Genomic DNA, 56,856 nt, shown 5'->3' on the forward strand with positions numbered 1-56,856 from the left:
TGCACTCCAGCCTGGGCAACAGAGCAAGACTCTGTCTCCAAAAAATAAAATAAATTTTGAGATGGAATTTTCTTCCAATAATTTTCTTAAAATTCCTTTTGAAAAAGCAGGATTTTAGAGGGATTATTCTTTACAAAACGCGGAATAGGCATTACTATGCCCTTAGAACTTTTTGCAGAGTAGAAAATAAAGTGGTTAGTGCCCGACACACAGGGAGTTGGTGTCGAGACGAAGAGCCGAATCGGTTCCCAGTTTTATTTTCGCATCCCGCTGCCAGGAAGCAAGACAGCTTCTTTACAGCGCACGAAAGGAGCGGTCTATGAATAAGAACGTGTTTAATGTCAAAAATCTTGTCACCTTTTCTATGCTGGTTGCCATTCAGATTATTTTGACCCGATTTCTGTCGGTACAGGCATGGAATTTCCGTATCGGTTTCGGCTTTGTCCCCATTGTCTTTGCCTCTATGTATCTGGGAATGGTTCCGGCTGTTTTAATTGCCTGTGTTTCCGATATCTTGGGGTGCTTTTTATTTTCCCCCTTTCCTTATATGCCGGGCTACACTCTATCTGTAGGATTAACTGCAGTGATATATAGCCTTTGTTTGGAGAAAAATCGAAGCCAATATCGTATTCTCCTTGCGATCTTAATCAGCCAGCTGCTTTGCAGCTTAGTCATCAACAGCTACTTACTGACCCTCAGCACCGGAAGCCCTCTTCTTCCTTTGATGCAGTTCCGTGTTCTTCAAGTGCTGATTAACAGTATTCTTCAATACTTTGCCATTAATGCAATCGTCTTGCTGTTTGAAAAACGCAAAATTTTTCATGCTATAGCAAACTAAAACATTTATAATACAGAGTAACGAATGCAGTGCTGTTCATTGCTTTCGCTACTCTGTTTTTCTATGGGAAGAATTTGTTCTTTATATAAGGAGGATAATTTTACAATGACTTGGGAAGAATGTATGGAGACTCTTGGGGTAAACGATTGGTACGGTTGTAAAATGGGTCTTCAACCAACCAGAAATTTATTAAAAAAATGTGGAAATCCTGAAAATAAGCTTCGGTTTATCCATATTGCCGGCTCCAACGGAAAAGGTTCCGTCGCGAAAAGCCTGCAACAGATTTTAAGTCTTTCGGGTTATAAAACCGGGATGTATATTTCCCCTCATATAGAAATCATGAATGAACGCTACACCATTGACGGAGAAATGATTTCCGATGAGGATTTAAAAAGACTTTGTCTAAAAATGCGGGAGCTCAGTGAAAGCTTGGAAGAGGAGAAACCCAATTCCTTTGAAATGCTGACTGCCCTGGCCTTTTGTTATTTTCTGGAAAAGGATGTAGATTATGTGGTCCTGGAGGTAGGTCTTGGAGGACGACTGGATGCCACCAATGTGATTCCCCATAAAGAATTGTCCGTTATAGCCCATATCGGTTTGGAACATACCGCTATTTTGGGAGATACTCTGGAAGAAATCGCCCGTGAAAAGGGCGGTATTATTGCAAAAGATACTCCTGTGGTATTAATGCATCAGAAGACTGAGGTCATGGAAGAGATTCGAAGAATTTGCAAAGAAAAAAATGCCAAGCTACATATTACCAATCCCAAATATTTTCATTCCTATTCCTTCCATATTGACAACGGCTACCAATACTTTTCCTATCGTGAGAGAAAGGAATATGCATTGTCCTTACTGGGGGATTATCAATTGGACAATGCCATGGTCATCTGTGATGCGATAGACTGTCTGAAGGAAAGAGGCATTTCCATTCCTGAGGACTGCGTAAAGCAGGGGCTTATGACGGTTACATGGCCGGGACGATTTGAAATTCTAAAAAAACGTCCTTTGATTATTCTTGATGGAGCCCACAATCCCCAGGCGGTAAACAGTTTGGTTCGCTCTATAGAAATGCTTTTTCCGAACTACAAGAAGAGAATCTTCTTTTCCGTTATGGCGGATAAGGATTATATGACCATGTTGGAGCTTTTAAAGAACAACACCCTAAGCTTTAGCTTTTTTCAGGTGGAGACACACCGAGGACAGTCTCCGGAGGTTTTAAAGAAGGAATGGCAGGAACATTTCAGTGGTGAAATTTATTGTCCCAACACCTTGGAAGAAGGTCTGGAATGGAATCTGAATGCAGTAAAAAAAGAAGAAGAGAAAACTCTCCTTCTTTGTCTGGGTTCCTTGTATCAGGTAGGTCAGATTCGAAACTTCTTTAGAAACTATTATAGCTCCCATTAGGGCATCCTATTCGATTTAGCCAAGATAGTAAGTTCTAAGAAAAAGCACTCTTAGGAATCTTACTCCTCTTCCCATTCCTCCTCTTCATCTACATAGATGGAGGGAAAATATCCCGCCTTACAATACTCTTCTCCTTCTTCATTTTCCAAGAGGGAGAAGCTTTTTTTTGCTTCGGGAAGTCTGTTTATATCCTTAACATAGTAGAGGCATAGCGTATCTCCGTCTAAGTCCATGGAAGGAATCTTCCTTTGGAAAAAGCTTAAAATTTCCCAGGTACTTAATTCACTGTCATAGCCCACCGCCAAAAGAAGATCTTTGCTTTCCGATCTTCGAAAATAGCACTTTGCCATGGCTCCTACTGTATTTTCTCCGAAGCTTTCCATATAAGCCAACTGTAGCTCCTGCTCCGGAATCTCCTCGCCCCCATCCAAGTATTGCTCCGCATTTTCAATATAAACCAAAATCTGAGAGAAATACTGATCCTTTAATTGAATAAAATCCATCAGATTGGAAAACGCCGTTTCTCTTGTCACTGCATTTTTCTGTGCATAATCTTCTAATACCTCTTGATACCCTATGGGGATGCTCCATTGATCCATTTTCTTTCCTTTCTTATTTTTCCAAAAATGAGCTTCTATTCCGGGAAAGGGAATTGCTTTTGAGAAATTTGCGTAATTTCTTTGCTTTTCTCTATTATCTTCTTTTCAACCCCTTTCTTTTTTCTACAATATGTTTTACTATACATACTATTCTGAAACAAGTTCATTTTTGTTTTCCTAAATAAAGGAAATCAGGGAACTTTGAGAGGAGTAGAATCATAGGCTGAGTCAAGGATAAAATGGAGGGATCAAATGAAGCTGCTGGAAGAAAGAATCAAGGCGGATGGACAAGTCAGACCGGGAAATATTTTAAAGGTGGATAGCTTTTTAAACCATCAGTTGGACGTTTCTCTTTTGGAAGAACTGGGAAAAGAATTCTATGAGCGTTTTAAGGACAAAGGGATTACTCGTATTTTAACCATTGAAGCTTCCGGAATCGCCCTTGCCTGTTGTGCAGCACAGTATTTTCATGTTCCGGTTGTTTTTGCCAAAAAAGCAAAGAGTAAAAATCTTGACGGCGATCTTTACACCTCCACTGTACATTCTTTTACCTACAATAAAGATTTCACCGTAACCCTTTCCAAGAAATTCTTGGGACCTGAGGACAAGGTTTTGCTGATTGACGATTTCCTGGCTGTAGGAAAGGCTATGAGAGGTCTTATCGATATCTGTAAGCAGGCCAATGCGGAAATTTCCGGTATCGGTATCGCCATCGAAAAAGGCTTCCAGTGCGGCGGAAAAGAGCTTCGGGAAATGGGCTTCCCGGTTTATAGCCTGGCAATCATTGAAGAAATGACTGACGAAGGACAAATCAGCTTTAGAGAGAACCCATAAATTAAGAGGGCTGTAAATCAAAATAGTTTGATTTACAGCCTCTCTTTTTTCTCTACTCTTCGTTCTTATCTTCTGTTTTTTCAATATCTTCTTTTTCTTTCTCTTTAATCATCTTATCCAAGCGTAGCCACATGATTTTATAAATCACCGCGGTTAAAACTACAATAAAGAGAAAGGAAAGAAGTAAAAACGGTAGAAGCCATTTGGCGTTCAAGCTCACAGCTATCACTATGCTTGTATTCATTTAACTGCGCCTCTCTCCCAAAACAAAAGCAAAGCTTGTAACAACGCCGTCTTTATTCTGCTTAATGTTCTGCATAGAAAGAGTCGGCAGGAAGGATACGGCGTCCTTTGCGGTAATACTTGGCAGATTTTCATCCAAATAACTCATCATGGCCATCTTGGAAACCTTGATTTCCGTCTCATAAGCCACTTTTCCGCTGGCTCTGCCGTTTTTCTTCTGATAGTAAATCTTTGCCGGGAAAAGATAGTAAGAAGACTTTTCTTTTCTCTGTTTACTTTCCACTACGACGATACTGTCCGGATGAGCGGCATACAAATCAGCGGCTAGGAAGGCACGCCTTCCATCCTCATCAAAATGTACCCCTTCCTTATTTTCCTGATTCCGAAGCATTACGCCATCTTCCCCTACATAGTAAAGATTATCAACCCAGGCATCCTTAATCATATGCCCATCCTGATCGAAGAAGTAGGTCTTTCCTTCCAAGTCCAGACGACCGGTCTGCATAGTTCCATCGGAATTGAGATAGTAACGTTCTCCTCCGATATCCTGGAAACCGCTTTGCATAATTCCATTTTCATCAAAATAGTAATACTTTCCGGCAATTTCCTTCCATCCGGTAACCCGATCTCCATTTTCATCGATGTAGGAACGTCCTCCCTCTTCATCTACAAACTGGGACAGATGATACTTCTCCGGATCCAAACTAATGCTAAAGCTCTTACTGTAGCTTTCTCCCATACTGCCGTCACTGGCTTGTGCATAGGCTGTCAAAGTGTAATTACCGTTTCGACTCAGCTTTATCGGAGCAAGATATTCCTCATTCTGAATATCCTCTTTTCCTCCACTTATGCTGTAAATGATTTTCTTTCCACTGCTTTTTAAGCTGATCTCCACAGGGTCGGTAAAACTGTCTCCCTGCAAATCCGATTCCACCTTGGGATCCAGAAGAGACAATGCTGTCTGAACCTCTGTATCCTCCGGGTAGAGCTTCTTCGCTTCTTCCAATGCCTTTACCGCCTCCTGATGTCTACCGGCCTTTCCATAGGCCTCTGACAAAAGAAGATAATATTTGCTGTTCTTCGTAAGGTTAGAGGGCATTCCTTCTAAAAGAGCTATCGCCTCGTCTCCCTTTTCAGACTGAACCAGCTTTGTTCCCTTCTTCAGTAAGTTATCATATTGGGTAGCAGGCAAGTTTTGATAACAAATATATGCAATGCCCAAAACGGGAATAATTGCTAAAGGAGCTGCCTTCTTCCATTTCTGCCAGCCCTTTTTCCATTCTCCCACTGAGGTTGGAGGAATGGCTGCCTTATCCTGGAAATCATCAGGATCATCAGGAATTTCCCCCTCAAAAGCCAGCTTTTCCTCCATTTCCTTACGTTTTTCCTGTAAGGAAAGGATTTTCTCCTCCGGCTCTTCTTCATCTTCCTGCACTTCTTCCCGGAAAAGTCCTCTTTCAATAAGGGTAATGGACTCGTCTTCTAAAGGACCTTCCTCCTCTTGAGACTCTTCCTCTTGAGGGTCTTTCTCTTGAAGCTCATCTTCTTGAGACTCATCTTCTTGAGACTCATCTTCTTGAGACTCATCCTCTTGAGATTCATCCTCTTGAGGCTCATCCTCTTGAGACTCATCCTTTTGAGGCTCTTTCTCCTGAAGCTCATCTCCATGAGAATCTTCTTTAGAATCTTCCTCAGTAAATACCTCCGGTACAAATTCTTGTATTCCGGCTTCCTCTTGTGCCGATATTTCTTGTTCCGATGTCTCTTCTTTCAGTCCTTCTTGTTCCGCTTCCTCTTGTATAGATTCCTGTACCTGAGTTTCTTCTGGCTGAGACTCTTCTTCCCCATGCTCTTCCTTCTCCCGGAAAAAGGCTTCAATGAAGCTGGCTTCTTCCTGTTCCTCTGAAAGAGCATCTCTATCGATTTCTTCCTTTTCCCCTGAAAGTGTATCGGTACCGGTTTCTTCCTGTTCTTTTGAAAGAGCGGCTGTATCGGTTTCTTCTTTCTCTTCCGAAGCTACAGACTCCTTTACAGCCTCTGCTTGTACAGCTTTCTCCTCAAGTTCTTTCTGTGAAACATCTTCCTCTAAAACTTCTTCCTGTGAGAGTTCTTCCTGTGAAAGTTCTTCTTGAGACAAAAACTCCTGTGTAGACAAGCTCTGCTCAAGCTTTTCCTGTTCAGGTATATCTTTTTCCAAATTATCCTGAACAGAATTTTCCTGAATAGGCTCTTCCTCCGGTGCATATTCCAACTCTCCGGCCTCTTTTTGTTCCTCCAGGAATTCATCAACATTTTTCTTCAAAGGAAGATTTTCCACAGACTCTTCCTCGCTCTCCGCCTCTTCCTGTGCCAGCATCTGTTGTTTTAAAAATTCAGGTTCTTCATCCTTCTCCGGCTCCGGCTGAACTTCAATGTTTTGAAAGGGGGAGAAAGAAAGGTCAATCAATAAGCCACAGGTAGGACAAAACCGTTGATTTTCTTTTACTTCCGTACCGCAAACTTTACACCTCATAATCTCCTCCTTATTTTTTTATTAATAAAGGACAATGTTCAGATTTCCATTTTCGTATTCAGCTAAAAATACATCAGAAATCGATTCTACTCCCTGTTCCTTTAGTCTTTCCAAAAGCCATTCCTCTGTCTTATCAATACTATCCAAAGCCTGAACCTGAATTGTTCCATCCGTAACCAGAGGGTATCTTGGGTTTTCTTCCCCCGACATTACTACAATTAGCTGTCCGTTCTGCTCCAGTACCGCTTGCTTAACGTTTCGAATACTATAGATATTATTGCTTCGTAACTTAAACATAATTTCGTGAGCAGTAAGCCCTGCCTTTCTACAAGCCTCTGTATCCAGTTTCCCTCTGCTAATCAACAAACTCGGCTCCCCATCTATGGCTTTTTTGAAAAAGGCACTATTGGTTTTTAGCCATCTTAAGCTCAAAACAAGGCAAACCCAAATCAATAAAATAATAAAATATTGTAAAAGCCCTATGTTCTCATTATATATCACACCACCGATAATGCCACCAAGAACGTAATTCTGTACTTGGTCGCTGGCAGAAGAAGGAGCTAAATTTCCTTTTCCGGTATAATTTATGACCATTACAATGGACAAAAGTCCCATTGCCAATTTAATGGCAATATTTATATAAGACACAATCATCTACTTCTCCTCAAAATTACATCAAGACCTTATGACCCTTTAATTCTGCTTAATACTTTAAGATACTATTTTCTACTTCTCCACATCCACAATTTCTATCTGAGGATTATACACATCCATTTTTTCCAAAAGTACGTTTTCATCCACAGAAATAATACGGTAAAACTGATCTTCTTTGGTCTTAATAATCGCTCCATCTCTTGCAGCCTGGGTATTGATATACAAGTCCGTTTTATCTTCCTCCAATAGAACAGCTACCTGCTCAATCACTCTTAGAGCAGTGCTGTATTGATCATCAATTCTTTTATGACTTTGATAGTTATTAATATGTACAGAAATTGTCACAAGCACCAAAAGTAAAGCAATTAAGGATAACTCTCTATACTTAGTGGTTTTTTTGTCTCGAAAAGACATAATAAGTGCAAACAACAATAGAAGTGCCGAAATGGCTGCAAAGGTGATTTGCAGCCAGTTGGTCACTTCTATCCTACTTAATAAATATTCATAGGAATAAAATTTCATATTAGATCTCCGCAATAGCCTCGATTTCGCAAAGAACATTCTTTGGTAAGGTCTTTACTGCCACGCAAGAACGTGCCGGCTTGGAAGTAAAGTACTTCTCATAAATGCTGTTAAAGGTAGCAAAATCAGCCATATCAGCAAGGAAACAAGTGGTCTTGAAAACCTTGGAAATATCACTTCCGCCTGCCTCGATTACAGCCTTAACATTCTTGCAGCTCTGCTCAGCCTGTGCTGCGATGTCCGGTCCTGCAATCTCTCCTGTAGCAGGATCTACAGGAATCTGTCCGGAAGCAAATACTAAATTTCCTACAACATAGCCCTGAGAATAAGGTCCGATAGCTGCCGGTGCATTTGTTGTTGATACGTTTTTCATTGTACATCTCCTTTTCTGTGGAAAACAATTGAACATCTTTGATATTATCGCAAATCTTTTGTGAAAATTCAAGAAATACTCTATGGCTTCTTTTTTATTTTCTTCCTATTTTTCTCCCTGTTCTATGGAAAAATTATTATTTTTTTCTTATAATCCGGAATTTCTGCCTCTTCTCCTCTTAGGCATTTCCTTCCGACAGCTTTAACATCGCCAAGGTTCCGGTTCTGGCACATTCCAAAATGCTCACTGTCTTTAAAGTGTCAAGAAACATCTGGATTCTTTCCGGAGTATCACACATTTCAATCACCATCTGATTCTTACTAAGCTCCAGAATCTTAGCCCCCAGAATCTGACAGTTTTCCATAATATCCTTTCGGTTTTCCCGATTATAACGGAGCTTTACCAAAAGCAATTCTCTGGTAATCCCCTGGGTCTCCGTAAAGGTACGAACCTTAATAATATCCAGCTTTTTATTCAGCTGCTTTTCTACCTGTTCCAGTGTTTTTTTCTCGCCGCTGGAGACAATCACCATGTTGGAAACGGAATGATCCTCAGTTTCTCCTACAGTCAAGGAATCGATATTAAAGCATCTTCTCCAGAACAATCCTGCAACCTTTGCCAAAACACCGGACTGGTTTTCCACCAAAATAGAATATATTTTTTTCATCACACTACCTCATGACTGTCAATATACACTTCTAAAATTCCGCCTTCCTTCTTGCTAAGGAACGCAGTGATCTTAGAAGAAACTTCCTCATTTTTTGAAATGGCATCATAGGAAAGTCCGTAGGCCTTAGCCAAAATGGAAAGGTCGGGATTTCCTGTAAGATCCACCATGGTGAAACGGTCATGATAGGTTTTGTGCTGATATTGGTGAACCAAGCCCAATACTCCATTATGGAAGACAATCAGCTTAATGGGGATATTATATTGTTTCATGGTAGCCAATTCCATCATACTCATCTGGAAGGAACCGTCTCCCATAACTGCCACCACCTGCTTCTTCGGATCGGCAAGGTAAGCACCGATAGCTGCCGGCGTAGAATATCCCATAGTACCCATACCGCCTGAAGTAAGGAAGCGCCCGTCTTTCATTTGATAATTGGCGCAGGACCACAGCTGATTCTGTCCTACATCAGCCACATAAACCGCGTCCTGATTCAACTGCTTATTCAGCTCTTCCAGGAAATACTCGGGATGAACCAAATGATTTTTAGCCATTCCCTCTTCTTTCTTCTTCTGAAGAACTTTTTGAATTTCTCCCTTAATATTCTCCAATTCGGAAATCCAGGAGGAATAATGAAATTCTCCCTCTTCCTCCAGACAGGCATCCAACACGCTGGCAATATCTCCCACCAATGGAATCTCCGGTCCTGCATTCTTTCCGATTTCCGCGGGATCCACGTCGATGTGAATCAAGGTCTTATTATCTGTAATTAAGTCCGGCTGACTAATGGAACGGTCTGCTACTCTGGCCCCCATCATAATGATAAGGTCTGCATGATTCATAGCCTTATTTCCGTAGGGCTTTCCGTTATTCCCCACCATACCGAAGAAAAGGGGATCATTTTCCTCCATTACGCCAAGTCCCATCATGGTACAAACCACAGGAATATTGAATTTCTTGGAAAAAGCCCGAACCCTCTCCTTAGCATCTGCCAGGTGCACACCGCCGCCCACACAGAGAATAGGACGCTTTGTAGCTGCCAATCTCTGGAACATCTTTTTAATCTGCACCGGATTTCCCTGTACTGTGGGCTTATAGGTTCTCATCTTAACCTCCTCCGGATACTGGAATTTCCGAAGAGAAGCATTTTGTACATCAATAGGGATATCAATCAGAACCGGTCCCTTTCTTCCGGTCATGGCAATATGAAAGGCTTCCTTGAAAATCTTAGGAATTTCCTCTACATTTCGTACGGTATAGCTGTATTTTACAAAGGATTCACAGGCACCGCAAATATCCGCCTCCTGGAAGACATCGGAACCCAGTAAAGCACTCTCCACCTGTCCTGTGATTACAACCAAAGGAATACTGTCTGCAAAGGCAGTGGCGATTCCCGTGATAATGTTGGTAGCACCCGGTCCTGAGGTTACCGCACAGACCCCCGGCTTTCCGCTGATTCTGGCATAGCCGTTAGCTTCGTGGGCTGCATTCTGTTCCGTACGCACCAAAATGGAACGGATTTCGCTGTCTTCCAAGCTATCATAAAAGGGACATATCGCTACCCCGGGATAGCCGAAAACAAAGTCCACCTTTTCCAACTCCAAACATTTTACAATGGCAGCAGCTCCTGTCATCTCTCCTCCTACTCTATTTTTCCAATCCTTGGATAAACTCTTTCAACGCTCTAAAGAATAGTAAATCCTCTTTGAATAAAGGCTTGCTTAATTTGCTCAATATGGGCAAAGTCTCTGGTATCAATCTGTAAAGTCAGATGACATCCGTTAATGTCCGAATCCTCCACATTGATATTGTGATCCACCTTGGTCACATTGGCTCCCTGCTCGGCAATAATCTTGGAAACTTCTTCCAGCTGTCCGGGCTTGTCCAAAAGAGGAATGGTAAGACTTGCTTTTCTTCCGGTTTTTAATAGACCACGGTTAATTACACGGGCCAGGATATTCACATCGATATTTCCGCCGGAAATAACCGCAACGACCTTTTTGCCTTTTACCGGAATCTTATTGAAAAGGACTGCCGCTACGGAAACCGCTCCCGCACCCTCGGAAACAATTTTTTGTCTTTCCATAAGAGTTAAAATCGCTGCGGCAGTTTCATCGTCTGTAACCGTCACCAGCTCATCCACATATTTTTCTACCATGGCATAGCTTAAGCTGCCCGGAGATTTTACCGCAATACCATCCGCAAAGGTATGTACTTCTTCCAGACTCTCCAGATGATGATCCTTCACCGCCTGCACCATGGAAGCCGCGCCCTGTGCCTGTACGCCATACACCTTACATTTTGGATTTAATTTCTTAATTACAAAGGAAATACCGGAAATGAGTCCGCCTCCGCCTACAGGAACGACTACCGCATCCGCATCCTCCAGTTGATCCAAGATTTCCATTCCGATAGTCCCCTGTCCTGCCATAACATCCACATCATTAAAGGGATGAATAAAGACAGATCCATGCTCCTCCTGGAATTTCACCGCCGCTTCATAGGCATCGTCATAGACACCGTCTATCATTTTCACACTGGCCCCGTAGCTTCTGGTAGCCTCCACTTTGGAAATAGGGGCAATGGCCGGTAAAAAGATGGTGGACTTGGTGCCGCTGGCCTGAGCAGCCAAAGCCACTCCTTGGGCATGATTTCCTGCGGAGCAGGCTACAACTCCCTTTTTTCTCTCTTCCTCGGATAGGGTGGATATCTTAAAGTAAGCCCCTCGAATCTTAAAAGAACCGGTATTTTGTAAATTTTCCGTCTTTAAGTATAAATCACAATCTGTTTGAATTCTTGTTGCATGTACCAAATCCGTCTTATGTATTACGGGCTTTAAAACATGGGCTGCCTGATATACCCGATCCAATGTTAATTCCATCTTTCTACTTCCTTTTTCTTTTAAAAAAAGCGGCACAAAATGTGCCGCTGGCCTAGGGCAATTATCTCGCTTGATCCAAATCCTGAACCTGCTTCCATCCCATCTTCTGACGTAAATCCTGACCTGTCTTGGAAGCCAAGGTTTCTGCATGTTCCTCTCTCATTGCTAAGAAGTGAGGTCTTCCTGCCTGGTTCTCCAAAATCCAGTCCTTCGCAAAGGTTCCATCCTGAATGTCGGAAAGAATCTGCTTCATTGCCTTCTTTGCTTCCTCACCGATAATCTTTGGTCCTGCAGTGTAATCGCCGTACTCTGCTGTATCGGAAATGGAGTAACGCATTCCCTCAAATCCTGCATTAAAAATCAGGTCTACAATCAGCTTCATCTCATGTACACACTCGAAATATGCATTTTCCGGCTTATAACCTGCCTCAACAAGAGTATTGAAGCCTGCCTCCATTAAAGCGCAAACACCACCGCAAAGTACAGCCTGCTCTCCGAAAAGGTCTGTCTCTGTCTCTTCCTTAAAGGTTGTCTCTAAGATTCCGCCTCTTGCACCGCCGATAGCAGCTGCATAAGCCTTAGCCACATCCATAGAGTTTCCGGAATAATCCTGCTCACAAGCCACAAGGCAGGGAACACCCTTTCCGTCTACATACTGAGAACGAACGGTATGTCCCGGTCCCTTGGGTGCAACCATGATAATATTTACATTCTTTGGAGGAACAATGGCATGATAATGAATGTTGAATCCGTGAGCAAAAGCAAGAGTCTTACCTTCACTTAAGTTTGCCTGAATCTGATCCTTGTAAAGCTTAGCCTGCTTCTCGTCATTTACCAAAATCATGATAATATCGGACTTCTTTACAGCCTCATCTGTGTTGTATACGGTAAAGCCGTCTTCTCTTGCCTTATCTGCAGACTTGGAACCTTCATAAAGACCGATGACTACATCCACACCGCTGTCCCGTAAATTCAGGGCATGAGCATGACCCTGAGAGCCATAACCGATCACGGCAACCTTCTTACCGTTTAATAACTGTAAGTCACAATCCTTCTCATAGTACATAATAGCCATTGTTTTCTCTCCTTCTATACATTTCCCCCTAAGGGGATCCCTTGGAACAAATGCAGGGACTTTCTTCGAAGCACTGTTCCGCCTCTCTATTGTGAAGCCGTATTCCGGCATTTCACGACTTTATTCACCATCCATCTCCGAAAGGAGATCCACCTTCCGTACATCATATAACTTCTCCAGCTGAGAAATTACCTGAGAACGCATATAGTCATCCCCGGTGGAAACGATTTCAATCTTGGTACATCCGGGAATTTCTGTGGGGCCGGCTTGGATGGATTCGATATTGTACCCTCTTTTACAGTAAAGTCCTGTAATCCGATTCAAAACGCCGAAGCGGTTATTTACAAAAAGGTCAATGGTAAACTTCTTCATCTTTCCTCCCCTCCTTATAAAATAATATCATCCACGGATTTTCCGGGAGGAATCATCGGAAGCACCTTTTCATCCGGATTAATGGAGCAATTAATCAATATTGGTCCGTTATAATGCTCTCTTTCCTTTAAAGCGTCTTCCAGCTCCTTGCAATTTTTTGCATTAAAGCCCTTTCCGCCGTAAGCTTCCATCAGCTTTACAAAGTCCGTGCTTCTATCCAAAACCGTTTCGGAATAACGCTTTCCGAAAAAGGCTGTCTGCCACTGTCTCACCATACCCAAAACTCGATTGTTCATCAGAATAATGGTAATCGGTAAATTTTCATGAACCGCTGTGCATAACTCGTTGCAGTTCATACCAAAAGATCCCTCGGAAGTAATTAAAACGGTATGAGCTTTCTTTCTTCCAAAACAAGCTCCGATGGCCGCCCCCAATCCGTAGCCCATGGTTCCCAATCCGCCTGAACTTAGGAAGGTTCTGCCTTTTTCAAAACGATAATACTGTGCTGTCCACATCTGATGCTGTCCCACATCGGTAGCTACCACTGTATCGTCTTCCGTATACTTACGTAAGGTCTCCAAGATATGCTTGGGATGGAAATCTCCCTCCACTTTACTCTTAGTTTTTTCGAAGCCATGGATTTCTTCCCACCACTTAGGATGCTTTTGTTCCTTCAACTTTGGAAGAATTTCTTTAATCCACTTCTTCACATCCCCCTGTACGGAATAATCCGGACTTATGTTCTTTCCGATTTCCGCCTTATCTATATCTACATGAATGACTTTACAATTTTGGGTATACCGGGCAATATTTCCGGTGGCACGATCGGAAAAACGAACTCCCAAAGCAAGCAAAACATCACATTCAGACTGGGTTTTTGCCGCCACATAGCTTCCGTGCATTCCCACCAAACCAAGACTCAAGGGATGAGAGTCGGGAAATGCTGTCCTTCCCATAATACTGACGGTAACCGGAATATTCAGCTTCTCTGCCAAGGCAATCAGCTCTTTCTCCGCCTTAGCCGCCGTAACACCGCCGCCGGCATAAATCAACGGCTTCTTCGCCTGACTCAGTAAGGCAATGACCCCTTCCTGATCATAGGGGAGCTTGGGCTTATCCGGCATCTTCGGAAGAACGGCCACCCCATATTCACATTCACTAATCTGTACGTCCTTAGGAATATCAATGAGCACCGGACCTTTTCTGCCGGAATTGGCAATCTGAAAAGCCTCTTTAATCGTCTGCTCCAGCTCCGTAACATCCTTAACCATAAAGTTATGCTTTACTACAGGCTGGGTAATGGATACGATATCCACCTCCTGAAAGCTGTCTCTTCCCAGTGCTTCCGTAGCCACATTACCGGTAATGGCAACCATAGGTACGGAATCCAGATAGGCATTGGCAATACCGGTTACAAGGTTGGTTGCTCCCGGACCGGAAGTCGCAATAACCACGCCTACCTTGCCGCTGGCTCTGGCATAGCCGTCTGCAGCATGGGATGCCCCCTGCTCATGGGCGGTAAGAACATGATGAATCCGATCCTTACACTTATACAGCTCATCATATATCTGTAAAACTGCACCTCCGGGATAGCCAAATACGGTATCCACCCCCTGATGAATCAACTCTTCAATTAATAGCCTTGCCCCTGATAATTTCATTTTCTCTCCCGTTTCATTGAAAAAGCCTTACAGCGTAACGCTGTAAGGCTAAAGGCTCAAATCATGTCTTTATCTTTCCAAAGTGGCGTTACGCAAACAAACATTATCGTGTAAGACAATAATGACTGCAAGAATCATATTAATTGCCAGCCAAATGTTCTGCATAACCCTTTCCTCCTTGAAAAAATCTGAAGGAATTATCCCATAGGCTTATTTCTCTGTCAAGAAACTTTTCATTATATCTGCTATAACTTTTGCATTTTTTATGATTCTGCCGGGTTTACGCTACCCATGCTCCACTTTGATTTACATAATAGCCGTCCGGTGTTCTGGTATTGCTAAGCATTGCTCCGTCTGCACCAAGATAATACCAAATTCCGTTAGTCTGCACCCAACCGGTCTTCATATAACCGGACTTATTGAAATAATACCACTTTCCATTAATCATCTTCCAGGTGTTGGCAGGATAAGAACGATCCGGATTTAAGAACCACCAACCATGTGCATCTAAAATCCAACGTCCGTTCTCAGTACCTCCCTGAGAAGAGCTTGCTCTCATCTCCAGCTCTTCAGAGCTTACCCAGTCACCATAGCTTCCGTAAGCATAGGCTCTAATCTTGTAGCTGTAGTTTCCGTTTTGGGTAATCGCAGAGCGAAAATCATAGCTTGTTCCGGTAGTTTCTCCGCTGGTGATAAACTGGCTTCCTCTATAAAGCTTTACCAGATATTTTTCCGCATTATCCACTCCGGACCATTCTGCCACACCGCTTTCATCTCTCCAGCTTACATCTCCTACAGTCAAGTCTCCGGGATTTGCCTTCAGCTTCTTGGTCTTGATGGTAAGTGTGATGGAATTTGCAGTACCTGTAGCCTTTACAAATCCTACCTCAGCTCCGCTAAATTTATAAAAATTCGCAGTCTTCAAACTGTTAGTATTGAACTTATGCTCGGAATCCGCCTTTAAAATTACCTTGAACTGGGGAGTCGTGTTGCTTTTCCAAACATTTCCCTGCATATTCAAAGCGGTTCCTTCATCATTTTGAATGGTAAAACCGTCATCACCGCTACTTACGGAAATCTTCTTTGCAGCTGAGCCGATTTCAATATCCGAACTGTCAATCTGTAAATTCACCGATCCGATTTCCGCCTTGTTTCCTGCTGCAAAGGCGGAAAATGCGGAAACCGCCATAATACTCATTAACACTGCCATTCCTTTTAAAAATGATTTCGCTTTCATAGAAACCTCCTTTTGTCTATTCGCTATCAAAAGTATAGACAAAAGTCTTTCTTCATGTGTTACAAGTTTTCTGCCATTTCATAAATTTTTCTTTACAGTTTTTCTTTTTAAGTATTTGCAAGGTCTATTTTAAGTTTTTTAGCCACAACTCCCCTTGTTTTTTATAAAGCGATAGTACCGTAATCCTTCCATAACAATGGGGTTTCATGGCTGGCAAAGATTACCGGGCGTTTATTTTGATGAGAAAGCAGATACTCCTCCAGTTTCTTCCTGTTCTCCTCATCCAACCCGGTAAAGGGTTCGTCCAAAAGCAGGAAGTCAAAGGGAAAAAGCATTGCTCTTAGAAAGCTTAAGCGTCTCTTCATTCCCCCGGAATATTTTTCAACTTTTTTCCGAAAATCTTCTTCTTCGAAAAAAACGGACATTTCCGTTAGAATTTCCTTTTTTGACAGCATGGGTAAAGCTATCTGAAGATTTTCCAATCCGCTACATTTTTCCAGCAATCGATTCTCCTGAAAAAGCATGGAAAGCTTAAAGCTCCCCTCACCCCCGGCAGCCTCTCCGAAGAGAAACTGAAGCTCCCCCCGATCCAGTTTTTCCAGAGAAGCCAAAATTCGCAGCAAGGTAGTCTTCCCCTTTCCGGATTCACCGGAAATTCTATAAATAGAATGTTTGTGGAAATCCATTTGGCAGGAAAAATCGGAAAAAAGGATTTTTTCTCCAAAACGCTTCTCTCCATTTTCAATTCGAATTTCCATTACACACATCCCTTCCTGCACAAAGCCTTAATCAGCAGTATGACCAGGATTTCCCAGAACTGAGACAAAGCAATAATCACGATGCTCCAGGCAAAGACGTCAGCCATTTCCAGGCTCACCTTGGCCTCCATCAGCTGATAGCCTATACTTTTTCCCACTTGCCCAATCAGTTCCGCCGCAATGCCGCTTTTCCAGGAAAGTCCCATAGCTAATTTCGCTGCCCCAAGCAATAAGGGATATAATGCCGGCAGATGAATATACCGAAGTCTTCTATATAGGGAAAAATGGAAGACTTCCGCCATTTCCAGTAATTTACGGTCTGTTTTATGAAAGCCCTCCAGCAGGTTAATATAGAAAATCGGAAAGGACATAAAGCCGCTTATGGTGAAGGAAAGCTTGTCCCTTCCCAGAAAGAACAAAAGAATAATAATAAAACTGGCCACAGGTAAGCTTCTTAACACAAAAACCCCCGGCTTTAAAAAATCCTCCAACAGAGAATTTCTATGGGAAAGATAAGAAAGTATCAAAGCCAGGAGTAAACTAAGAAGATAGGCCGAAAGAATTCCCAGAGAGCTTTTCCACAGGGTTCCGTAGAATTCCTGCTGCTGCAATAGTCGACTTAAGGCTTTAACACTTTCCATAGGGCCAACCAAAAGAAAGGAATTGTTCACCAATTTGGCAAACAATTCCCATAGAAGCATCCAAAATAGTATAATTCCCGCTTTACGCCATTGCTTCACATTCTTTCCTTCCTAATAATCGGAATCCATTTCGTTCTTTTCTATATCCAAGCTATGGCTTTTAAAAAGAACTGTCACTTTTCTACTATCTAAGACTGCTCATAAAAGCCCTCTTCCGGTAAGGCTCCTCCTACAGACTTAGGATTGGACTTAAAAAGAACTTGATAATACTGCTCCAAAGCTTTCTTCATCTCTTCTCCGTCAATGAAATGAATATTACAGTTTGGAATAGCCTTGGCTGCCAAAGCTTCTTTCTCTAAAATTCTCTGTTTTACCACAAGCTCCGCCGTCTTCTGAACATCCATTTCCACAGCGGCAATACTTTCCTTTTCCTCTTCCAGGAAAGCCTTTACAATTTCAGGATGTTCCTCGGCATAAGACTTTCTGACAATGGTTACTGCTGTAGGCAACTCCACTCCGTCAAAGGACTTCTTCCACTCCTCTGTAATAGAGATTTTTCTTTGTAAATTACTGTTTTGTAAAAGGGTTGCGGTGGCAAAGGGCTCCGGAAGAATTGCCACATTGTTGGGATTCTTCTGCAAATGCGCTACCGCCTCGGCGGGTTCCGTTACAAAGTTAAGATTCCCCTCCACATTGTTCTTGGAAAGCAGGGCACGAAGCACATACTCCGGTGTAGCTCCCTGTCCCGGCATATAAATATCCTTTCCTGCTAAATCCGCAATGCTGCTCACTTCCTCATTTCCGGTAATAACATACAAGATTCCCAAGGTATTGATATTCAAGATTTCCACGTCCTTATCCAGCTTTTGATATAAAACTGCCGCCATATTGGCCGGAACTGTGGCAATCTGTCCCTTTCCGGATACAAACTCCGGAAGTAAAGCATCCGGGCTTGCTTCCATTTGAAATTGATAAGGAAGTTTTTCTTCTTCACTTTTTTCCATCAAATGCACAAGACCGATGGTGGTGGGTCCCTTAAGGCTTAAAATTGTCGGACCTTCTCCTGCATCAGTCTTATTCTCCGCCTTGGATTCTTCCGCATTTTCAGAGCTTTCTACCGAGGAGCTTTTCTCTTCTACCGCAGGAGTAGATTCCTTCTTCGCTTCCGTAGAGCTCTCTCCGCCCTTGGTACAGGCAAAAAGGCCAAGGCAAAGAAGACAAAGTAACAGCCATTTCCAAAGATTTCTTTTCATATACATCCTTTCTTCTTAAACTGTAAATAAAATTTTACCGCTTTCATGCCATAATTTTCCCTCTTCATGCAGCAGCGGGTACACTAAGTAAATTGAGAATATCTAAAATACAATCTTCATCAAATCCAAAGGCTTTTCAATGGAATAATCCGCCTGTTCAATTTCTTTCCGCTCTCCATAGCCGTAAAGCGCTGCCACAGAGTCGATTCCTGCATCCTTCGCCCCTTGGATATCATAAACGGTATCTCCTACCATAAGACAATCTTCTCTTTGAAAGCCGCCCTTTTCTATGGCTTTCTCCATCAAAAAGCTCTTGTCGGAATGTTGTTCCTTCAGCTCCGTGCCAATTTCCAGGAAAAAATAAGGGGATAGACCAAAGTGGGCTATGATTTGTGTGGCAAAAAACAGAGGCTTAGAGGTTAAAAGCACAAGCTTCTTCCCTCCTTCATGCATCTTCTTCATGCATTCCTCCATCCCGGGATATAAAAAAGCGTCATACATTCCCTTCTCGGGATAGTATTCCCGATAGTAAGAAATGGCTTCCTGCGCCTTTTCTTCGGAAAAACCGTAGAATCGCATAAAAGAATCCTGCAAAGAAGGCCCCACAAATCGTCTCAGTTTTTCTTCCGGTTCATTTGGTAAGGAAAAATGATCCAAGGCATATTGCACCGACTTCATGATTCCGGAGCCGGAATCCATAATGGTTCCGTCCAGATCCAAAAATATATTCTGATACTGCTTTTTCATAAGTACTTCTTCTCCCTTTTTCTCTACTATGTTTTCCTATATGATTTCCTGCTCTTTTAGTCCTTCTGTTTCAAACAGAAATATTCTTTCCTGCTCTAATCCTTCTCCTTCAAATCGAAATATTATTTCCTGCTCTAATCCTTCGGCTTCATATAAAAATGCCCGGTAATATCCTTAGAACGAATCGTATTCATAAAGGCTTTGGGATCAATTTCGTTAATCTTCATCTTTACCTTCTTGATATCCGCTGATGAAATCACGGAATACACCATATAATGGTCTTTTCTTTCAAAGGCTCCCATGGCATGCATAATAGAGGCACCGTGATGGCAGACCTCATGGATTCCCGCCGCTATTTCATTGGGATAGTCCGTGATCACAAAAAGCGTAAGCTTTTGATAATTTCTGTAAAGTGCGGAAATGGTTTGTGTAGACACATATTGGAATATGATGGAGTATAACGCCTTCTCCCAACCGAAAAGATATCCGGCAACAGCCAAAAGAGCGGCGTTAAAATAGAAAATCAAATTCCAGGTGTCCACTCCCTTTTTCTGAGACAGATAAATCGCGATAAAATCCGTTCCTCCGGAGGTAGCATCCATCCTGAGACAAAGCGTAATGGCACAGGCATTTAAGATTCCTCCGAAGATAGAAATTAAAAGCATATCGGAGGTAATGGGCTGTAAATTCACACTATCCGTTACAAAGCCTGTGAACAAAATCATAATCAAAGATAAGATCGTGAATTTCTTTCCCACATACCGAAAACCGATATAGACCGGAATGATATTGATAATGATATTCAGTACAGAATATGGAAGCGCTAAATTAAAATAGCGTAATGCCACTCTTTGTAACAGAACCGTAAGTCCTGTAGCTCCTCCCGGAAAAAGTCCTCCCGCAGAAACGAAGGTTTTCAAGTTTAAAGCCAACAAGGTGGCTCCCGCCAAAACGCCAAGCAGCCTTTTTATATCTCTTTTTGTATCAAATTTCATAACATCCCTCCAAGATTAGTCTTTTTATTCTAACATTCTCTTTCTCTTTTGCCTAGGGTTCAAAAGGAATGTCTTTGGGAATGTCTTTAGGAACATCTTTGAAAATGTTCATTATCAAAGATTTTGACAGTGCTCTTTAAATTCGGCGAATGCAGCGCTATTTCTTAACAATTTCGATAGGAAGTCCTAATTGCATAGAAGTTATCTTGTAAGCAAAAGGAAGATTTGGTATACTTTCTTGCCGTAGTATTTAGAAAAAGCTGAGGAGAAAAACATGTCCAACCAAAAAGATTATAGAAGTTCCAAAGGGTCACAGAAAAAGAAGTCCGGCTTCCTTTCTATACTTCTTCATTATGTCCTGCCTTATCTGGTGATTAATTCCATTATTTTGTTTTTTGTTTTAGCTACCCCAAAGTTAAAGGTGAATGAAGCTACGGAAACGGATGATCCTGCTGTACGAACTCTTTTGGTTCATGTGGATTCCATTCTTCCTATTAAAGAGTTCACTGCAAAATTAGAAGGAAAAGAGCAAAATTTCACAAAGGAAAATCAAAATTACATCATTTCTCTTACCGGAAATGGAAATCTTCGGATTTCCGCAAAATCCATCAACGGAATGATGCAAGTCAGCAATACCCAAATCAATAGTTTTGATGAAAATCCTCCCGTCATCGATGAGGATAATGTTGTTCTCGGCTCCGGATATGTTGAGTTTACTGTAAGCGATGATCAGTCCGGAGTGGATTATGCCACAATTTACGGAATCGATAAGGATGGAGACAATCTTAAACCCACCAACATTGATGAAGCTAGCGGCAAGGTAACATTTTCCATGAAAAGTAATGGACTTACCGTGTATGTTTCTGACAAATCAGGAAATCAGGTTACCGGTAACTTTACTTTAGAAGAATCTCCTTATCCGAAAACCAAGGCGGATGAAGAAGCTGATAAGGACGAAGATAGCAAAAGCGAAAACAGTAAAAACAAAGATAGTAAGAGCAACACACATAACGGTAAGTCAGGCAATAAAGAGGAGGAAAGCAGCTCAGAAAAAACCGGCTCTTCCAAAAATCATACCGGTGAATATTCTGAAAAGAGCAGTGCTGAAAAGAGCTCTTCCAAGAATAGTTCGGAAAAGACTTCCTCTCACGATAACAGCAAGAGCAGTTCCGGAAAAAGCAAGTCAAATTAGATAAACTATCCTCTAATGGAGAATAGAAAAATATCTAGTAGCAAGTTTTTATAGTAAATAATAGGAGTACAAGGGATGAATTTAGAAAGAATGGAAGAATTATTGTTTTATCGAAATCTTTTAGAAACAGATTTCGTGCAGGATTTAAAGGCGGATGCTCCTTATGCTGCCCTCTCCCGTCTCTTTCAAAACTATTCCAATATGCCAAAGGGAACAAACCTTTGGCATATTTTTCTTTCCGATTTTCTTTTGCAGGACGAAAATTCTCTAAGTTTATCTGCCGAAAAAAGAGGCTGGAGTCATTTCTCTCATCCGGAATTTATCCAAAGAGAAATGGAAATCCTCTATTCCCTCTACCATTTAAACCTGTCTTTCTTCTTTCCAAAGGAACAAAAGGCTATCGACTCCGTATTTCGAGGAAAAGTTTCCGAAGCAGCCAAGACAGAGCACTTTCCCTCCTATTCCTATGAAGCGCAGCTGCTTTCCTTTAACAATAAGCTGGAAACAGCAAAGGATGCTCAGGAATTCTCCTCTATTTTGGAAATGGAATATAAGGAAAAAGGTGTAGGACTTTTCCGTTGTCATTCCGCCTTTAGCTTGGAAAAAGAAAATATTTTCGGTACAGGCTCTTCCGAATACTGTTTGGAAGGTCTTCCCTTGCAGAAGTATCCCGGATTTTCCACCCTCCTGGGCTATGAAAAGGAAATTTCCACCTTGAAAGAGAATACCGAAGCCTTTTTGGCAGGAAAGAAGGCAAATCATGTCTTACTTTACGGAGATGCGGGAACCGGAAAATCCAGCTGTATGAAGGCGCTTTTAGAGGAATATCAGTCTAAAGGACTCCGCTTTGTTTCTCTTTTCAAAAAGGATCTGGAGGGAATTCCCTTCCTCTTGCAAGCTCTTAGAGAAAGACCTTATTTCTTTATTCTTTATTTTGACGACCTTTCCTTCGAAAATTTTGAAGTGGAATATAAACTGCTGAAGGCGGTCATGGAAGGTGGCTTGGAAGGAAGGGCAGACAATATTCTGCTTTATGCCACCTCTAATCGAAGACATTTAGTAAAGGAAAATCTTTCCGATAAAAATGATATCGAATACCAAGAGGACTTACACCATTCCGATACTACGGAAGAAAAGCTTTCCTTGGCAGATCGTTTTGGGCTTTCCATCCTCTTCCAAAAACCGGCCTATACCCTTTATCAGAAAATCGTGCTTTCTCTAGCAAATAAATACAAGCTTTCTATTTCAGAGGAAAAGCTTCTGACCATGGCCAATGCCTGGTCTATCCGAAGAGGAGCCGCCACAGGACGAACAGCAGAGCAATTTATCCAGTCCTTACTGGTGCAGAAAAAGGACTAGGATTGTCCTCCTCCAGCATCTCCTCATAGCCCTTTAGGGCAGCAAAGGGAGCAAATTGTGCGGCTCGGCTCTCCTTAGACATCCTCTTCCGAAGGAGGGGGATGGGATAGCTGGTATATAAAATGGATTGATAGGAGTTTTCTCCTATCTTTTCTTTTTTTCTATCTTTCATAATCCTGTCCTTCCACGATATTCTTCGCTATAGTGGATTCCTCCTTTCTCCTGATAGAAGCCAAGTCCGAAACGCCGCTGTTATGGCCTCCAATCTGCCGGTTCCTCTCCCTTCCTCTGGCTCCCTCCAGATACTGATAGCCCTTCAGTAGGGCATTCTTTCCGAATTTCTCCATTACCGCTAAAGCTGCTCCTCTGGCCTTCTCTTCCTTTTCCAGAAATTGCACCCTTTCTGTAAGCTCCTGCTCTTCCTCCGCCGAGGTCAAAAAATGCTGAAACAAATCCAGCTGCCCCTCCGGCAAGGCTTCACAATCCCTTACATCCTCTGCGGAAATACTAAGCTTTCTGATTCTTAATCTTCTGTCCATGATTCGGTCATAGATAGCCAAAACCGCCTCTCGAAAGGCTCTGCCCTGATTGCTTCTTTTCGGAAAATGATATAGACCATGGACGGATTTCGGTACCCTTTTTCCATAGTGATTTTGGACAAGATTCCCTTCATAGCTTTCTCCTGCATTTTCCTCGTCAAAAGAAAGATAGAGTTGCACAAAGGCAGAGTCCTTCCCTTTCTTTAGTAAATCCAGCGCCAAATCCTCCGCCATCTCCTCTGCTACCATCCTTCCCTCGGAAAAGCCGTAGGGCGAAGGCAAAACCTGCCCGCTATGCAGGCTATTGCTTTTACTGTGAAAGGCCTTAATATCCTCTATCCTGCAAGTTTCATAGCCAAAGGCATGGTCAATCAAAAGCTCTGCCTGTATTCCGAAAAGCTTATATAACAAAGCCTGATTTTTCTTCTCCTTGCTTCCGGAAAGCGCCGCCATAGCAATATCTCCCATAGTATAGATTCCATAGTGAGCCAAACGATTCTCAATTCCCCGGCCAATCCGCCAAAAGTCATGGAGGGGCTTATGCTGCCAAAGGCTTTCCCGATAAGATTGCTCCGTCAACATAGCCAAACGAATCCCTTCCTTAGAGGCTTGCATGTGTTTTGCTTCGATATCCATAGCTACCTTGGCCAGATACAGATTCTCCCCTAAACCGACGGTGGCAATCATCCCTACCTCCTCATAAACTCTTCTGCAAATCTCCTCCGCCAAGACTCTACTGCTTTTTTGATAAATTCTTTCATAGGGCTTAAGATCCATAAAAACCTCATCCACGGAATAGACATGAATATCCTCCTTGGAAACAAATTCCAGATACACCTCATAAACCCGCCTGCTGTAAGCCATGTATAAAGCCATCCTGGGAGGAGCTGTAATATAGTTTACCGCCAAAAAAGGATAGGCTTTACAATCTGAATCAAAGCAGGACTTTCCCACAAGAGGCTGTCCTCCGTAAAGCTTCGACCTTTGGTAATTGATCTTTCGTACCTTTTCTACCACCTCAAAAAGTCTGGCTCTTCCCGGAACACCGTAAGCCTTTAGGGCAGGACTTACTGCAAGGCAGATGGTTTTTTCCGTCCTTTCTCCATCCGCCACCACCAAATAAGCATCCATAGGATCCAAGCCTCTTTCTCTGCACTCGCAGGAAGCATAAAAAGACTTTAAATCAATGGCCATATAGTGACATTTTCTTTCCTTTTGCACTTCCCCATACACATCCATGGCTCTATCTCCATTCTTCCTTTCTTCTCTTATTCTAAAACCAAACATTTGTTTTGTAAACAAAAAAGCAAACATTTGTTCTAAAAATGTTTGCTTAATCTTTTCTTGATCTTTCTCTTGATCTTTCTCTTGATCTTTCTCTTGATCTTTTCCTTGAGCTTTTCCTTAATCTTTCTCTTGGTCTTTTCCTTGAGCTTTTCCTTGATATTTTCCTTAATCCTTTGTATGAACTTTAAACCTTCTCCCCGGCATCAATTCGTTTCTGAAGCTCTGTCAAATACTCGTAGCGCTCATACTTTTCCAAAAGCTTTCCCTCTGCTTCTTCCTTCTGCTCCTGTAGTTTCGCAAGATAGACGTAATCCCTGCCATTGGCTTCGCTTTCCTTTTCAATAAAGGCAAGCTCCTCTTCCAATTTGGCAATCTCCTCTTCGATATGCTCAAAGTCCTTCTTCTCCTGATAGCTCATCTTTAAAAGCCTTGCACCCTGCCAGGATTTCTTCTTATCCCCCTCGGACTTTTCTTCTCCTCTATCCTCTTTGGACTCTGCTTTACTACCCTTTTCTACATTTTCCGCCTCTTCCTTTTCCTTCAAAAGCTGTACCTGATAGTCGGTATAGCCTCCCTCAAACTGGCGAATCTGTCCATTTTCCTGAAAAATAAAGAGACGGTTCACCGTACGATCCAGAAAATATCGGTCATGGCTAATCACAAAAACAATGCCCGGAAAGCTGTCCAAAAAATCTTCCAGAACAATCAAGCTGCTTAAATCCAAGTCATTGCTGGGCTCATCCAGGAACAGCACATTGGGGGCGGACATCAAAATGCGTAGCAGGTAGAGTCTTCTTTTCTCTCCACCGGAAAGCTTCTCAATGGGGGCGTACTGCATTTCCGGAGAAAAAAGGAAACGCTCCGCCATTTGGGAGGCGGAAATCAAACCTTCCTTTGTGGGCAGATATTCCGCAATCTCCTTAATGCTGTCGATTACCCTTTCCTTTTCCGGCAAATCTTCATTTTCCTGACGAAAATAGGCAATCCGCACGGTTTGTCCGATTTCCACCTTTCCCTCATCCACCGGAATTTCTCCCAAAATTGCCTTCATCAGGGTAGACTTTCCTGCCCCGTTCTTCCCGATAATGCCGATACGGTCATTCCGTAAAAAATTATAGCTGAAATTGGAGAATAAAAGCTTATCCCCATAGCGTTTTGTCAGGTTTTCACAGTTTATGGTACTCTTCCCCAGACGCACGAAAATGGAGGCTAGGCTCAGCTCTTCCTCCTCCGTTGGACCATGCATTTGAGAGAGCTTTTCATAGCGTTGCAGTCGTCCCTTTTGTTTGGTGGTTCTGGCCTTGGCTCCTCTTCGCACCCAAGCCAATTCTTTTCGAAGCAGACTTTGTCTGGCTCTTTCCTGAGCCTTTTCGATATTGAATCTCTCTGCCTTTCTTTCCAAATAAGAGGAGTAGGAGCATTCGTAGCGAGTAAAGCCTTCTCTTTCCAGCTCCACAATCACATCACAAACCGTATCCAAAAAATATCGGTCATGACTCACCAGCAAAATCGCCCCCTTAAAGCGCTTTAATTTTTCCTCCAGCCACTCCGCCATTTCCTCGTCCAAGTGGTTTGTAGGCTCGTCCAAAAGCAGCAAATCCGGCTCTGTGTTTAGGGCCGCCAAAAGAGCCAGCTGTTTCTTCTGTCCTCTGGATAAAATCTTGCAGGGAGAATAGAAATCCTCCAAGCCAATCTCCTGCATAACCTTCTTTCCAAAGGCCTCTCTTTCCTGCTCTCCCATACGAAGGGCAAAGTTCTCCACCAGAGCCTCCAAAATACTCTTCTCCTCCGGAAAATGACTTTCCTGAGTAAGATAGCTGATTTTCAAGCTCCTTCTTCGTACAATACTTCCACTGTCCAGTTCCTCTTCTCCGGCAATAATCCGAAGCAAAGTAGACTTCCCTCCTCCGTTTCTTCCGATTAATGCCACCTTCTCTCCTTCTTGAATCGAGAACTGGGCATCGGAAAACAAAACTTTATTTTGAAAGCTTTTGCTGCCTTTTTCTATATTTACAATACTTCCTGCCATAGAATCTTCCTCTTTCCTCTCCTTTTTAAGAGATTTTTCCTTGCTATAATAGCAAAGATACGGCTAAAATAGCAATGCACTGATGGAACTGTAAGTTTTCTATCCTTTAAATTGCTTAGCGGAAAGAAAGGAGCAGCATGTCTATTCGTCAATTCATTTTCCCCAAAGAAAAAACCAAGAACCTTCGTTTCTATGATGTCATCATCATTAGCTTGATTTTATTCGGAGAATTTATTATTCGCTCCAACCAGCTATTTCTAGACAGCTTAAATGCTGTAAAATCCGCTATGTTTTACGCTTTCCCCCTCTCCCCCATCCTTCTTAGCCAAAATACGGAAAGCATTACGGAAACGGTAGCGGAAACTGTGGATACAGCCACTGAAGGGGTAGCCTATTCCAGTAACCTGCAATTCCAGTTCTTTATGCTGCTTTTGGTTTTTCTCTATCTGATTGTTCGTAACTTTGATTTTAAGCAAATCCCCTTTCGCTTTAAGCTCTCCGTGATTCCCTGGTACTTTGTTTTACTTGCCATTATGGGCCTAAGTGCAGACGTTCTTTACCTTCTCTTTGATAACGGCTATAACTACTTCACCAAGGAAGTTCTCCTTTCCATGGATTTCTTTGAGTTGTTTCGGAAAATAGCCGCCTTAAGCCCCATTGCCATTATCTATGCTTTATTAAATGCCTTCTACGAAGAATTCTTCTTTTTAGGCTTACTGGGCACCGTAGACCAAAAGTACAAATGGCAAACCCTGCTTTACTCCACGATGATTCGTATATCCTTCCATACCTATCAGGGCATGACTTCCGCCCTTATTATCGGTGTGGTATTTGGACTTATGTATTACTACTTCTATACCTATAGAATCAAAAATCTCCTGCCGGTGGTTCTGGTACACTCCATGGCGGATATGTTCGGTTCGGGATTTGTGTATTTGTTTGCAAGGTTCTAGGAAAGGGAGAATTGAAATGAGTATCCCAAAATGGATTGTCACTGATGTGAAGGCTTCCAAAAGCTATGAATTACATCTTTCTTTTTCCAATGGAAAAAAAAGGAATTTTCAACTTTCTTTCAGAGCTTCAAAAACCTATATATCAACAATTAAATGATCTGGATTTTTTTCTTACTGCTCATGTAGAAGATGGTACTGTGATCTGGAATGATGAGCTTGATATTGCTCCAGAGTACCTTTACGAAAATTCTGCATTTTAATTCCTTTATCTGTAGTAAAATCTGCCATCTTTAAGGCATAGGGAATGGTCTGAGTAGCCAGCCCTAAGCTTACCGTTTGCATAGTAGCCAACTGCTCAAGCTTCCCCTCCCATGATGTATCCTTCTTTCAGAAGCATGGCCATATGACTTGACCATATCAGAAGGCTGAGTCCTAGATCCTACGGAGAAAGTAGCTTGCTGTCCCACTCTTCCAAGTCCATAGCCTTATGTAGGATGGAAAGAATTCTGTATATCTGTTTGAACTGATCCATAATCACTCCTTTTTAGGCAACAAAATACCACCGACGATCGGTGGTAGATTAGTTTTCTTTTATGATGCCTTTCTTTTTGAGCTCTTCAACTTCTTCCTTTGTTAATGGGATACCAACGATTTTTTCTTCTTCCCATGCTTTATACTTGTCGGCAAGAAGTTCTTTATACTCTTTTTTCGTCATGTTACCACCTCAAACAGATATTCTCTAGGCGTTTAAGAAAGACCGAATTCTCTACTTATCTCTCTAAGTCTTGCATCCAACTCTTTTTCAAGTTCTTTAGGGAACACTAAATTTTTAGACTCCTCAGCACTAGGCATCTTACTGTCGTCAATAAAATAAGGCCCATTTATAACATCCTCAAAGGTTGCTTTTTTATCCATACAATTATCTCCTTGTGAATATTAGGTGTTCTGATCTCTCCAAAGCCTCAATGACCCACATTGAGGCTTTCTACTCTATTGAACCATCCGGTAATCCAGCAAACTGTTCTTTGGCCTTATTATATACATCCTGAATAAGACCGTCAATATTGTCCAAAAACTTTAACTTTTCAAAATCCGCGGATATAGTTACGAATAAAATCTACTACATGGCATGAAATAATCTGCATCTTGATTTAGCTTTATTGGAAAAGCTATTTATCAGCTACTTTTCCCCGGAATAAATATAACAACGTCCCCAGAAGTAATCACCTAATCGGTGATGAAACTAGGGGGGTATCCATCCCTAAGTTTATGCGCATTGACACAGTGCGTATTGTACTATAAAATATATCTAAAGAAACAGAAAGGGGAAAGCAATATGCCGAAGAAGGCCAAGGAAATGGAAAGAATCATATTAAAAGATGGCTGGTACCTTGTAAGTCAAGAAGGCTCACACAGGCAGTACAAGCACCCGATTAAAAAAGGCAAAGTAACAATCCCTTTCCACACTAAAGAGCTTACTAAGTTTACCGAATGTTCGATTTACAAACAAGCAGGAATAGAAAGGAGCTAAGCATGTTAAGTATATATCCGGCAATATTTTACAAAGAGGACGACGGAAGGTATTCTGTTTGCTTCCCTGATTTTAATGCCGCCACTTGTGGAAACGATTTAAACGACGCCATGAACATGGCTGTTGAGTGCCTGGCTGTTCAGCTCATAGGTTTGAAACGGGACGGTGAAGCTTTCCCTGTCTCCTCTCCGGTTGATACAGTAGATCCTGTTGCCTATGCAGAAGAATTGGGAGCAGGTAAACCGTCAGATTATTTTGTAAATCTTATCAGTGTTGATGCTGATGAATATGCAAAGCTATACCTCAATAAGTCTGTCCGGAAAAACCTCACTATACCTGAGTGGATGAATGAAAAGGCCTTAGCACAAGGCATAAACTTCTCCCAGGTACTGCAAGAGGCTCTACTGGAGAGATTACAGGCTTAGTATAGAACTTTCAAAGGCTGTGGTATTTTGCCACATCCTTTCTTTTAACTTGCTCAATTAGAGAAACTCGCTACTGAATCAACACCAATTGTGGGCGGTTTCGTGGGATACATGAGCTGTAAAACATGTAAAAATCATTCTTTTTCGGTAAAAGTACATTACCGAAAAGTAAGCAAAAACCCTAGGTTTCAAGCCACTTTAGGCTTAATTCCTAGGGTTTCTTAGTAGCAGGGGATGAGGGATTCGAACCCCCATCGGCGGTTTTGGAGACCGTTGCTCTACCATTGAACTAATCCCCTTTGCTTTAAAAAAGCAACGGTATAATTCTATGCTATTTTTTGAAGATTGTCAATGCCTCTCTTATATTTTTTACCGGAATCAGTTCAATATCTTTCTTTTTTCCCTTTGCCGGTGCATGATAGGCAGGTAAGAGAATCCTTTTAAAGCCCAGTCGAATGGCTTCTTCGATTCTGGCTTCACTATGGCTCACGCCGCGAATTTCACCGGACAATCCCACCTCTCCAAAAACCATGGTATCTTCCGGAATAGAAAGGTTTCTATAGCTGGAAACAAGAGCCAAAAGCACTGCCAAATCAATAGAAGGCTCCGAAATCTTTAAGCCTCCGGCAATATTGATATAGGCATCGAACTTAGAGCACTCAATGCCTAAGCGCCTTTCCATTACCGCAAGGAGCATATGCAAACGATTATAATCCATACCGTTTGCGGTTCTTCTGGGGAGGCCGAAGTTGGTGGCCACCAAAAGTGCCTGAATTTCCATAAGAATCGGTCTTGTTCCTTCCAGACCGCAGGAAACTATGGAGCCTGAGCAGTCCAGAGCACGGCCTGCCAAAAGTAAAGCGGAGGGATTTTCCACCTCGCAAAGCCCCTTCTCTTCCATCGTGAAAACGGCAATTTCATTGGTGGAACCAAAACGATTTTTTTGTCCGTGCAGAATACGTAGCTGGCTGTTCTGTTCTCCCTCAAAATACAAAACCACATCCACCATATGCTCTAAAATCTTCGGCCCGGCAACATTTCCATCCTTGGTCACATGACCAATCACCGCTATGGTAATTCCTCGATCCTTAGCAAGACGAAGCAAGAAGGAGGTACATTCCCGCACCTGACTGACGGAACCGGGAGAGGCAGTTACCTCCTCCAAGAACATGGTTTGGATGGAGTCAATCACCAGAAAATCAATCTCTCTTTCCTCCACCACCTCCAAGAGTTGATTCAAGTTACTTTCGGACAGAAAATAAAGCTCCCCTTCCACTTCTCCCATGCGATTGGCCCTAAGCTTAATCTGCTTTAACGATTCCTCGCCGGAGACATAGAGAACTCTCTTCCCTCCCTTGGAAGCCAAATGCAGGCTTACGGAGAGGAAAATGGTGGATTTTCCGATTCCCGGATCTCCCCCTAATAAAACGAGGGAGCCGGCCACCAGGCCACCTCCCAATACTCTATCCAGCTCTCCATAGCCGGTAGAAATACGATCTTCCTTATCTAATGGAATTTCCTCCAGCTTTTTCGCCTCTGCTTTTTTCAGGGGAAGCATAGAGCCTGCTCCCCCCAGTCTTTTTTTACTTTCCTTTGGAGCCTCCACCATAGAGTTCCAGGCCTTACAGGAAGGACACTGTCCCAACCACTTGATGGTCTCATACCCACATTCCTTACAGAAAAAAAGATTTAAACTTTTTGGCATTCTTCCTTCCTTTTTCTAATGCTGGTCTTTAATTTCTCTCCGGATCTATCCATTTTCACGGTAACCAAAGAGCCCTGGGGAATCTCTCCCTCTAAAATGGCTTCAGACAGTAAGTCCTCCACCTGGGTTTGGATGGTTCTCTTTAAAGGTCTTGCACCAAACTTAGGATCATAGCCCTTTTCCACCAGGAAGTCCTTTGCCCCCTTATCTAAGCGTAAACCAAGATCCAGTTCGCCCTTTGCACGCTTATACAGCTGGGACAGAAGAATATCCAAAATCTTGGACATATCTTCCTTACTGATGGGTCTAAAGACAATGATTTCATCAATACGATTCAAAAACTCCGGTCTAAAGAGGTTTTTCAGCTCTTCCAAGACCTTATTCTTCATGTATTGATAGTCTTTATCCAGCTGTCCGGGAGTGGTTTCAAAGCCCAACTTTTTCGGGCTGATAATCTGTTCCGCCCCTGCATTGGAGGTCATGATAATGATGGTGTTCTTAAAGGAAACCTTTCGTCCCTGAGAGTCGGTGATATGTCCGTCATCCAACACCTGTAAAAGAATGTTCAGCACATCCGGATGGGCCTTCTCAATCTCATCAAATAGAATAACAGAGTAAGGATTTCTTCTTACCTTCTCGGAAAGCTGTCCACCCTCATCATAGCCTACATATCCGGGAGGGGAACCGATCATCTTGGAAACACTGTATTTTTCCATATACTCCGACATATCTACACGGATAAGGTTTTGTTCAGAGCCGAAAATCACCTCCGCAATAGCCTTGGACAGCTCTGTCTTTCCCACTCCGGTTGGTCCCAGGAACATAAAGGAACCAATGGGGCGCTTAGGATCCTTTAAGCCTACGCGTCCTCTCTTAATAGCTTGCGCAACGGCCTTCACCGCCTCATTCTGACCAATCACTCTTTCATGAAGAAGATTCTCCAGATTCTTCAGCCTTTCCGTCTCCGTTTCTTCCAACTTCTTGGTAGGAATCTTGGTCCAATCGGAAACTACCTGAGCAATGTCTGACTCCCGTACGTGAAGACGGTTCTCTTCTCTTTCCGTCTTCCAAAGCTCCAGCTCCTTACTCAGCCGTTTTCTTCTCTGCTCCTGTTTTTTCTTAATCTGAGAAGCGCCTTCAAAATCCTCCCTGCGAATGCAATCTTCCTTTTCTTCTTCAAACTCGGCAATCTGAGCTCTTAATTTCTTGATTGCTGCAGGCTCTCCACTATTTAAAATGCGGATTTTGGAAGCAGCCTCATCAATTAAATCAATGGCCTTATCTGGCAAATACCGATCATTAATATAGCGGGCACTAAGCTTCACCGCCGCTAAAATAGCCTCTTCTTCAATCACTACCTGATGATGCTCTTCGTAGCGCTCTTTGATCCCTTCCAGAATCTTGATGCTTTCTTCTTCTGTTGGTTCTTCAATCGTAATCGGCTGAAAACGTCTTTCCAGTGCCGCATCCTTTTCGATATGCTTTCTATACTCCTCCAGGGTGGTTGCACCGATAATCTGCAGCTCTCCTCTGGCTAAGGCAGGCTTTAAAATATTGGCAGCATCCAAAGCGCCCTCAGCGCCTCCCGCTCCGATAATAGTATGAATCTCATCAATAAAAAGAAGCACTTCACCGTCTGTTCTTGCCTCTTGAATCACCTTTTTAATTCTTTCCTCAAACTCTCCACGGTATTTGGAGCCTGCCACCATGGCAGATAAATCCAAGGTTAATAAACGCTTTTTCAAAATACTGTCCGGAACATCCTTTGCCGCAATTTTATTGGCCAGACCTTCCACCACAGCCGTCTTTCCTACACCCGGTTCTCCCACAAGACAAGGATTGTTCTTGGTTCTTCTGGACAGAATCTGAATCATACGCATAATTTCCTGTCCGCGACCAACCACCGGATCCAACTTTCCTTCCTTTGCCAAAGCGGTAAGATCTCTGGAGTACTGATCCAAAGTTGGGGTTTGCACGGATCGTACTTCCTTCTCTCTATTATTTCTCTCTTCCACCAGATTGTCTCTTCCAATGGCGGAATTCAGCTGGGTATAAATCTTTTGCATGGAAACACCCAAGGTGGAAATAATACGGGATGCTACACAGTTTCCATCCTTTAATATCGCCATTAATAAATGTTCGGTTCCCACCAGACGGGACTGCCCTTCTCTGGCTTCCTGCATCGCCTGCTCCAAAACTCTCTTGGCAGATGGTGTATAGCCACTGGGGTCCGCTAGAGAAACACCGCTTTCTCCGCTTACCATGAACTTGGCAATCATATCCGCAATCTTTTCTTCCGTTACACCGTTTGCCTTTAAAACCTTTCCGGCAACGGCGGTACCTTCCCGTACAAGTCCCAAGAGGATATGCTCTGTTCCAATATATTGATGATGACACTCTTCAGCCACCTCTATGGCAAGCTGTAAAGACCTTTGTGCCTGTATCGTAAACTGATTCATTTTCTCCACCTTATCCTTTTCTATACAATACTGTTTCTGCTTTTATAGCCCCTAAAAGCAGTGTTGTCCAGTTAAAATTTTCTGATTGAATCTAAATATTTTATCATGATAGCAAAGCTTTTTGAATAATCTGTGAAGGAGTCCTATAAGAAATATTTTCATGAAAAAAAGCAGTATAGCCTTAGGACAGATCTCCTACTTTTTATGGCTATACTGCATGATAAACAGCTTCTACATCATGTTTCTCTTAATTCTATAAGCCATTACAGCTTTTAAATTCTTTACGGCTCATAGAACTTACAGCTCTTCGATTTCCAGCTCTACTTCTTTGGTATGCTCCAAAGAATCCTCTTTTTTATGTTTCTCTTTATCCGCCAATCTCTTTTTATCTTCAGCAGATAAAGAAATCGCTCTGGTGGCTCCTAAATCGGCATCCTCGATATCGGAGCTGTTCTCTCCCTCATGGTGCACATTGGGTCTACGACCAATCAGCTTAGTCCTTCCCTCTTCTTCCTCTTCCTCCGGGAAATCCTGATCCTTCATGGGAAATTCTTCCTTTAATGAGAAGCGCTCTACATTGGGACGACTTTCCTTTCGCTCTCGCTCCAAGGTTTCTCTCTGGAAAGCAATAATTTTCTTTAATTTGCTACGTGTCTGCCACAGGAAGATGGATAGGGCGGCAAGAAGCAAAGCCACTAAGGCAAAAACAATGCTCAAGATTGTCTGTACATTATATTTTCCTACCAAAGTATCATATTGATTTAATAAAGTTGGATAGCTTTCCGCATTTTTCTTCTGCTCAGCCTCTAAGGGATCCTGAAAATACCGCTGAATGGTTTTTTCCTTTAAGTCGTAACGATAAAAGTGTAAATCCCCCGCATCATTCATTCCATAAACAATAATGTACTGATGCTCTGTATCGGCCTTCCATACCCATCCCTTTACCTGATGACCGTCTACATCAATGGTGCTTTCCCAAAAGCCATCCGGAATCTTTACATCGGAGCCGGGATTCATAATGGTAATGCTCTTGTCCTTTGCGGTAAGCTTAACCCCCTCGTTCTTGGTCTCCGCCTCTTCACTTTCTTCTGCAGAGGCTGAAGTTTCCGCCGCACTTTCACTGCTTGTTTCTTCTGCAGTAATATTTACAGCACCTTTTCCCACATGGGTAAGGTTTAAAAGACTTTCATCCCCGCTGTATATTTCCTGCTTTTCTACCGTAATACTGGACTGTCCTGCGGAAGCAGCCTTGAATTTCAAAGCAAATGCCAAGGTATTTGCTACGGAATTATCGCCGGTACCGTGTACACGCAGAGTTCCTGCACCTCCATCAGTATTCGTTCCGCTGACAAACTGCAAAGAATTACTGTCGTAGCGAAGGGTAATATCTACTCTGGCTAAAGGAGTATCACTCTTCACCTTCATATTCACCGTGATTTCTTCTCCCACCTTACCTGTCGGATCGGAAAAGCTTAGCTGTCCGTCTGCCGCAAAAACAGCTATGGAAAACAGAAAGCTGAGCAGGCAAGTATATAGTATATATTGTAATGATTTCATTATTATTTCCTCAAATTCCTCTGATTCGAGTCTTCCCATCCTCTGACAGTACCCGAAGCTTTACTCGACACATTCCGTTATATTTTACTGAAAGATGAGAATTCTTTCAAGACTTTTTAACCAAGAGGACTCTTTCCAATCTCCACTACTTCTACACCGCTCTCTGTCTTCCCTGCTGAGCTGTTTGTGTTGCTTCCATTTCCATTAGCACCTGCATTTCCGGCATTGCTTACTGTGCTATTACCGCTGCCCGAGCTATCTCCGGAACTGTTGCCACCATCTTTTCTTGTGGGTTTCTCATCTCCGGTAGGAATCGGCTCTTTCTGTCCCGGCATATCCTTATATACGGGGATGGAGAAAACCAGGGCTTTATTCTTCATATCTTTGCTGTAAGCTGAAGATAACTTTGCCCCTTCCTCGGCAGCTCCCTGTACATTGGTCATATATTGATGCTTAAACAGGTTGGATCCTTGTACATTCCACTTCTTCAGATACAAAGTATTCTGTCCTGCATTCATATAATTTTCCGCAAAGAACTGTGCTCCGCCCACAATAGACTTTTCTCTGCTATTCCAGGGACGCATATAGCTGCCACTTTGCTTGGCATACCAAATACCTCTCTCGATGGCTCCCATCTTTCCATCCTGGTAAGCACCGATATTAAAATAATTGTAATGTCCGCTACTTCCGGAAATAGAACCGCTGCTTCCTTTTCCCTGCTCCTGTAAAATCATGGAAGCCAGAACATAGGGATTCTGCTTAGACTGCTCCGCAGCCTTCATAATAATACTCACGTAATCCACACCGCCTGCATTTGTTCCGTTACTTGTATTGGAATTGTCTGCAGATGCCGCTGCGGTTCCGGAAGGAATAACCGTTCCCTCCGCATTTGATATGTTTGCTCCCGGTCCTTCATTGGAAATGACTACTGTTTCTGTTGAATTCTGGGTAGAGGAAGCATCTCCGCTTCCGCTGTTTCCCCCATTTCCACTGCCTTGACTTACGCTATCCATAAAGCTGCCCTTTAGCATGGCTGCCAAACCGTCTCTCGTCTGTTCCTCCGGATTATAGCTATGGAGTAAGAATTGGAAAATGTAGGACTCATCCAAAAAGTTTCTGGGATCCATATAGTATGCTGTTAATTGCCTGGAGGCACCAACCCAGGTAGGACCGTCAAATCCTACCCATGTTCCTGTATTCCAGTCATATTTTCCCTGCTCGGTGGACTTCCAGGATGAAATAGCATTCTTGTCCACAAGACTGCTGGTTCCTTCCATCTCTCCGTCTAAAACTCTCTGCCAATCCAAATTGGTATGTAAAGCCTTAAACTGCCAGTTGGGAAACTCTGCATGGAGAGCTCTTAGGCCGTCCTTATAAGCTTCCGGAAAGCCCTGTTGATTTAAAGCGTTCTCAAAGGCCTCATCCCTTTGGTATTGAACCGGAAATTTTACAAAATCGGAACGAATATATCCGCTTCCCCCTTGGAAATTAACCGGATACCAGCTTTCTCCGGAAGAGTTTTGCACCGGATCCCCTACTTTAACGGCTGTATTGGAATAAAGGTTCGTCACCTTTTTACTGTTTTTATTGGCTTCAGCTCTTACATTGACCATACTGCCCTTAATTACGGCATCCTTTTCTGTAGCAAAAGCTTGCGTAGCAAAAACGCTGCTCAAGATTAATCCTAAACTTATAAAACGTCTCCAACTTGTTCTTCTCATTTTTCTCCCTGCCCTTTACGCCAAAGAAGGATGTTCTCGAAGAAGCATCTCTTTGTGATTCATCAGGGAAAAAATCCCTGTCTTTATACATCTGCAATTCTATAGGAAATTATAAAGATTAAAAAATAATTTTCAATGAAGATTTTCTTGCATCATTTTAATTTTTTTATTTCCTTCCGTCAATGCTTCTTGGAATTATTCAGACAAATGACAAAGAAACGTAATGAACGAGGATATGAAGAGATATTAGCTGGAATGAATTTATCCTCTAACGTATAGCTTTTGGAACGGGACACGCTCTCGCTAACCTCGCCTCATAGCGGCACTAAGCTTTTACATAACAAAAGCTAAGTGCCGACGGGCTCAGATTGTCCCTTATCAAAAACTATCCAAGAAGAGAGCAATATGATACTCCTCTGCTTATAGACTCTAAAAGAATGAAGACGGAAACAAAAAGAACTGTAAAAATCAAATTAATAAAGCGATTTTCGGCAATATAGGTCTGAATGCGGGGTAGTCTGAGCCCATCAGTACTTACTGAAAGCGAGCAAAGCGAAGCTTGAAGTTAGTACTGATGGGCTCAGACTACCCCGCATTCAGACCTATATTGCTTAGAAAATCATTTTGATTTTTACAGTCTCTTAGATTTGTTTTGTCCTTCTTCTACCTCAATTTACACCGGGTAGGCTTTATTTTCTTTGTCTGCGTTCTTTAACGCAATGCCGGATTTCTGGGCATCTCTGTACTGGAAGAAGTCCTTGGCTACCTGAGGGAATAATGCATAAGACAGTACATCCTCCGGCTGCTGTGTCCATTCCTTACACTCTTCCTTAAACTGTTCAAGCTGTGGCGGAATGTGGTCTGCAGGGCGATCTGTCATCTGCTTCTCTCCCTTTAAGACCTTCTTCAGCATTTCTTCGTCCATAGGCTTTACGGTTCTACCGAACTCTCCTGCAACCAGCTTGTAAGACTCCTTGGGAACCATCTTATACCGCTCTCCGGTAACCACATTCATTACTGCCTGGGTTCCTACAATCTGAGAAGAAGGGGTAACCAGTGGCGGCTCTCCAAAGTCCTTACGCACTCTTGGAACCTCCTCCAAAACCTCCTGAAGCTTCTCGTCCTTTCCAGCCTGATGCAGCTGGGAAATCAGATTAGATAACATTCCTCCGGGAACCTGATATTTTAAGGCCTTGATATCAACGCCCAATACCTTTGTGGAAAGAAGGCCGGACTTGATACATTCCTCCCGGTAAGGCTGGAAATAATTGGAAATCTCAATAAGCTTGTCCAGATCAAGGCCTGTATCATACTCGGTGCCCTGTAAAGCCGCTACCATAACTTCTGTAGATGGCTGGGAAGTTCCCATAGCCAGGGGAGTGGATGCGGTATCAATGATGTCCGCTCCTGCTTCAATAGCCTTTAAATAGGTCATGGAAGCCATACCGGAGGTATAGTGGGTATGCATTTCGATAGGAAGAGAGGTTCCTCTCTTTAAGGCAGCAACAAGCTCTGTTGCCTCCTTTGGAAGAAGCAGGCCTGCCATATCCTTAATGCAAAGGGAATCCGCACCGAGATTTTCTACATCTCTTGCCAGGTTCTCCCAGTATTCCAGGGTATAGGCATCTCCCAGGGTATAGCAAAGAGCAATCTGAGCATGTCCCCCTTCTTTTCTGGTGGCCTTTACGGCAGTTTCCAGATTTCGAATATCATTTAAGCAGTCGAAAATTCGAATGACATCAATACCGTTGGCAATGGATTTTTCTACAAAGTACTCCACCACATCATCTGCATAGTGATTGTAGCCTAAGATATTCTGTCCACGGAACAACATTTGCAGCTTCGTATTCTTAAAATGTCTTTTCAACATCCGAAGTCTTTCCCAGGGATCTTCCTTTAGGAAACGAAGGCAGGCATCAAAGGTCGCTCCTCCCCAACATTCCACCGCATGGTATCCTACCTGATCCATCTTGTCCAAAATAGGCTCCATCAATTCACTGGGCATTCTTGTGGCAATCAAGGACTGGTGCGCATCTCTCAGCACGGTCTCCGTAATCTTAACTTTTGCCATATTTTCCCCTTTCTATTTCACTCCAAACACAGCCATAAAGATTCCTGCTGCAACCGCTGTTCCGATAACTCCTGCCACATTTGGTCCCATGGCATGCATTAAAAGGAAGTTGGTCGGGTCTGATTCCGCTCCCACTTTTTGGGATACTCTTGCCGCCATAGGCACTGCAGAAACTCCTGCGGAACCGATTAACGGATTAATCTTCTTTCCGGAGGCATAGTACATAATTTTTCCAAGAAGTACTCCTGCCGCTGTTCCAAAGGCAAAGGCTACCAGTCCCAAGAACACAATCTTTAAGGTATTTACATTTAAAAAGGCTTCTGCAGAGGTGGTTGCTCCTACAGAGGTTCCCAGTAAAATAACCACAATATACATCATGGCATTCGCCGCAGTATCCGTTAACTGCTTTACTACTCCGGATTCTTTAAATAAATTTCCCAGCATCAGCATTCCCACAAGAGGGGCTGTTGTGGGTAAAATCAAACAAACCACAATGGTTACCACGATGGGGAACAGTATTTTTTCCAGCTTGGAAACCGGTCTTAACTGCTCCATCTTGCACATCCGCTCTTCCTTCGTGGTTAAAGCCCGCATAATAGGCGGCTGGATGATTGGCACCAAAGACATATAGCTGTATGCCGCAACCGCAATAGGTCCCAGTAATTCCGTCTGTCCCAGCTTGTTGCAAAGGAAGATGGAGGTAGGACCGTCCGCGCCTCCGATAATAGAGATAGCTGCCGCAGCCGCTCCGTTAAAGCCAAGAAAAATGGCAATAAAGTATGCAGCATAAATACCGAACTGTGCCGCTGCCCCCAGCAAGAAGCTGATAGGGTTCGCTATCAGAGGGGAGAAGTCCGTCTGGGCTCCCACACCCAGGAAAATCAAAGACGGTAAAATGGTCCATTCATCTAAACGGAAGAAATACCATAAAAGTCCCCCGGTTCCATTGATAGACTTTTCCGGGCTTAACATAATATCCGGATAGATATTTACCAAAAGCATTCCGAAAGCAATAGGTACCATCAATAGGGGCTCAAAGCCCTTGGCGATTCCCAGATACAGGAAAACCAGGGCAACGAGAATCATCAGATAATTTCCCGGAGTAAGATGAAAGAAGGCCGTTTGCTGTAGTAGATTGGATAAGGTCTCTACTATATTCATGAAAATATCCTCCTATCCTAACTTTAGGCGTTTAAGCTGGCCAATTTCGCACCGGATTCTACGCTGTCTCCCACCTTTACATTAATGCTGGCTACAACACCATCCTGGGGAGCTACAATATCATTTTCCATCTTCATGGCTTCCAGTACCAGGAGCACATCTCCAGCCTTTACGCTATCCCCTTCCTTCGCCTTCACCGCAAGGATCTTTCCGGGCATGGGTGCGGATACTGCCACATTACCTTCCTTTGCAGCTGCTTGGGGCGCGGAGGCTACAGGAGCAGCTGCTGCGGGAGCGGATTTCTCCACTGCCTTGGGAGCGGAAACAACACCGCCGTTTTTCTCTTCTACTGTCACATCATAAGCTACACCGTTTACTGTAATTGTATACTGCTTCATAATCTCTCCTTATCTCCGTCTTCTAATCGAACGAACCACCAGGCCGTTGTTTAATTCCTTGGCATCCTTAAAAGGATTTTCCACAACCTGCTCCGCTTCATAGGCCTCAATAGCCGCCATCATTACAATACTTAACACATCCTCGGGAATACCCTCTTCTTTTTCTATAAGCGGAACCACTCGCTTGGGAACTTGCTTTTCTACCGCCTTAGCTGTAGGAGCCGGCATCTTTCTCTTAGCCTTTTTCTCTTGGTGTTTTTCTTCCCAAATGTGAATGTACTTAAACAGGCTGATAATCCAGGCAATGAAAATGAGTACGGCAAAAACCATTCCCATTCCCACCAAGAGATTTTGTCCGGCGGAAGCCATCTTCTCTTCCATACTATACTCCGGAACAAAACTCATGGAGGTAAAGCCGCTGTAATCCTCTTTTAAGGATGCATCAAAGTCTAATTTTCTTTTTTCGAACTGTGCCACAAGATGGAACTTGTATTCTCCATTCTCTTTTGTGACAATGTTCTCCTTGACCTCCTGAAATTCTCCCAGCTCCTCTTTGTCATTCTTGAAATTATTTAAGGCATTATAGAGAACCTCTTCCTTAGCCTTGTAGGCCTCCTGAATCCCCTGATTAAGACTACTCTCATCCTGGGTTACCATAGAGGTAAAATACTGCTCTATCGTTTGTTCAAGTTCAGCCGATGTGGAAGGATCCAAGGCTTCCGCTTCCACAGTCTGCTTTCCGCAGGAAAGCAAAAAGAGGGACAGAAGCAAAGTACAGAGGAGGAATATTTTATTTATCTTCTTCATTTTCCCCTCCTAGTTGCTTCCGAATTTTTTATGAAAATCAAAGTTAGCCTTTCCGTATAACATTTCAAAGGCGGAAATAATTCTTTGACGGCTTTCCTCCGGTAAAATCAAATCATCCACATATCCTCTCTTTGCTGCAGCCAAAGCAGAGGATTTCTCCGCTAAAAATTTCTTACTTTCCTCTTCTCTCTCGGAAGCGGATTTTTCAGGATACAAAATATCCGCTGCATACTTGGCATCCATAATGGAAATCTCAGACTCGGGATAAGCATAAACCAAGTCCACCCCCAGACCCTTGCTGCCAATTGCCGCTCCTGCGGAACCGATAGCCTTCTTTACGAGGCTCACCATAGGCACGGAAGCATTTCCATAGATGGAAAGAAGACTTGCCATAGCCTTTGCCATGTGCTTTTCATTGCAAGAGCAGTTTTCAAAGCCCGGCACATCACACACTGTCAGGATAGGAATAGAATAGCTGTTGCAGAAGCGAAGGAATTGATCCATCTTTTCCACTGCCTTCCAATGTAGAGGCTCACCGTTAGTAACCACCGCACCCACAGTCTGTCCATTTAAGGAAATAAAGGCAGTAACCGCCCCCTCTCCAAAATGAGACTTTACTTCAAAGATTCTTCCTTCATCCGAAAGAGTTTCCAGTGTCTCTCTCGGTGCCAATGCAAAGAAGCCCTCCACACTGCGGTTTAAGCTGTCTTCCACATCCTCCTGATAAGCAGCATCTTCATTATTGGCAGGCAAAAAGGCAAATGCCTTACGGACTTCATCAAAAATCTCTTCTTCCGTGCCGTAAAAATCAAGATTTCCCTGTTTAGCCTGAGCTTCCGCTTTCGCAAAAGCCTCATCCTTATTGCCCTCCACGCCGTCAGGAGCGGTAAGAAATAATCTGGCCTCCTCTTTCTCCATAAAAGAAAAGTCGGAAAGAGAAGGAAGAATGGCAAGACCACCTCCTACCTGGCCGAAAATCACCGTATATTGGGGAACCAAGCCCTTCGCCTTTGCCTTTTTCTCGTAAATGGTGGAAAGGGCAAAAATAGCATCTGTAGCTTCCGGAATACGAAGTCCGCTGGAATCCAGTAATTCCACCACAGGGCATCCCATCTTCATGGCTGTATCATAGAGACTTGCAATCTTCTTTCCATGCATCTCTCCAATGCTTCCGGAAAGTACCTCTCTGTCTTGTGCATAAATATATACCGGCTTACCGGAAATACTGCCATACCCACAAATGACCCCATCAGATGCTTCCTGCTTTTCTCCGGCATTAAAATCCGTACTTCTGCTGCAAACATGGGCACCGATTTCCACAAAACTGGATTCATCCAGCAAGGCCTCTATACGCTTCCTTGCCAAAGAGTTACGCTGATCCATAATCTTCCTCCATTTCTATTTTGGGGGCAAATTGCCCTTTTAACATGGCTTATTGTAAACGATAGCAAAATCTAATTCAAGCCAAAGAAATAACAAACTTTTAATATATGCTTCTATTTTTTAAAGCGTATTCCCTTAGGATAGAGATTTCTGAGCCTTCCGTTTCGGTAGTATCCAAAGCCCAAAGGAAGTCCGTCACAAGTACAAAGAGCCAATCCTTTATCGCTTTCTTTGTCGCTTTCTTTGTCGCTTTCTTTATCGCTTTTTTTATCGCTTTCTATATTACTTTTTTTACTGTTTCCCTTGACTTTCCTGTCGGCTATAAGAAAATTCCGAAGCTCTTCTTGCTCTACCGCAATTTCTTGTCCATTGAGATAGGCCTCTACCCTTCTGTCTTCTCCGGACAAGGAAAGTCTGTAAAGCAATTTGGTCTCCGGCGATTTTTCAGGAAGCTTTGTAAGAGCATCCCCCCATTTAGGAAGGTCTATAGCGTGGCTTAGGCTATGACTCCATTCCCAGCTCTTCTTACCTTCCTCCAAAACCGCAATACCGATTCGAAGCAAAGGTAGGGATAAAAAGCATTTTAAAGAAGAGGGATAATAAAAATATTTTTTAGCCTTCTTCTCCCAAAGCATGGAAAGCTTAGAAATGTCCACATCCTCTCTCTCAAGATCCTTTCCCTCTTTCCGAAAAAGAGAAAAATACTGTCCCTCTCCCACACTGTTATGAAAATAAAGATGCCTCTCTCCTAAAAAGCTGAGCTCCGGATGCTTTTCTAAAATCCATTCCCGCATTTCTTCATTTTCCTCCTCGGAAAATGTACAGGTGGAATAGGCCAAAAGCCCCCCTTCCCTGAGCATTCCCAGGGCATGACCAAGAATATCTCTTTGTAGACCTGCACATTGGGAAACCTTCTCTAAAGACCAATCCGCTATGGCCTCCGGATTTTTCCGAAACATTCCTTCTCCGGAGCAAGGTGCATCCACTAAAATTCTGGAAAAGAATGCCGGAAATTGCGCTTCCAGCTCTTCAGCGGAGCAGGAGCTCACCGCCACATGGCTATAGCCCATACGTTCCACATTTTTGGAAAGATTTTTAGCTCTTTCCATAATGAATTCGTTGGAGAGAAGGATCCCGCCTTCCTCTGTCTTTAGGCGATCGGCAATCTGTAAGCTCTTTCCTCCCGGACTGGCACAAAGATCCAGACATCTGTCAAAGGGGCGAATTTCCATATAAGGAACCACAGACATGGCGGAAGGGTCCTGAATATAATAAAGTCCCGCTTCATGGTAGGCATTATGCCCGATTTGCACTCCTATACTTTGTAAATACTCTTCATCACAAAGGTATTCTCTAGCCAAGGCGAGACCGTATTCGTTCTTTGAATTTTCTAGTTTTAAGCTTTCCGATTTTAACTCTTCCAGCTTCCATTTTTCCTTCCATTTCTCTAAAGGAAAATCCGGATTAGCCTCCACCTTCTGTAAATTCAGCCGAAGCCCTCGCTTCGGAGGCAAAGAACAGGCTTCTAAAAAAGCCTCCCATTCCTGCCCCAGCCTGATTTTCATTCTTTCACAAAACTCCTCAGGCAATGAAATATGATTTTCCTGACAGCTCTCCTTCATTTACACTTCCTCATCCTTTTTTACACCGGCATAGTCTAAAAGCATTTTCCCTAAGGCCTTTCCGGCAGAGAAAAATCCTGAAAATGCTCCGTAATGATAAAAACGCACTAAAAGCATTCCAACCGGCAGGGCTAGAACCATTCCGGAAATCCCGTAAAGCTTATAGCCTAAAAAGAGAAAAATCAGAGCCAGTAAAGGGGGAAGCCCTACCGCATCCCCAATGATCTTCGGCTGCAAAATCTGTCGAATCATCTGGCTTAGAATGTAAATCAATAAAAGAGCCAAAAAGAGTAAAAATTTTCCCTTTAATAAAATCAGCGCCATCCAGGGCCACATAATAAATCCCACGCCGAAAACAGGGAGGGCATCCAAAAAAGCGGTTAAAAAAGCCAGAGGAATCGCAAGCTCCACTCTTAATAAGGAAAAACCAACGCTTAAGAGAATAAACACACAAAACATGATTTGAATCTGCGCCCAAACATAACCCTTTAAAATCTTTTTTCCGTCCTCCTTAAGAAGCTGCATATATTTTCTGAACTGCTCCGGAATATTTCGATGGAGAATCGATAACAGCTTTGCCCCTTCCTGAGAAAAGCAAAGGGCAGACAGTATGGTAATAATCAGGTAAAGGAACAGCTCCGGCAAACCGCTAACCACATGCAAGGAAAATTGCAAAGCCGGAGAAGTCCATTTATTCATCATGGTTCTTCCTAAGCTGTCCAAAGTGCCCGGAAGATCCGACAGCAGGTTTTGGATGAACGGAGGAAAGTAAGGCAAATTTTCCTCTATCATTTTCTCCAGTTGATGCTTTAAATCCTGAATTTCCAAGGGCAAATGAGAAATACGCTGCTTAATCATGGGAAGTCCCAACTGCATAAGACAAAAGCAAAGATAGAAAAACAAAACGAAAATAGCTAAAGTCAGCACCAGAGATATTTGCTTTTTCTTGAAAAACGGAAATCTCTTTTGCAAAAATGAAATCAAAGGATTTAAGCAAAAGGCAATAATCGCCCCAAGAGTAAAGGGAAGAAAAAAGAACAAAAGCTTTGGGAGAAAATACAGAAAGAAAAAGCATACTACCAAAGGAAAAAGCATTTTATAAAGATACAGCAGAATTTTTTTCATGAACAAAGCCCTTCCATAGAACTGCGAGTACAAGCGTCACAGCAAAGTAAAAAATGCTGGAAGCATTGGAAAACCAGGTGGTAAAAAAGGAAAAGAGAAAGTAAAAAGCAAATTGGATATATAAGGCGCCACCAAAAGGATTTTTCTCTTTCCTTGAAAGCTCTTTAATCCGGGAAGAAAGCAGGCCCAACACTAAAGAGAAAAGCATAACGCCCAAAAGGCCGAAATCATAGTAGGCATCGTACAGAATCCCCAAGGTAGACAGCTCCTCCTTGGTTAAATAGACCGGATAGGCCAAGGGAAAATCAAAAAAGAATTTCGCCCCGGAAAGGGTTAAAAAGGGATAGGCCATACGAAAACCATGGGAATGTTCCTCTATGTTTTGTGTCAGCAAATTGAAATTCTCATAATTATTGGCAATGTACATATAGGGCTGTACCAAAAAGATGGGAAGCTTATCGTTTTTCATTTCAAAGATTCCCATAAGATAGGAAACGGAATGGGCTCTTTCTATCGTAAGAAAAACATAGGCAGACAGCAAAAAAAGAAATAATAAAAGCAGATATCTTTTCCGAATTCTTAAGCCCTGATACAAGGCAGAAAACACAAATAAAAACAGGGAAAACAGAAGCTGAAAACGGGAAACCAAAAGGATTGGTAAAAGAAGAGCTAAAAATAAACTGATGCCTGAAAACAGCTTCAGGCTGCCCTCTTTTTGATATAAAAAAGGAAGAAGCATAGGAACCAGCACAAAAAGAGTGGTGAAATAATGGAGTCCCTTTAGATGAAAATAAGAATATGCGTGGGGGGTATGCTCCGTAAATAAAGGAATATAGCCAAGAGCCAATGCCTCTATCACAAAAGAAAAATAAGAAAGCAAAAGAAGTCCCAAAATGCAAAGCTTTAAAAATTGTCCTTCTGTAAAGTTCCACCGATATTCTTTCCCGGATAAATCCACCTTCTTTGCTTCTTCCGAGAAGATTTTTGTATTTTTCAGAGAGCGGGAAGCCGCAAATTCAGATAAATACGTTCTACCGTGATAGCCCAAATAGAATAAAAGGTAAGCCAAATAAAAGCTTAGCCAGGTATGAATGGTCCAGGGAGAAGAAAGCTTACTAAGCTGTAAAGTAGCCACGCCCTCTCCAAAAAGTAATCCCAAAGCAAGAAGACCGGACAATGTTACACTACTTCCTTCTCTCTCTCTTTCTCGAAGAAAAAGATAAAGAGACAAAATCAGAAAGCAGAAAAAGGAAAGCACGGCATATCCCTTTTCCTTCAAAAGATATGCCATGCCATACAATACCGTATATAAGCAAAGGTCAAAAAACAGACTATTTCTACTGTGATTTTGCTTTCCGTTCAGCGCTGGGCCCTTTGTTTTCTGTAGATTCTCCACTATCCGCTCCGCTTCCTTTACTATCTCCATTACCGCTTCCCTTTGTTTCCGCCGAGTTTTCCTCCTCTGTGGTCTTCGTGCTTTCCGAGGATTTGCTGCTTTCTGTTGTGCCCTCCGTACTCTCTTCCGTAGTACTTGCCTTGGTATTCTGCTCCACTTCTTCCTTTGTGCTTTCCGGAAGCTTTTTGATAGTGGCATGAATATAGACTGTACTGTTGGGCTCTGCAAGAGACAAACCGCTGGGCAAATAATCCTTAAGCCGCAAGCTTACACTCACATCCTCCTTGGCATTGGATACATCCAGGGCAGGAAGAGTCAGCTGATTGATCCCATCCAAAACAGATTCACTGCCGGAAACACTGATGCTTTTTGGAGAAATCTGAAGCTCCTCCACCGTATAACCGTTTTGTACATTTCCTTCCGTTGTGGCGGATAGAATAAGATCCTTCTTCTTGTGAATCACCACCGTATAATCTACCTGCTCCTGAGACAGGCTGACATTCGGCAGATTTTGAATAATCTTTCCGTTAGCATCGTAAAAAACAATCTTTCCGGTACCATCGGTATTTTGATTCATGCCATCCACATTAACCACCAGCCCAAGAGAAGAAATCCTTCCCACGGATGACTCCGGACCGTTTACATAAATGGTGGTAGGATCAACAGTAATGGACGAAACGGTATAGCCCTCAGCCACATTGCCCTGTTGATGCACCTGTAAATCAAATTTTTTCTTTTGTAAATCTTCTATGCTGACATGAACAACGGAAGGTCTGGCCACGATATCCGAAATACTGGAAGCATTTTCCTGATTGGCAAGCTCCACATAGACCGGTACGGAACCCGTAATAGAATAATCGCTTAAATCGATATAGGCCTTAAAATCGGAAGCCTTTACAGAGGAAGCCAGATTGCTTCGCACGGTATAACTGACGGTAACCGTACTCCGATCCACCTCCCAGGTTTTATTCTCCGCGGAAAAGGTATCCTGATTCAAAATTTGTAATTCCACGGTTCTGCTTTCCTTTTGCTCCGGATTGGACACATTGAAAACAATCAGCCAAAGCAGCAAAGCCAGAACCACACTCACCAGCTTTAATATAAGATTCTCTTTAAAAAACTTCATTTATCTCTCCTCCTTTTTTCTGGGAAGAATGCGGGAAAATAAAGTTTTCTTCTGCTCTTCCTGCTCTTGCTTCGGAAGATAACGTATTAATTCTCCTGCCTCTTTGACATGTAAAAGCTTTCCCTGACAGGCTACGGAGATTCGTCCCGTCTCCTCGGATACTACCAGGGTGATGGCATCCGTACTTTCCGAAATTCCCAACGCCGCCCTATGTCTGGTGCCATAGGCCTTGGAAATTCCGGTATCGGACAGGGGGAGATAACAGGTAGCGGAAACCACTCTGTCTCCGGAAATCACAACCGCTCCGTCATGCAAGGGAGTATTTTTTTCAAAAATATTAATGAGTAAGGCCGCCGTCACAATACCGTCCACATAAATTCCGGTATCCTCCACCTCTTTAAGACTTTGGTTTTGCTCAATAACAATCAATGCACCGGTCTTGTATCTTGACATTTCCTGACATGCGGAAATCAATTCTTCATTGACCCTGACGCTGCCTTTGCTATCTTCCCTTTGGAACTGCCCGAAAAGATTCTTAGAGCCTAATTGCTCCAAAGCCTTTCGTAGTTCCGGTTGAAAAATGATAACGGCCGCAATAATAGCCGCTGTGGAAATTCTTTCAATTAACCAAACAATCGTATTCAAACGGAAGAAAACGGCAAACGCCGTAAACAAAAGAAGCACCAGAATTCCTTTCAGTAACTGCCAGGCTCTTGTGTTCTGAATCCAAAGAAGGACGACATAAATAATCCCTGCCAAAATTGCTATTTCCACAAGTCCTGACAGACTAAACGCAGGAAGTAAACTTACCCACCCCTTAATCTTTGTAAAGAAATCCAATTCCGATACCCCTTTCTCCTCGTAGCAACAAACAGTCAAGTTCACACAAAAATTCTCTTTTCTCTATGGAGAAAAGTCATTAATCCGAAGAAGGAAAATGTTCTCCTTTATTCTTCGGTACAGCCTTTACAAAATAGTAGTAGTCATCGTCTTCCATCTGCAAAAATTTGGTTCCCCGGTAATCCACATCATGGAAGAAAAACAGGGTGAATACAGACAGCATTGCAGAAATGATATAGGCAATAATACTGATCAAGAAGTTCATCTTCAAGGAAAGTAAAGGATACAATACCCAAAGCAGAGCCTCCATGATTAGCCCCACCGTTACCGCAATGTGCCAGGAATACTGAAAGCTTCCGTTTCTCAGCAAATAAACCGTCACTACCACAGCAGAAAAAAGAACCAATACGAGAATCATTTCCTTGTCTTTAAAAAAGGGAAGCAGGGTTTTCGTCAAGGATTCCAACTGTTCCGTAAGATCGGCAGAAGCCGTAAAAAGCTTTTCATTCTGCTGAATAAAGCTCAGGAAAAAATACAAAAAGCAACCTAAAGCCAGAGGCAGAAAGGCCGTAAAGCCCATAGTCAGCCCCACAAATATCGGTAAAAAATAATGGATTTTCAAAAGAAAGCAAAAGGGCATCAAAGCGATGAGGATGGCGTATTTTCCCCTGATACTGCTTTGCAATAAAAACAAGAACAAAAAGATGCCCCCGGAAACGATTAAGAGCAAAAGGGATTGCTGATAAAAATAGGACATCAAAATTACGCCCAAAAGCATCGGCAAAGTAGAAAAGGGAAGAAAAAAGGAAATCAAACTAAAAAATAAAAGAAAAATCGGATGCGCCAGCTTTCCCACCATGGAAAAATGGCGAGTTAAGGAAAAAAAGATAAGAAAAGCCAGACAGGAACGAAAAATAGGAACCATCCAATAATCCTGCTGTCCATATATCTTTTGACATTTTTCTTTGAAAAGTCGAAAACCGTTCATACTCCTACTCTCTCCCTACCTTACTCGTCCAACCAATCCGCCTCATCATCCAGCCACTCTTCTTCCTTTGCTTTGGAAGAAGAGTTTTTCTGAACAGCTTTTCCTCCGTCCCTCAGCTTTCTGAGCTTAGCCAATCTTTCCGATCTTGTATAAAGCGGTGCTAAATCCAGTTTAGCTCCCTCTTTCTTCATTTGCAGTACCACTTCCTGAGCCTCTTCTCTGGCTTTTTGAACAATATTGTCTTTTTGCTCTTTTTTTCTAAACTTTTCCGTTCTCTTTGCTGTAGATAATAGAAGCAAATCTTCTAAGCGTTCACGATAGAGCAGGCTGTCTTCATATGCTCTTTCATAGGAATAATAGGACACAATGGAAATAAGCACAATGGCACAAACCATGCCCAGGAAATAGAGAAGGGAAATTCGTTTTCCCAAATCCATCATATATTGAAAATCCAGCTTTTGGAGAATGTTTTCTATTTCCATAAAAAAATAGGCAAACAGAAGCAGGAAGAAAATTCCTGTATATTGAAGGATTCCCCGCAGTACCCGATTGGAAATATAATCTTCCCTATAGTACTTGGCCGTATCCAGGGCCTCCTGCCCTATTTCCTTTTCCAGCATGGCGACCTGCACCATGGCTATGATTTTCCTCTGATCCAACATCAATATCCCCTTGCCTGTCTGGCCCTTTCCGCATAAGGCGAACTTGGGAATTCCCCTACCACCGAGTCAAAGTTCTGATTCGCCTCCGTGGTATTGCCCATGGTTTGCTGTATTCTTGCCAGCAGGAATAAATTCTCCGCTTCTCTTCGAATCTTTACACTCCAGGTATAATCCTGTAAAGCTTCCTCCAGACGACCTGCATTCCATGCCGTGCTGCCCAATTCCTGCAAACGAAGGTACACACTTCCCTCCATCTGGGACTTAATGGAAGATAGCATGGAGACCAGACTTTCATCCGTAATGGCGCTTTGATCCAAGGCAGTATACAACTGAGCCGCCTGTGTCAAATCCCCTGTGGAAAGAGCATTGTTAATCCCTACAAGGCTCTGATATTGCGCCATAAAAGAAGCATTTTGATTCTCATAGCGATCCAGCTTCTCCTTCATTTCATCATACTCTTTTTGCAGACCGGCATTGGCCGCAGACAAATCTCCCATCTTCTGATTCGCCGCATCCAGCTTTTCCGTATAGGATATCATTTCCTGATTGTTTTTGCTATTGGCTCTTCTGATTCCTGCCGGAAGCATCAAAAGATAGAATACAAAAAGGGAAATCACCACACCCAAAAGGAGCAGGGCAGAAACCGCCCAGGGAGAAATCTGCTTAACCTCCTGAGGCATCATCACATCATCATCCATCATTTTCCTATGGGAAAAGACATTCCTAAGGCGACTCTGCTCCACCTCCGCTCTACCGGTCTTCTTCTTCACATAGTCCATAAGAACAAGAGCCTTGGGATTGTTTCTATCAATCTTCAGCACCAGATAAAGGCTTTTTCCCGCCTTTACCCACTCGCTTCGTCTCATATAGAGAAGAGAAAGTAAAATGTGGGCCTTCACATAGTTCGGGCTGTCTCCGATAACCTGATTCAACTGAAAAACCGCTAAGTCTTCGTTATTATGCTGGGCATAGTCCAAGGCTTGATTGTAGCGCTTTACATTATCAGAGCAAATGCGCAAAATCGCCGGCTTTCTTTGAATCTGCTCCAAAAAATAATCCGCAGGATTATCCTCCGGCAAAAGATTCATGCTGATGACCCATTGCACCAGGGCATCCGCCACTTCTCCCATCTCAAAAAAAATAAGCCCCAACAGATTTCTTGCTTCCCTTTGGTACTTATCAAAATGCAAGGCCTTCTTCAACAGCTCTGCGGCACCGCTTAAGTCCCGAAGTCTGGCTCTTTCCAGTCCCAGGTTATAATAACAGTTGGCTATCCGTTCCAGGGTAATATCATATTTCATGACGGATCGTTCCCCTTCTTTAAAGCCTCTTCCATAAGCTGTGTCATCAAATCATTCATATCGGTAAGGTCCACCTTGAGAATGGCATCCTCTAACTGATCCACATCCAAGCTGGGTTTAAACCTTTTTATCTCATCCTCGAAATTAATCATTGCACTCCTTTATTTTTAAAACTGCTCAAATTTAAAAAAAGAACAGTTTGCACTTTACTTTGCAAATGTGCAGTTTTTGTGAAAAGCATTGACTCCCCTATACTTCTTTTATAGAATCCCAAACAGTTTCAATGGGAAAATGCCTTTGCATGAAATTCTAACATAAGTCAAAATGGCATTCAAGTTTAGAGAAAAGGGAATTATGGAAAGTTTTATTACATTTTTTACAGCACATTTTGAAAAATTTCTTTCTCGGGAAATGATGGTCTTTTTTTTATCCATGATGCCCGTTATTGAACTGCGTGGCGGTTTGATTGCCGCCTCCTTACTAAAGGTAAATTATATACAGGGCTTGTTATATTGTTTAATCGGAAATATCCTTCCCATCCCCTTTGTCCTTTTTTTCTTTGCCAAGATTGTGGAGCTTATGGAGAAGTCCTCTTTCACAAGACCTTTGGCATCCTGGTTTAGAAAAAAGGTAGATAAGCATAAGGATGCCATTGATAAGGTGGACTTCTGGGGTCTGGTTCTTTTTGTGGGAATTCCCCTTCCCGGAACCGGAGCTTGGACAGGGGCTATGGTAGCCAGTCTTTTAAAGATGAATAGAAAAAAAGCCTTCTTAGCCATCAGTATCGGAGTATGCCTAGCGGCAGGGATTATGTCCCTACTCAGCTATGGATTGTTGGGCAAGCTAATTTAGGGGGGGGAATATCTACAAAAAACTGAGGATTTTCGGTTTTCTAATAAATTTTCATTTAACTTTCATGATATATTTTTAAGGATTGACATAAATTCACAATAGTTATATAATGCAGAAGTTCTATTGCAGAGGTATCGAAGTGGTCATAACGAGGCGGTCTTGAAAACCGTTTGTCCGCAAGGGCACGTGGGTTCGAACCCCACCCTCTGCGTTAAAGATAAAGCCTAGTGTATAAGCCAAAACAGCTTAAAACACTAGGCTTTTTGCTTGTCTACAAGGCATTGAGCATGAAGCACCATTTCGCTTTCGAACAGTACTATTTCCCTACAAGCCGACCACGAAACCGACCACGCTTAACAGACTATTTCTTTACGCACGTAATGCCATGTTCTCTCAGTTTTTTCATCAAATCGTCCGTAACAAGCTCTATCTCTTCGTATGTACTGCTGAAAGCAAATTTTTTACGATAGGCACTGGCATCGAACAAAAAAATACGCCCAAACAAAGCTCCCTTTTTCCATATTCTCATTCTTCCCCCATAACTTCCTCGACTTACTATCTTTGAAAATTCAACTCTTTCGATATCATTAAGGCAATATCTTACCGGTATTCCCGACAGAACCGTCAATTCATTATTCTTAATCATGAAAACATCATATTTCTGTTCTCTTTTCGCCCAATTCTTAAAGGTAATCATTGCAGATATCATAAGTATTAGCAATAGTGCAATCATATATAATATTGCCATAAGCTCAAAATTGGAAATCTTCAGCATATTCCAAACTCCTTAAAACAAAGTATTACTTTTTAACACAAATCTTTGATTCCTATCTTTCACAAGTAGACTTTGAATCAAAAAAGACTTAGAACAAGGTATCCCCTTATTCCAAGTCTCTTCTTTCCTGCAGAAGATGGGAGTTGAACCCACATGAGTGTTACCTCACACGGACCTGAACCGTGCGCGTCTGCCATTCCGCCACTTCTGCAAACGAAAGTAGTATATCACCATCGTTTTTTTTCGTCAAGAAAAAGAATTTCAATCAAAAGATTTCAAAAGATTTAAGGCTTAGATAAAGTTTTTTCTTTAAAAGATACATCCAACACCATATCCATTCCTTCAGCCAATCTTTGTAATAGCTTTATAGAAGGATTTCTTGTTCCATTCTCCAACTTACTAATCTCCGATTGATTAATGCCGGTTTTATTAGATAAATCTTTTTGTGTCATATTCTTCGCTATTCGAGCATCAATAATAGCTCTAATGATATTCATTTCCGGCTGTACTTCTTCATAGGCTTTCGCAAATTCAGAATCTCGCATCTTATTCTGTTTATACTCTTGAAGCTTCATTTCAATTTTCCCTTTCGTGACAAGTAGTCAGCTCTCCTAAGTTTCGCAAGTTTTATTTCCTGTGCGGGAGTTTTTTGAGTTTTCTTGACGAAACTATTCGTCAAAATAATATTCGCACCTTCATAAAAGAAATACAGAGTACGTGTAATATCTGAACCAAACTTACATCGTAATTCAAAAATCCCATCCTCAAGACATTCACTATAAGGCAGTCTCAGCTGATTACCCTTCTCTTCTAGTATTTCTATTAAAGATAATACTTTTGCTCCCATTTTAGGTTCTAAGGAGTCTATAAAGTTTATTACAGGAATTTCACCATTTTCTTTCTCATAAAACTCCACAGTGAATTTCATTGTTACTACCTCGTCCATTTATTATATGAGATAAAACTCATTATCACAAGAACAATATTCCCTTTGTAACAAACTTAATATTTCCGGCTTACGCCATAATCTCCCCTTCTTTTTTCTCTCCGGTTACTGCATCCTTTGGCTTCTGCCAGGTCATATAGTCGCACTCCGGATAACGAGAACAAGAATAGAAGATTCGTCCCTTTTTACTTCTCTTCTTTACGCACTCCGCACCGCAGGTCGGACAGAGAAAACCGGCATATTCCACATAAGGCTTGGTATTTTTACAGTCCGGAAAGCCGGGACAAGCCAGAAATTTCCCGTGAGGGCCATACTTAATAACCATCTTTCTGCCGCACTTGTCACAGATTACATCCGTTTCTTCTTCATTTATTTTAACCTTCTCAACCTCTTCTTTGGCTTTTTCTACAGCCTCGGAAAGATCCGGATAGAAGTTTTCCACAATGGTTTTCCAAGAAGTCTGTCCCACACTGACAGAGTCCAGTAAGGACTCAAGATTCGCTGTAAAGCCCTTGTCTACGATGGTAGGGAAGTTCTTGGACATCATTTCATTTACCGCATTTCCCAATTCGGTAACGAAGATGTTCTTCTTTTCTTTGGTAATGTAGCGCCGTAAAAGAAGGGTTCCAATGGTAGGTGCATAGGTGGAGGGTCTTCCGATACCTCCCTCCTCCAAGGCCTTTACCAAGGAAGCCTCGGTATAATGAGGCGGTGCCTGGGTAAAATGCTGTTCCTTATTCCATTTTTCCACCTTAAAGGAGTCACCCTCCTTCATCTCCGGAAGGGTTACATTTTTCTCCGCCTTGTCTTCCTCAGACATATATACGGCAAGGAATCCGTCAAAACGCAGACGGCTGCCGTTTAAGGTGAAAATGTAGTCCTTAGCCTGAAACTTTACGGTTTCCGTTTCATAAACTGCCGCTTCCATCCTGGAAGCCACAAAGCGCTTATAAATCAACTGATATAAACGATACTCATCCTTTCCAAGGCTTTCCTTTGCCTCAAAGGGGGTAATCTCCAGGTAGCTGGGGCGGATAGCCTCGTGGGCATCCTGAATCTTCCCTTCTTTTTTATCTTCTGCTTGATTCTTCTGACAGTATTCAGGGCCATATTCTTGTCCGATTTTTTCCAATACCGCAGCATGGGCTTCTTCAGAAATTCTGGTGGAATCCGTACGAAGGTAGGTAATTAAACCTACAACTCCTCTTCCCTTGACATTCACGCCCTCATACAAAGACTGGGCTATTCGCATAGTCTTTTGGGTGGGGAAAGAAAGAAGCTTTGCCGCTTCCTGCTGTAAAGTAGAGGTAGTAAAGGGAAGGGGAGCCTTCTTCCTTCTTTCCCCCTTCTTTTTCTCAATGAGCTTTAGCTTTTCTTTTCCAATTTCGGAAATAACAGAAAGAACATCCTCTTCCTTTGACAAAGGAAGCTTCTTATCCTTTCCGTAAAATACCGCCTCTACTTCCTTCTTGCCTACAGCAAGGCTGGCACTAAGACTCCAATACTCTTCCGGCTCAAAAGCATTAATCTCCGCCTCTCTGTCGCAAATCATCTTCAGTGCTACGGACTGCACTCTTCCCGCAGATAAGCCTTTACGAATCTTCTGCCAAAGCAGGGGGCTTATGGTATACCCCACCAAGCGATCCATGACTCTTCTGGCCTGCTGAGCATTTACCAAATCCATATCGATTTCTCTGGGATTCTTGATGGCATTCTGCACTGCATTCTTGGTGATTTCGTTAAAGCTTATACGGGAGATTTTCGCTGCATTTTTCTCATCCTTATTCAACTCTCTTTGCAAATGCCAGCTGATTGCCTCCCCCTCACGATCCGGGTCGGTTGCCAGATAAATTTTATCCGCTTTTTTGGCTTCCTTTTTCAACTTGCTCAGCAGTTCCCCTTTTCCGCGAATGGTAATGTACTTTGGCTCATAGTCATTTTCCACATCTACTCCAAGGGAACTTTTGGGCATATCAATTAAATGTCCCATAGTTGCATCAATGGTATAGGACTTTCCTAAAAACTTACTGATGGTTTTTACCTTGGCGGGTGACTCTACAATAATGAGATTATTTGCCATTCCTTATCCTTTCCTGTTCCGGTATAACTTGCTGTAAAGCGAAAGAACACTTCCTTTATCTATAGCATGAATAAGCGCCCTTGCCTTTCTCTTTAAGTAAGTCAAAGCACTCTTACTTCATGTTTAAAGGCTATTAAAGATAAAAATTATTATTAAAAAATAATACAAAGCTGCTTTCCTAAAAATTCGTGGACACTATAAACGAATCCTAAAAAAAAAGCAAGTCGGATTCCATGAAATTTAGCTATTTCAGAGCTTTATCGGAAGATTTTGATACTTTTATAAGAAAAGTGCAAG

General features: G+C 42.6%; 56 protein-coding genes, 3 tRNA genes and 1 riboswitch. Of the genes, 11 read left to right on the forward strand and 48 right to left on the reverse strand.

Annotation, left to right across the window (positions count from 1 at the left end):
• Nucleotides 1-173 precede the first annotated feature (173 nt).
• Nucleotides 174-275: riboswitch (THF riboswitch) on the forward strand.
• A 44-nt stretch (nt 276-319) separates the two neighbouring features.
• Nucleotides 320-838 (forward strand): folate family ECF transporter S component, encoded by a 519-nt coding sequence (locus RDQ32_RS01060; protein ID WP_007156239.1) that lies wholly within the window; start codon nt 320-322, stop codon nt 836-838.
• A 105-nt stretch (nt 839-943) separates the two neighbouring features.
• Nucleotides 944-2,245, forward strand: coding sequence for a folylpolyglutamate synthase/dihydrofolate synthase family protein (locus RDQ32_RS01065; protein ID WP_308578798.1), 1,302 nt, complete (start codon nt 944-946; stop codon nt 2,243-2,245).
• A 59-nt stretch (nt 2,246-2,304) separates the two neighbouring features.
• Here the strand turns inward: RDQ32_RS01065 and RDQ32_RS01070 are convergent, their stop codons facing one another.
• Nucleotides 2,305-2,844, reverse strand: a complete 540-nt coding sequence (locus tag RDQ32_RS01070) for a hypothetical protein (RefSeq protein ID WP_308578799.1) — start codon at nt 2,842-2,844, stop codon at nt 2,305-2,307.
• 252 nt (nt 2,845-3,096) lie between these two features.
• Here RDQ32_RS01070 and RDQ32_RS01075 point away from each other — a divergent pair, with 252 nt between their 5' ends.
• Nucleotides 3,097-3,678, forward strand: a complete 582-nt coding sequence (locus tag RDQ32_RS01075) for a xanthine phosphoribosyltransferase (protein ID WP_308578800.1) — start codon at nt 3,097-3,099, stop codon at nt 3,676-3,678.
• Nucleotides 3,679-3,730: 52 nt separating this feature from the next.
• On the opposite strand, the gene RDQ32_RS01080 is transcribed toward RDQ32_RS01075, so the two are convergent.
• From RDQ32_RS01080 to RDQ32_RS01160, 18 genes are all read right to left on the reverse strand, one after another.
• Nucleotides 3,731-3,922: a hypothetical protein gene (locus RDQ32_RS01080; protein WP_007156244.1), complete on the reverse strand. Its 192-nt coding sequence runs from the start codon at nt 3,920-3,922 to the stop codon at nt 3,731-3,733.
• Entirely contained in the window at nt 3,923-5,293 is a 1,371-nt protein-coding gene (locus RDQ32_RS11180) for a tetratricopeptide repeat protein (protein WP_369124204.1), read from the reverse strand.
• Between the two features lie 110 nt (nt 5,294-5,403).
• The gene (locus tag RDQ32_RS11185) at nt 5,404-5,589 is read right to left on the reverse strand and encodes a pentapeptide repeat-containing protein (protein ID WP_369124205.1); all 186 of its coding nucleotides are present in this window, start codon (nt 5,587-5,589) and stop codon (nt 5,404-5,406) included.
• Between the two features lie 865 nt (nt 5,590-6,454).
• A complete protein-coding gene (locus tag RDQ32_RS01090; protein WP_308578803.1) occupies nt 6,455-7,087 on the reverse strand; it encodes a DUF421 domain-containing protein in 633 nt (210 codons plus the stop codon).
• Nucleotides 7,088-7,159: 72 nt separating this feature from the next.
• Nucleotides 7,160-7,609 carry a DUF3290 family protein gene (locus tag RDQ32_RS01095; protein WP_304071641.1) on the reverse strand — a complete coding sequence of 150 codons (450 nt, stop codon included), beginning with the start codon at nt 7,607-7,609 and terminating at the stop codon, nt 7,160-7,162.
• Between the two features lies 1 nt (nt 7,610).
• Nucleotides 7,611-7,982 carry a RidA family protein gene (locus RDQ32_RS01100; RefSeq protein ID WP_007156249.1) on the reverse strand — a complete coding sequence of 124 codons (372 nt, stop codon included), beginning with the start codon at nt 7,980-7,982 and terminating at the stop codon, nt 7,611-7,613.
• A 178-nt stretch (nt 7,983-8,160) separates the two neighbouring features.
• Nucleotides 8,161-8,649 (reverse strand): acetolactate synthase small subunit, encoded by a 489-nt coding sequence (gene ilvN / locus RDQ32_RS01105; protein ID WP_007156250.1) that lies wholly within the window; start codon nt 8,647-8,649, stop codon nt 8,161-8,163.
• Nucleotides 8,649-10,283 (reverse strand): biosynthetic-type acetolactate synthase large subunit, encoded by a 1,635-nt coding sequence (ilvB, locus tag RDQ32_RS01110; protein WP_308578804.1) that lies wholly within the window; start codon nt 10,281-10,283, stop codon nt 8,649-8,651. Before ilvB (RDQ32_RS01110) ends, ilvN (RDQ32_RS01105) begins: the two co-directional genes overlap by 1 nt.
• A 50-nt stretch (nt 10,284-10,333) precedes the next feature.
• Complete coding sequence (gene ilvA, locus RDQ32_RS01115) at nt 10,334-11,530, reverse strand: threonine ammonia-lyase (RefSeq protein ID WP_040648343.1); 1,197 nt, start codon at nt 11,528-11,530, stop codon at nt 10,334-10,336.
• Between the two features lie 61 nt (nt 11,531-11,591).
• Nucleotides 11,592-12,605, reverse strand: coding sequence for a ketol-acid reductoisomerase (gene ilvC, locus RDQ32_RS01120; RefSeq protein ID WP_040648345.1), 1,014 nt, complete (start codon nt 12,603-12,605; stop codon nt 11,592-11,594).
• A 120-nt stretch (nt 12,606-12,725) separates the two neighbouring features.
• The gene (gene ilvN, locus RDQ32_RS01125) at nt 12,726-12,977 is read right to left on the reverse strand and encodes an acetolactate synthase small subunit (protein WP_304073663.1); all 252 of its coding nucleotides are present in this window, start codon (nt 12,975-12,977) and stop codon (nt 12,726-12,728) included.
• A gap of 14 nt (nt 12,978-12,991) precedes the next feature.
• Entirely contained in the window at nt 12,992-14,638 is a 1,647-nt protein-coding gene (gene ilvB / locus RDQ32_RS01130) for a biosynthetic-type acetolactate synthase large subunit (RefSeq protein WP_007156255.1), read from the reverse strand.
• A gap of 280 nt (nt 14,639-14,918) precedes the next feature.
• A complete protein-coding gene (locus RDQ32_RS01135) occupies nt 14,919-15,875 on the reverse strand; it encodes a hypothetical protein (protein WP_007156256.1) in 957 nt (318 codons plus the stop codon).
• Between the two features lie 161 nt (nt 15,876-16,036).
• The gene (locus RDQ32_RS01140) at nt 16,037-16,633 is read right to left on the reverse strand and encodes an ATP-binding cassette domain-containing protein (RefSeq protein WP_308578806.1); all 597 of its coding nucleotides are present in this window, start codon (nt 16,631-16,633) and stop codon (nt 16,037-16,039) included.
• Nucleotides 16,633-17,373, reverse strand: coding sequence for an ABC transporter permease subunit (locus RDQ32_RS01145; RefSeq protein WP_308578807.1), 741 nt, complete (start codon nt 17,371-17,373; stop codon nt 16,633-16,635). The genes RDQ32_RS01140 and RDQ32_RS01145 overlap by 1 nt, the downstream gene beginning before the upstream one ends.
• 89 nt (nt 17,374-17,462) lie before the next feature.
• Entirely contained in the window at nt 17,463-18,527 is a 1,065-nt protein-coding gene (locus tag RDQ32_RS01150) for an MqnA/MqnD/SBP family protein (protein WP_308578808.1), read from the reverse strand.
• 102 nt (nt 18,528-18,629) lie between these two features.
• Entirely contained in the window at nt 18,630-19,274 is a 645-nt protein-coding gene (locus RDQ32_RS01155) for an HAD hydrolase-like protein (RefSeq protein WP_308578809.1), read from the reverse strand.
• Nucleotides 19,275-19,408: 134 nt separating this feature from the next.
• On the reverse strand, nt 19,409-20,269 hold the full coding sequence (locus RDQ32_RS01160) for a YitT family protein (RefSeq protein ID WP_304072530.1): 861 nt from the start codon (nt 20,267-20,269) through the stop codon (nt 19,409-19,411).
• A 274-nt stretch (nt 20,270-20,543) separates the two neighbouring features.
• On the opposite strand from RDQ32_RS01160, the gene RDQ32_RS01165 reads away from it, so the two are divergent.
• Complete coding sequence (locus RDQ32_RS01165) at nt 20,544-21,461, forward strand: hypothetical protein (RefSeq protein WP_308578810.1); 918 nt, start codon at nt 20,544-20,546, stop codon at nt 21,459-21,461.
• 75 nt (nt 21,462-21,536) lie between these two features.
• Nucleotides 21,537-22,820, forward strand: coding sequence for an ATP-binding protein (locus tag RDQ32_RS01170; protein ID WP_007156263.1), 1,284 nt, complete (start codon nt 21,537-21,539; stop codon nt 22,818-22,820).
• Here the strand turns inward: RDQ32_RS01170 and RDQ32_RS01175 are convergent.
• From RDQ32_RS01175 to RDQ32_RS01185, 3 genes are all read right to left on the reverse strand, one after another.
• Nucleotides 22,786-22,992: a hypothetical protein gene (locus RDQ32_RS01175; protein ID WP_007156264.1), complete on the reverse strand. Its 207-nt coding sequence runs from the start codon at nt 22,990-22,992 to the stop codon at nt 22,786-22,788. The two genes, RDQ32_RS01170 and RDQ32_RS01175, sit on opposite strands and share 35 nt — an antisense overlap.
• Nucleotides 22,982-24,598, reverse strand: a complete 1,617-nt coding sequence (locus RDQ32_RS01180; RefSeq protein WP_242650864.1) for a type VI secretion protein ImpB — start codon at nt 24,596-24,598, stop codon at nt 22,982-22,984. The genes RDQ32_RS01175 and RDQ32_RS01180 overlap by 11 nt, the downstream gene beginning before the upstream one ends.
• A gap of 232 nt (nt 24,599-24,830) precedes the next feature.
• The gene (locus tag RDQ32_RS01185) at nt 24,831-26,675 is read right to left on the reverse strand and encodes an ABC-F family ATP-binding cassette domain-containing protein (RefSeq protein ID WP_308578811.1); all 1,845 of its coding nucleotides are present in this window, start codon (nt 26,673-26,675) and stop codon (nt 24,831-24,833) included.
• A gap of 137 nt (nt 26,676-26,812) precedes the next feature.
• Between RDQ32_RS01185 and RDQ32_RS01190 the strand changes: the two genes are divergently transcribed.
• Together RDQ32_RS01190 and RDQ32_RS11135 are read left to right on the forward strand one after the other, a co-directional pair.
• Nucleotides 26,813-27,628 carry a CPBP family intramembrane glutamic endopeptidase gene (locus RDQ32_RS01190; RefSeq protein WP_007156268.1) on the forward strand — a complete coding sequence of 272 codons (816 nt, stop codon included), beginning with the start codon at nt 26,813-26,815 and terminating at the stop codon, nt 27,626-27,628.
• An 89-nt stretch (nt 27,629-27,717) separates the two neighbouring features.
• Nucleotides 27,718-27,888, forward strand: a complete 171-nt coding sequence (locus tag RDQ32_RS11135) for a DUF2442 domain-containing protein (RefSeq protein WP_308578847.1) — start codon at nt 27,718-27,720, stop codon at nt 27,886-27,888.
• Nucleotides 27,889-28,208: 320 nt separating this feature from the next.
• On the opposite strand, the gene RDQ32_RS01200 is transcribed toward RDQ32_RS11135, so the two are convergent.
• Both RDQ32_RS01200 and RDQ32_RS01205 read right to left on the reverse strand, forming a co-directional pair.
• On the reverse strand, nt 28,209-28,343 hold the full coding sequence (locus RDQ32_RS01200) for a hypothetical protein (RefSeq protein ID WP_007156270.1): 135 nt from the start codon (nt 28,341-28,343) through the stop codon (nt 28,209-28,211).
• A gap of 32 nt (nt 28,344-28,375) precedes the next feature.
• The gene (locus RDQ32_RS01205) at nt 28,376-28,543 is read right to left on the reverse strand and encodes a hypothetical protein (protein WP_007156271.1); all 168 of its coding nucleotides are present in this window, start codon (nt 28,541-28,543) and stop codon (nt 28,376-28,378) included.
• A gap of 421 nt (nt 28,544-28,964) precedes the next feature.
• Here RDQ32_RS01205 and RDQ32_RS01210 point away from each other — a divergent pair, with 421 nt between their 5' ends.
• Both RDQ32_RS01210 and RDQ32_RS01215 read left to right on the forward strand, forming a co-directional pair.
• Nucleotides 28,965-29,159 (forward strand): type II toxin-antitoxin system HicA family toxin, encoded by a 195-nt coding sequence (locus tag RDQ32_RS01210; protein WP_009429558.1) that lies wholly within the window; start codon nt 28,965-28,967, stop codon nt 29,157-29,159.
• A gap of 2 nt (nt 29,160-29,161) precedes the next feature.
• Complete coding sequence (locus RDQ32_RS01215; RefSeq protein WP_007156273.1) at nt 29,162-29,584, forward strand: type II toxin-antitoxin system HicB family antitoxin; 423 nt, start codon at nt 29,162-29,164, stop codon at nt 29,582-29,584.
• A gap of 228 nt (nt 29,585-29,812) precedes the next feature.
• On the opposite strand, the gene RDQ32_RS01220 is transcribed toward RDQ32_RS01215, so the two are convergent.
• The 19 genes from RDQ32_RS01220 to RDQ32_RS01310 all read right to left on the reverse strand — a co-directional run bounded on the left by RDQ32_RS01220 (nt 29,813) and on the right by RDQ32_RS01310 (nt 52,058).
• A tRNA-Trp gene (locus tag RDQ32_RS01220) sits at nt 29,813-29,883 on the reverse strand.
• 32 nt (nt 29,884-29,915) lie between these two features.
• Nucleotides 29,916-31,289 carry a DNA repair protein RadA gene (gene radA / locus RDQ32_RS01225; protein ID WP_007156334.1) on the reverse strand — a complete coding sequence of 458 codons (1,374 nt, stop codon included), beginning with the start codon at nt 31,287-31,289 and terminating at the stop codon, nt 29,916-29,918.
• A complete protein-coding gene (locus tag RDQ32_RS01230; RefSeq protein ID WP_040648359.1) occupies nt 31,274-33,748 on the reverse strand; it encodes an ATP-dependent Clp protease ATP-binding subunit in 2,475 nt (824 codons plus the stop codon). Before RDQ32_RS01230 ends, radA begins: the two co-directional genes overlap by 16 nt.
• Nucleotides 33,749-34,045: 297 nt before the next feature.
• A complete protein-coding gene (locus RDQ32_RS01235; protein WP_040648361.1) occupies nt 34,046-35,305 on the reverse strand; it encodes a cohesin domain-containing protein in 1,260 nt (419 codons plus the stop codon).
• A gap of 116 nt (nt 35,306-35,421) precedes the next feature.
• Nucleotides 35,422-37,026: an SH3 domain-containing protein gene (locus RDQ32_RS01240; protein WP_308578812.1), complete on the reverse strand. Its 1,605-nt coding sequence runs from the start codon at nt 37,024-37,026 to the stop codon at nt 35,422-35,424.
• Between the two features lie 673 nt (nt 37,027-37,699).
• Nucleotides 37,700-39,097: an oxaloacetate decarboxylase subunit alpha gene (locus tag RDQ32_RS01245; protein ID WP_308578813.1), complete on the reverse strand. Its 1,398-nt coding sequence runs from the start codon at nt 39,095-39,097 to the stop codon at nt 37,700-37,702.
• Between the two features lie 12 nt (nt 39,098-39,109).
• Nucleotides 39,110-40,258: a sodium ion-translocating decarboxylase subunit beta gene (locus RDQ32_RS01250; protein WP_007156342.1), complete on the reverse strand. Its 1,149-nt coding sequence runs from the start codon at nt 40,256-40,258 to the stop codon at nt 39,110-39,112.
• A 23-nt stretch (nt 40,259-40,281) separates the two neighbouring features.
• Nucleotides 40,282-40,656: a biotin/lipoyl-containing protein gene (locus tag RDQ32_RS01255; RefSeq protein ID WP_007156343.1), complete on the reverse strand. Its 375-nt coding sequence runs from the start codon at nt 40,654-40,656 to the stop codon at nt 40,282-40,284.
• A 9-nt stretch (nt 40,657-40,665) separates the two neighbouring features.
• Nucleotides 40,666-41,463 carry an OadG family protein gene (locus RDQ32_RS01260; RefSeq protein WP_308578814.1) on the reverse strand — a complete coding sequence of 266 codons (798 nt, stop codon included), beginning with the start codon at nt 41,461-41,463 and terminating at the stop codon, nt 40,666-40,668.
• A gap of 9 nt (nt 41,464-41,472) precedes the next feature.
• Nucleotides 41,473-42,846: a carboxyl transferase domain-containing protein gene (locus tag RDQ32_RS01265; RefSeq protein ID WP_308578815.1), complete on the reverse strand. Its 1,374-nt coding sequence runs from the start codon at nt 42,844-42,846 to the stop codon at nt 41,473-41,475.
• A 113-nt stretch (nt 42,847-42,959) separates the two neighbouring features.
• Entirely contained in the window at nt 42,960-44,468 is a 1,509-nt protein-coding gene (locus tag RDQ32_RS01270; protein WP_308578816.1) for a hypothetical protein, read from the reverse strand.
• The gene (locus RDQ32_RS01275) at nt 44,469-45,593 is read right to left on the reverse strand and encodes an AI-2E family transporter (protein WP_308578817.1); all 1,125 of its coding nucleotides are present in this window, start codon (nt 45,591-45,593) and stop codon (nt 44,469-44,471) included. It abuts the gene before it with no gap.
• Entirely contained in the window at nt 45,565-47,019 is a 1,455-nt protein-coding gene (locus RDQ32_RS01280) for an O-antigen polymerase (protein WP_308578818.1), read from the reverse strand. The genes RDQ32_RS01275 and RDQ32_RS01280 overlap by 29 nt, the downstream gene beginning before the upstream one ends.
• Nucleotides 46,931-48,115 (reverse strand): CdaR family protein, encoded by a 1,185-nt coding sequence (locus RDQ32_RS01285; protein ID WP_308578819.1) that lies wholly within the window; start codon nt 48,113-48,115, stop codon nt 46,931-46,933. The genes RDQ32_RS01280 and RDQ32_RS01285 overlap by 89 nt, the downstream gene beginning before the upstream one ends.
• The gene (cdaA, locus tag RDQ32_RS01290) at nt 48,116-49,000 is read right to left on the reverse strand and encodes a diadenylate cyclase CdaA (RefSeq protein WP_308578821.1); all 885 of its coding nucleotides are present in this window, start codon (nt 48,998-49,000) and stop codon (nt 48,116-48,118) included.
• Between the two features lie 34 nt (nt 49,001-49,034).
• Nucleotides 49,035-49,943, reverse strand: coding sequence for a hypothetical protein (locus RDQ32_RS01295; protein WP_308578823.1), 909 nt, complete (start codon nt 49,941-49,943; stop codon nt 49,035-49,037).
• Between the two features lie 20 nt (nt 49,944-49,963).
• Nucleotides 49,964-50,605 carry a hypothetical protein gene (locus RDQ32_RS01300; RefSeq protein ID WP_308578824.1) on the reverse strand — a complete coding sequence of 214 codons (642 nt, stop codon included), beginning with the start codon at nt 50,603-50,605 and terminating at the stop codon, nt 49,964-49,966.
• On the reverse strand, nt 50,605-51,906 hold the full coding sequence (locus tag RDQ32_RS01305; protein WP_007156353.1) for a tetratricopeptide repeat protein: 1,302 nt from the start codon (nt 51,904-51,906) through the stop codon (nt 50,605-50,607). The genes RDQ32_RS01300 and RDQ32_RS01305 overlap by 1 nt, the downstream gene beginning before the upstream one ends.
• The gene (locus RDQ32_RS01310) at nt 51,903-52,058 is read right to left on the reverse strand and encodes a hypothetical protein (protein ID WP_007156354.1); all 156 of its coding nucleotides are present in this window, start codon (nt 52,056-52,058) and stop codon (nt 51,903-51,905) included. Before RDQ32_RS01310 ends, RDQ32_RS01305 begins: the two co-directional genes overlap by 4 nt.
• 202 nt (nt 52,059-52,260) lie before the next feature.
• Between RDQ32_RS01310 and RDQ32_RS01315 the strand changes: the two genes are divergently transcribed.
• On the forward strand, nt 52,261-52,758 hold the full coding sequence (locus RDQ32_RS01315) for a small multi-drug export protein (protein ID WP_183684441.1): 498 nt from the start codon (nt 52,261-52,263) through the stop codon (nt 52,756-52,758).
• Nucleotides 52,759-52,883: 125 nt separating this feature from the next.
• A tRNA-Ser gene (locus RDQ32_RS01320) sits at nt 52,884-52,969 on the forward strand.
• Nucleotides 52,970-53,119: 150 nt separating this feature from the next.
• Here RDQ32_RS01320 and RDQ32_RS01325 read toward each other — a convergent pair.
• The 5 genes from RDQ32_RS01325 to topA all read right to left on the reverse strand — a co-directional run bounded on the left by RDQ32_RS01325 (nt 53,120) and on the right by topA (nt 56,559).
• Nucleotides 53,120-53,533, reverse strand: coding sequence for a hypothetical protein (locus RDQ32_RS01325; RefSeq protein ID WP_007156362.1), 414 nt, complete (start codon nt 53,531-53,533; stop codon nt 53,120-53,122).
• A gap of 128 nt (nt 53,534-53,661) precedes the next feature.
• Nucleotides 53,662-53,744, reverse strand: a tRNA-Leu gene (locus RDQ32_RS01330).
• A gap of 73 nt (nt 53,745-53,817) precedes the next feature.
• Nucleotides 53,818-54,108, reverse strand: a complete 291-nt coding sequence (locus tag RDQ32_RS01335; protein WP_007156363.1) for a helix-turn-helix domain-containing protein — start codon at nt 54,106-54,108, stop codon at nt 53,818-53,820.
• Complete coding sequence (locus RDQ32_RS01340; RefSeq protein WP_308578825.1) at nt 54,105-54,461, reverse strand: type II toxin-antitoxin system RelE/ParE family toxin; 357 nt, start codon at nt 54,459-54,461, stop codon at nt 54,105-54,107. Before RDQ32_RS01340 ends, RDQ32_RS01335 begins: the two co-directional genes overlap by 4 nt.
• An 88-nt stretch (nt 54,462-54,549) precedes the next feature.
• Nucleotides 54,550-56,559: a type I DNA topoisomerase gene (gene topA, locus RDQ32_RS01345; RefSeq protein WP_308578826.1), complete on the reverse strand. Its 2,010-nt coding sequence runs from the start codon at nt 56,557-56,559 to the stop codon at nt 54,550-54,552.
• Nucleotides 56,560-56,856 lie beyond the last annotated feature (297 nt).

This window comes from uncultured Oribacterium sp. (assembly GCF_902481605.1).
Taxonomy (GTDB): domain Bacteria; phylum Bacillota; class Clostridia; order Lachnospirales; family Lachnospiraceae; genus Oribacterium; species Oribacterium sinus.

Bases quoted from the DNA above. Each gene is read 5' to 3' on its own strand.
- RDQ32_RS01230 (WP_040648359.1), bottom strand. From the start codon at position 33,748: ATGAATCAGTTTACGATACAGGCACAAAGGTCTTTACAGCTTGCCATA.
- RDQ32_RS01250 (WP_007156342.1), bottom strand. From the start codon at position 40,258: ATGAATATAGTAGAGACCTTATCCAATCTACTACAGCAAACGGCCTTC.
- RDQ32_RS01205 (WP_007156271.1), bottom strand. From the start codon at position 28,543: ATGGATAAAAAAGCAACCTTTGAGGATGTTATAAATGGGCCTTATTTT.
- RDQ32_RS01295 (WP_308578823.1), bottom strand. From the start codon at position 49,943: ATGAACGGTTTTCGACTTTTCAAAGAAAAATGTCAAAAGATATATGGA.
- radA (WP_007156334.1), bottom strand. From the start codon at position 31,289: ATGCCAAAAAGTTTAAATCTTTTTTTCTGTAAGGAATGTGGGTATGAG.
- RDQ32_RS01270 (WP_308578816.1), bottom strand. From the start codon at position 44,468: ATGAAGGAGAGCTGTCAGGAAAATCATATTTCATTGCCTGAGGAGTTT.
- ilvB (WP_308578804.1), bottom strand. From the start codon at position 10,283: ATGACAGGAGCTGCTGCCATTGTAAAATGTTTGGAGTTGGAAAAGGTG.
- ilvN (WP_007156250.1), bottom strand. From the start codon at position 8,649: ATGAAAAAAATATATTCTATTTTGGTGGAAAACCAGTCCGGTGTTTTG.
- RDQ32_RS01235 (WP_040648361.1), bottom strand. From the start codon at position 35,305: ATGAAATCATTACAATATATACTATATACTTGCCTGCTCAGCTTTCTG.
- RDQ32_RS01155 (WP_308578809.1), bottom strand. From the start codon at position 19,274: ATGAAAAAGCAGTATCAGAATATATTTTTGGATCTGGACGGAACCATT.
- topA (WP_308578826.1), bottom strand. From the start codon at position 56,559: ATGGCAAATAATCTCATTATTGTAGAGTCACCCGCCAAGGTAAAAACC.
- RDQ32_RS01140 (WP_308578806.1), bottom strand. From the start codon at position 16,633: ATGGAAATTCGAATTGAAAATGGAGAGAAGCGTTTTGGAGAAAAAATC.
- RDQ32_RS01170 (WP_007156263.1), top strand. From the start codon at position 21,537: ATGAATTTAGAAAGAATGGAAGAATTATTGTTTTATCGAAATCTTTTA.
- RDQ32_RS01065 (WP_308578798.1), top strand. From the start codon at position 944: ATGACTTGGGAAGAATGTATGGAGACTCTTGGGGTAAACGATTGGTAC.
- RDQ32_RS01265 (WP_308578815.1), bottom strand. From the start codon at position 42,846: ATGGATCAGCGTAACTCTTTGGCAAGGAAGCGTATAGAGGCCTTGCTG.
- RDQ32_RS01060 (WP_007156239.1), top strand. From the start codon at position 320: ATGAATAAGAACGTGTTTAATGTCAAAAATCTTGTCACCTTTTCTATG.
- RDQ32_RS01245 (WP_308578813.1), bottom strand. From the start codon at position 39,097: ATGGCAAAAGTTAAGATTACGGAGACCGTGCTGAGAGATGCGCACCAG.
- RDQ32_RS01165 (WP_308578810.1), top strand. From the start codon at position 20,544: ATGTCCAACCAAAAAGATTATAGAAGTTCCAAAGGGTCACAGAAAAAG.
- RDQ32_RS01095 (WP_304071641.1), bottom strand. From the start codon at position 7,609: ATGAAATTTTATTCCTATGAATATTTATTAAGTAGGATAGAAGTGACC.
- RDQ32_RS01260 (WP_308578814.1), bottom strand. From the start codon at position 41,463: ATGAAGAAGATAAATAAAATATTCCTCCTCTGTACTTTGCTTCTGTCC.
- RDQ32_RS01070 (WP_308578799.1), bottom strand. From the start codon at position 2,844: ATGGATCAATGGAGCATCCCCATAGGGTATCAAGAGGTATTAGAAGAT.
- RDQ32_RS01180 (WP_242650864.1), bottom strand. From the start codon at position 24,598: ATGGATGTGTATGGGGAAGTGCAAAAGGAAAGAAAATGTCACTATATG.
- RDQ32_RS01175 (WP_007156264.1), bottom strand. From the start codon at position 22,992: ATGAAAGATAGAAAAAAAGAAAAGATAGGAGAAAACTCCTATCAATCC.
- RDQ32_RS01135 (WP_007156256.1), bottom strand. From the start codon at position 15,875: ATGAAAGCGAAATCATTTTTAAAAGGAATGGCAGTGTTAATGAGTATT.
- RDQ32_RS01100 (WP_007156249.1), bottom strand. From the start codon at position 7,982: ATGAAAAACGTATCAACAACAAATGCACCGGCAGCTATCGGACCTTAT.
- RDQ32_RS01275 (WP_308578817.1), bottom strand. From the start codon at position 45,593: ATGAAAAAAATTCTGCTGTATCTTTATAAAATGCTTTTTCCTTTGGTA.
- RDQ32_RS01200 (WP_007156270.1), bottom strand. From the start codon at position 28,343: ATGACGAAAAAAGAGTATAAAGAACTTCTTGCCGACAAGTATAAAGCA.
- RDQ32_RS01080 (WP_007156244.1), bottom strand. From the start codon at position 3,922: ATGAATACAAGCATAGTGATAGCTGTGAGCTTGAACGCCAAATGGCTT.
- RDQ32_RS11135 (WP_308578847.1), top strand. From the start codon at position 27,718: ATGGAAAAAAAAGGAATTTTCAACTTTCTTTCAGAGCTTCAAAAACCT.
- RDQ32_RS01315 (WP_183684441.1), top strand. From the start codon at position 52,261: ATGGAAAGTTTTATTACATTTTTTACAGCACATTTTGAAAAATTTCTT.
- RDQ32_RS01185 (WP_308578811.1), bottom strand. From the start codon at position 26,675: ATGGCAGGAAGTATTGTAAATATAGAAAAAGGCAGCAAAAGCTTTCAA.
- RDQ32_RS01280 (WP_308578818.1), bottom strand. From the start codon at position 47,019: ATGGAGATAGTAAAGGAAGCGGAGCGGATAGTGGAGAATCTACAGAAA.
- RDQ32_RS11185 (WP_369124205.1), bottom strand. From the start codon at position 5,589: ATGGAGATGAGCTTCAGGAGAAAGAGCCTCAAAAGGATGAGTCTCAAG.
- RDQ32_RS01340 (WP_308578825.1), bottom strand. From the start codon at position 54,461: ATGAAATTCACTGTGGAGTTTTATGAGAAAGAAAATGGTGAAATTCCT.
- ilvA (WP_040648343.1), bottom strand. From the start codon at position 11,530: ATGGAATTAACATTGGATCGGGTATATCAGGCAGCCCATGTTTTAAAG.
- RDQ32_RS01335 (WP_007156363.1), bottom strand. From the start codon at position 54,108: ATGAAGCTTCAAGAGTATAAACAGAATAAGATGCGAGATTCTGAATTT.
- ilvC (WP_040648345.1), bottom strand. From the start codon at position 12,605: ATGGCTATTATGTACTATGAGAAGGATTGTGACTTACAGTTATTAAAC.
- RDQ32_RS01305 (WP_007156353.1), bottom strand. From the start codon at position 51,906: ATGAAATATGATATTACCCTGGAACGGATAGCCAACTGTTATTATAAC.
- RDQ32_RS01285 (WP_308578819.1), bottom strand. From the start codon at position 48,115: ATGAAGTTTTTTAAAGAGAATCTTATATTAAAGCTGGTGAGTGTGGTT.
- RDQ32_RS01325 (WP_007156362.1), bottom strand. From the start codon at position 53,533: ATGCTGAAGATTTCCAATTTTGAGCTTATGGCAATATTATATATGATT.
- RDQ32_RS01310 (WP_007156354.1), bottom strand. From the start codon at position 52,058: ATGATTAATTTCGAGGATGAGATAAAAAGGTTTAAACCCAGCTTGGAT.
- RDQ32_RS11180 (WP_369124204.1), bottom strand. From the start codon at position 5,293: ATGGAGGAAAAGCTGGCTTTTGAGGGGGAAATTCCTGATGATCCTGAT.
- RDQ32_RS01240 (WP_308578812.1), bottom strand. From the start codon at position 37,026: ATGAGAAGAACAAGTTGGAGACGTTTTATAAGTTTAGGATTAATCTTG.
- RDQ32_RS01150 (WP_308578808.1), bottom strand. From the start codon at position 18,527: ATGAAAAGAAATCTTTGGAAATGGCTGTTACTTTGTCTTCTTTGCCTT.
- RDQ32_RS01160 (WP_304072530.1), bottom strand. From the start codon at position 20,269: ATGAAATTTGATACAAAAAGAGATATAAAAAGGCTGCTTGGCGTTTTG.
- RDQ32_RS01190 (WP_007156268.1), top strand. From the start codon at position 26,813: ATGTCTATTCGTCAATTCATTTTCCCCAAAGAAAAAACCAAGAACCTT.
- RDQ32_RS01255 (WP_007156343.1), bottom strand. From the start codon at position 40,656: ATGAAGCAGTATACAATTACAGTAAACGGTGTAGCTTATGATGTGACA.
- RDQ32_RS01300 (WP_308578824.1), bottom strand. From the start codon at position 50,605: ATGTTGGATCAGAGGAAAATCATAGCCATGGTGCAGGTCGCCATGCTG.
- RDQ32_RS01075 (WP_308578800.1), top strand. From the start codon at position 3,097: ATGAAGCTGCTGGAAGAAAGAATCAAGGCGGATGGACAAGTCAGACCG.
- RDQ32_RS01210 (WP_009429558.1), top strand. From the start codon at position 28,965: ATGCCGAAGAAGGCCAAGGAAATGGAAAGAATCATATTAAAAGATGGC.
- RDQ32_RS01215 (WP_007156273.1), top strand. From the start codon at position 29,162: ATGTTAAGTATATATCCGGCAATATTTTACAAAGAGGACGACGGAAGG.
- ilvN (WP_304073663.1), bottom strand. From the start codon at position 12,977: ATGAAGAAGTTTACCATTGACCTTTTTGTAAATAACCGCTTCGGCGTT.
- ilvB (WP_007156255.1), bottom strand. From the start codon at position 14,638: ATGAAATTATCAGGGGCAAGGCTATTAATTGAAGAGTTGATTCATCAG.
- RDQ32_RS01090 (WP_308578803.1), bottom strand. From the start codon at position 7,087: ATGATTGTGTCTTATATAAATATTGCCATTAAATTGGCAATGGGACTT.